The following is a 55,776-nucleotide window of genomic DNA, read 5'->3' as shown; positions in this document are numbered from 1 at the left end:
CCAGCGCCGCGTGCAGGCGCGCGACGACCTCAAGAAGCAGCTCACGATCGGCTCCACCCCCGACGCGCCGCTCAAATACCTCATCGTCGCCACCGGCAACATCTACGACGACGTGATCCAGGCCCGCTCCGCTGCGCAGAACGGCGCGGACATCATCGCGGTGATCCGCTCCACCGCGCAGTCGCTCCTCGACTACGTCCCCCACGGCGCCACCACCGAGGGCTTCGGCGGCACCTTCGCCACCCAGGAGAACTTCCGCATCATGCGGGAGGCCCTCGACGACGAGTCGAAGAAGCTCGGGCGCTACATCCACCTCGTCAATTACTCCTCCGGCCTCTGCATGCCGGAGATCGCCTTCATGGCTGCGTACGAGGGGCTCGACCACCTGCTCAACGACGCGATGTACGGCATCCTCTTCCGCGACATCAACCCGCGGCGGACGATGGTCGACCAGTATTTCTCGCGGCGGATCTGCGCCTACGCCGGCATCCTCATCAACACCGGCGAGGACAACTACATCACCACCGCCGACGCCTACGAGGCGGCGCACCAGGTGGTCGCCTCCCAGTTCATCAACGAGGCCTTCGCCCACCGCGCGGGCCTGCCCGACGAGCTGATCGGCCTCGGCCACTCCTTCGAGATCGACACCGCCTATCCCGATACGCTCCTCTGGGAGCTGGCGCAGGCCTACCTGATCCGCGGCTGCTTCCCGAAGCATCCGCTCAAGTATATGCCGCCCACCAAGCACAAGGACGGCGACATCTTCTTCGCCCATGCCTACGACGCGATGGCGGATTTGGTCGGCATCTGGACCCGGCAGGGGATCCAGCTCCTCGGCATGATGACCGAGGCGATGCACAACCCCTTCCTCATGGATCGCTACGCGGCGCTCAAGATGGCCGATTACGTCTACCGGGCGGGCATGTACCTGGGCGACGAGCTGCAGATCAATCCGAACGGCCGCATCGCCCAGCGCCAGCGCGAGGTCTTCGACGACGCCCTCGCCATGCTCGAGCAGGCCGCCGAGGACGGGATGTTCAACGCCATCGCCAAGGGCGAGTTCGCCGGCGTGAAGCGCAGCGAGACCGGTGGCAAGGGCCTCGCCGGCGTGGTCGAGAAGGCAGCCGATTATTGCAACCCCGTGCTCGACCTCCTCGAGGAGAAGACCGGCGTGGTCCTGCCGGACGGCAGGACGGTGGCGAAGGCGGAGGTGGCGCGGTGAGTCATGCAACCAGCAAGGGCATGGGCCACATGATCCGGCCCTACGGCGATCGCAAGGACGACGGCGTCGTCCAGCTCTCCTTCGTGCTCCCGGTCGCGGCTTCGGAGAAGGCCAGGGAGGCCGCCCGCCAGCTGCTCGCCAGGCAGGGCTTCGTCGACGTCCTCGTGGCGCAGATGGAGAAGGCGGGCGAGGGCTACACCTTCTTCGTCTGCTACGGAAAGACCCAGCTCGCCCTCGACTACGACACCATCGAAGTCCCCGAGGTGAAGATCCACAAGCTCGGCTTCGATGCGCTCAACGAGGCGATCGAGCGGGACCTGGGCAGGAAGATCGTCGTGGTCGGCGGCTGCACCGGTACCGACGCCCACGCGGTCGGCATCGACGCGATCATGAACATGAAGGGCTACAACCAGGACTACGGCCTGGAGCGCTACCCCATGTTCGACGCGCTCAACATGGGCTCCCAGGTTCTCAACGAGGCGATCGTCGCCAGGGCCGTCGAGATGAACGCCGACGCGATCCTCGTCTCGCAGATCGTGACCCAGCGCGACGTGCACAAGGACAACTCCCGGCAGCTGGTGGAGATGCTCACCGAGAAGGGGCTGCGCGACCGCTTCATCCTCCTGCTCGGCGGCCCGCGCATCGACCACAAGCTGGCGCTGGAGATCGGCTTCGACGCGGGCTTCGGCCCCGGCACCAAACCCTCCGACGTGGCCAATTACCTCTACAGCGCCGTGCTGAAGAAGGAAGGCAAGACGCCGGTCCACGAGCGCTGACACCCACGCGCCAGGAGACGACGCGGCGGGGGCAGTGAACCCGACCCGCCGCGCCTCGTTTCGACCACACGCCCCTTGCCCCTGCGCCCCCGCCGCGCAACGCTACGGCCATGGCGTGGGATCCGCAGCAATACCTGAAGTTCCAGGCAGAACGCTCCGCCCCCTTCGTCGACCTGCTCCAGCTCCTCCAGGTCCGCAAGGGCATGCACGTGGTCGATCTCGGCTGCGGCACCGGCGAGCTCACCGCCCGCCTCTCCGACGCGCTCCCGGGCAGCAAGGTCCTCGGCATCGACACCTCGCCGCAGATGCTCGAGCAGGCGCAGACCTGGTCCCGCCCCGGCCTGCGCTTCGAGCGCTGCGATCTCCGGGAGATCGGCGGCAGATGGGACGTCATCTTCTCCCACGCCGCCATCCACTGGGCCGAGGACCACGAGAAGCTGATCCCGACCTTGTGGGAGCGCCTCGCCCACGAGGGCCAGCTCGCGGTGCAGATCCCCGCCAACCACGACCACTTCACCCACGTCGCCATCGGGCAGCTGGCAGCAGAGGCGCCCTTCGCCGAGGCCCTCGGCGGCTGGTCCCGGGAGAACACGGTCCTGCCGGTGGAGCGCTACGCAGAGATCCTCCACGGCTGCGGCGCCGAATCGATCACGGCCTTTCTGAAGGTCTATCCCCATCTGCTCGAGGATGCCGACGCCCTGCTGGAATGGACGAAGGGCACGACCCTGGTCCCCTGGCTGGAGCGCCTGCCGGACGAGATGCACGAGCCCTTCCTCGCGCGCTATCGCGAGCGGCTCCGTGCCCGCTTCCCCGAGCGGCCCGTCTTCTACGGTTTCAAGCGGATCCTCTTCGCGGGAAGGAAGCCATGAACGAAGCGCAGTGCACCCGCCGGGTCCTCTGGCAGCGGCTCGACGAACCGGGCTGGGAGTCGATCTGCCTCCAACAGCTCGAGAACGGCGGCTGGGAGGCGGACGCGCATTTCGTCGGCAGCCACCAGGGCCACGCGGTCGCCGCCGACTACCGCCTCGTTCTCGACGCGAGCTGGGTCACGCTGCGGGCGGAAGCGAACTGGGGGCTCGGGCCCAGCCGCACCACCCTCGTCCTCGACCGCGTCGGCACCCGCTGGCGGGTGAACGGTGACCAGCGCCCCGATCTCGACGGCTGCATCGACGTCGATTTCGGCTGGTCGCCCCTCACCAACACGCTGCCCATCCGCCGCATCGGCCTCCAGGATCACAGGCCCCACGAGATCGACGTCGCCTGGATCCGCGAGGGCACCCTCGAGGTGGGGAAATCCGCCCAGCGCTACACCCGCACCGGCCCCGCAGCGGTGCTCTTCGAATCGCTGCGCTCCGGCTTCACCGCATCGCTGCAGGTGGACGAGGACGGGCTCGTGCAGGTGTACCCCGGCCTCTTCCGACGCCTCGCCTGAGGCGCGCCGTGGTAGAGAGCGAGCACACCGGAGGAACGCAGATGCCCGTGGATGAGAAGGTCACGATCCGCCTGCGCATGAGCCAGGCCGACGCGCATTACGGCGGAAACCTGGTCGACGGCGCCCGCATGCTCGCCCTCTTCGGCGACGTGGCCACCGAGCTCCTCATCCGCCTCGACGGCGACGAGGGCCTCTTCCGCGCCTACGACAGCGTCGAGTTCCTCGCCCCGGTCTACGCCGGCGACTACATCGAGGCGGAAGGGCAGATCGTCGAGAAGGGCAACACCTCGCGGAAGATGCGCTTCGAGGCCCGCAAGGTGATCCGCCCGCTGCCCGGCAGCGATTCCGCCTGCGAGGTCCTCGACCCGCCGATCGTCGTCACCCGCGCCTCGGGCACCTGCGTCACCCCGAAGGCCAAGCAGCGCTTCCGCAAGGATTGAAAGGATCGTGGCAGAGAGCCTCCAGCCCACCGTCTCCGCGCGCCTGGCGCACGTCATCCTCGCCGTGGTGCAGGCGATGGGCGGCGACCCTGCCGCGGTGGCGGCGGAGGCCGGCTTCGAGCCTGCCGCGGCGAAGAGCGCCGATGCCCGGATCCCGCTGGACCTCGAGGAGCGGCTCTGGGAGCTCGCTGCGAAGCACGTCGGCGACCCCCTCTTCGGCCTCCATGCAGGCGCCCGCTACACCGCAGGCCCCTTCGACGTCTTCGACTACGTCTGCAGAGCAGCCGCCAACGTGCGCGGCGCCCTGGAGCGGGTGATCCGCTACAACCGGCTGCTCCACGACGTCGCCGAATTCTCCCTCGAGGAGAAGGGCGACCGCGCGATCGTGCGCCACCGCTTCCGCGCCGGCCTGCCCGGACCGGCGCCGCAGGCGGCGGACTTCACCCTCGCCGCGGGATTGGCGGCGCTGCGGAACTGGAGCGGCATGCCCATCGCCGCCCGCCGCATCGAAGTGCCCCACGCCGCCCCGGGCGATCCTTCCGAATTCGAGCGCTTCTTCGGGACGAAGCAGGTCGTCTTCGGCGCCCCCAACGGCATCATCGAGATCGACCGGTCCCACCTCGAGCTGCCGCTCCCCGCTGCGGATCCCGGGCTCTGCGCGGTGCTCGAGCGACACGCCGATGCCCTCCTCGATGCGCTTCCACAGGTGGCTCCCTTCGAGGGGAGGGTGCGCGAGATCCTCGCCGCCGAGCTCCGGGGCGGCACACCCACCGCCGAAGCGGTGGCGGCGCGATTGCACATGAGCACCCGCACGCTCCACCGCAGGCTCGCGGAGATCGGCACCTCGTTCGGCGAGGAGCTCGAGGCCCTCCGCCGCGGCCTCGCGGTGCGCTACCTCGAGGACCGAAGGGTCTCGATCGCCGAGGTCGCGTTCCTCCTCGGCTACTCCGAGCCCCGCGCCTTCCACCGCGCCTTCAAGGCGTGGATGGGCGAGACGCCGGGGACGTGGCGCGAGCGGCACTGACTCCGGTCGCGATCGTTCAGAGCGCGTCCTGGATCCCGCGGGTGAGATCCCAATCGCTCGCCTCGTGGCCCGCCTTCACCCGGACCATCGGATGGGCAGCGACGAAGCGGCGCAGCGCATCGAGCGAGGCGTCGGCGGTGGCCCGGTCGTCGACACCACCAGGGGCCACGCCGAGATCGAAGCCCTCCCGGGTATGCGACGCATCGCAGGTGAGCAGAACGGGGCCGCCCTGCGCGCGGAGCAGGAAGGAGAGGTTTCCGGCAGCGTGGCCGGGGGTGGGGAGCACGAGCAGCGATCCGTCGCCGAAGAGGTCCACCGCGCCTTCGTCCGGCAGCGCCAGCGCCCGCAGGGACTCGATCCCGGCGAGGTGGTCGGCCGGCGCGTACCACGGGCCGCCGTAGCTCTCCACCGCGCCGGGCCCGGTGATCACCGGCACCGTCTTCGGCAGATCGGGCAAGCCGGCGGTGTGGTCCGGGTGCATGTGCGAGAGGACGATCATCCGCAAGCGGGCGGGATCCACCTCCAGTTCCCGCAGGAGCGAGACCACGTCGTGCCCCTGCTGCTGCCTGGCGAAGGAGGCGAGGAAGGCGATGCCGCCGAGGTTGCCGTGGCCGCTCTCCGCGAAGGTGTGATCGAAGCCGGTGTCGATGAGCAGATCTCCTTGCGTGGGGTGGCGGACGAGATAGGCCAGCACCGGCACCCACTTCTTCGCGTCGGTGCGGTCGTGCAGGTGGCCGTTGTCGAAGTCGAGGAGGAAGCTGCGGTCGACCTGGATCTCGCCGGTGAGGAGCGGGATCACCTCGACCCGGGGACCCTCGCCGAGGGCCGCGTCCCAGGTCGCGGTGGGCGTGGCCGCGTGGGGCGTTTCCGCGGGGACGTGGGCGCAGCCGGTAGCGGCAGCAGCGAGGGCCAGGGCAACGAGGATGCGGTTCATCTTTCGACCTCCAGGGTAGGACCGCGTGCGTATCGCCCCGAACGTAACGGAGCGCGGGGGCGAATGGAGGGACCCGACGCGACAGATCGAGGGACTTCCGCTGCCATCGCTGCGGGTGACGTAACGCTTGCCCGGCGGGATCGCTCTTGGCAACGTGGCAGCCCAACCGCGGAGGTATCCGATGGCCTTCTCCCCGCTCGTCATCACCGCAGCGCTCGTCGGCGCCGAGACCACCCGCGAGCAGACCCCCTACCTGCCGATCAGCCCCGAGGAGATCGCCCAGGAGGCCAGGCGCTGCCGCGACGCCGGCGCGTCGATGGTCCATCTCCACGTGCGCGAGCCGGATGGAAAGCCCTCCCAGAGCGCCGAGCTCTTTCGCCAGACCATCGAGCGGATCCGGGAGCTGGCCCCCGACCTCGTCTGCCAGACCAGCACCGGCGGCGCGGTGGGCATGAGCGTGGACGAGCGGGCGCAGCCCCTCACCCTCGAAGGCAGGGCGAAGCCGGAGATGGCCACCCTCACCACCGGCACCGTCAACTTCGGCGACGACGTCTTCTGGAACCCGCGGCCGCTGGTGCGGGAGATCGCCCGGCGCATGCGCGCGGCGGGCATCGTGCCGGAGATCGAGTGCTTCGACGCCGGGATGGTCGACGAGGCCTTCGCCCTGGCGAAGGAGGGCCTGCTCGACCTGCCGGCCCACTTCGATTTCGTCCTCGGTGTGCCCGGCGCACTGGCAGCCAGGCGCTCGGCGATCGAGTTCCTCCGCTCCCAGCTCCCCGAGGGATCGACCTTCACCGTGGCGGGGGTGGGGCGCCACCAGCTGCCGATGGCGGAGCTGGCGATCGAGCTGGGCGGCAACGTCCGGGTCGGCCTCGAGGACAACGTCTACGTGAGCAAGGGCGTCCTCGCGAAGGGCTCCTTCGAGCTGGTGGAGCGGGTGGTCGATCTCGCCCGGGCGAAGGACCGGCAGGTGGCGACGCCCGACCAGGCGCGCCAGATCCTGCGCCTGCCCGCCAGGGCCTGAAGCGGCCTGCCCGCTCGTTGAAGCGGCCCCGCCCGGTGCCCACCTTCGCCCAGGGGCCTCGGGAAGGAGCCGCGCCATCGAGCCGAATCTGCTCAAGCTCTTCTTCGTCTCCGCGGTGACGATGGGGATCTCGTACACGATCGCCCACGAGCGGATCTGCGCGCCCCTGCGCCGCCGCCTCGGCGGCAAGGAGACGTGGCTGGGCTACCTCGTCTCCTGCCCCTACTGCAACTCGCACTGGATCGCCTTCGTCCTCGTCCCGCTCACCGACCTCTACTACGTGCAGATCGCGCCGGATTGGGGCTGGTTCGGCTGGGCCATCGACTGGTTCCTCTCGAGCTACCTGGTGGTGGTGATCGCCGCCTTCCTCCGGGTGATCTTCTTCTGGGTCGACGAGACCCAGGGGCTCGTCCGGCGCAGGCAGGTCGAGACCGAGGTCGAGACGGAGACCCAGCGGGTGCTGAAGGCCCGGACGGAGCACGAGCTCCAGCACGAGCTGCACGAGCTCGAGCACGAGCTGCACGAGCACGAGCGTGAAGCGCAGCGCCACGGCCCCGAGCGGCCGCCGCACTGACCTCCGCGATCGACCGCCCGTATTCCGTCCTGCATACGCGAAGTCGCACGGCCTGCTGGCAAGCAGCCGGGCGGTGCGCTTTCCTTCCGGTACGCGCACCTGCTCTCCGGTGCCGGGAGGCTCACGATGTGGCGCAAGACCTGGATCCTGCTCGTCGCCCTTCTCGTCGTGCTCGCCGGTTGCGGCGGCGACGACGCCGACAACAGCGCTGGTGGCCACGGCGGCGATACCTACGAGGACTCCCCCGGGCGCGGGACGGGGGGCGGCACCGGTGGCACGGGCGGCGCCGGCGGCGCCGGCGGCGTTGGTGGCACTGGTGGTGCCGGCGGCACCGGCGGCAGCGCCACGGGTGGCACCGGCGGCGGCGACCAGGGCGGCTCCGGCGGCGTCACCCCCGAGCCCGGCCAGCTCACCGCGGGCGAGTGGCGAGACCTCGACCACTGGGACTTCTGGCGCAACCTCGTCGAGAGCGACTGGGGCCACATGGAGGCGCGGTGGCGCTTCGACACCGCCCGGCGCTTCCCGGTCGTCGTCCACGACGGGGCCGACGTGGTGACCGACGCCGCCGTCGAGCTGCTCGACGGGCAGGGCAACGCCATCTGGCGGGCCCGCACCGACGCCTGGGGCGAGGCGGAGCTCTTCGCCGGTCTCTTCGCCGTGGCGCAGGGGCCCTTCACCGTCCGCGCCAGCGTCGGCGCCGCCAGCGCCGAGCAGACCGGCCTCACCGATCCGCCCGAAGGCCGCCTCGACCTCGAGCTCGCCGACGCCGCCACCCCTGCCGCGGTCCTCGACGTGGCCTTCCTCGTCGACACCACCGGCTCCATGGGCGACGAGCTGCGCTACCTGCAGGTGGAGCTGGGCAGCGTGATCGAGAGGGTCCGCACCGAGCAGGAGCAGGCGGTGACCATCCGCCTCGGCCTCGGCTTCTACCGGGATCAGGACGACGAATACGTGGTCCGCAACTTCCCCTTCACCACCGACGTCGCCGACGCGCAGGCGAAGCTCGCAGCGCAGGACGCAGGCGGTGGTGGCGACTACGAGGAGGCGGTGGAGCAGGGGCTCGACGCGATGATCACCCAGGGCCAGTGGAGCGCATCGGCCCGGGCCCGCCTCCTCTTCGTGGTCCTCGACGCGCCGCCGCACCAGCGCGAGTCGGTGCTCGGCAAGATCCAGGAGGTCACCGCGAGCGCCGCCGCCCAGGGGATCCGCATCGTCCCGGTCGCCGCCAGCGGCGTCGACAAGAACACCGAGTTCCTGATGCGCATGCTCGGCATCGCCACCGGCGGCACCTACACCTTCCTCACCGACCACAGCGGCATCGGCGGCTCGCACATCGATCCCACCATCGGCGCGTACCAGGTGGAATTCCTCGACGACCTGCTGGTCCGGGTCATCGGCGAGGCGCTGGGCCAGTGATCCACCACGAGCGATGCCCGGGCTGGCGCACCGGCCCGGGTCGCCTCGCCCGCGCGCGCACCTGCCGTTGCGCCCTGCGGACGCAGCGGCGGGCGCCCGTCCGCCACCGTCAGACCGGCGCGATCTCCCGGCGCCGGTAGGGCCGCTCGACCCGCTTGTTCGCAGTGCGCTCCAGGGCCCGCGCGATCACCGCGCGGGTGTCCCGCGGATCGATCACGTCGTCCACGAGTCCCATCGCCTGCACCCGGTAGATGTCGATGTGCTGCCGCAGCCCCACGGCGAGCTCGGCCTTCAGCGCCGCCGGATCCTCCGCGGCCTCGAGCATCTTCCTCCCGGCGATGGCCACCATGCCCTCCGGTCCCATCACGCTGATCTCCGCCCCGGGCCAAGCGACGATCAGATCGGGCTCGAAGGCCCGCCCGCACATCACGTAGTAGCCTGCGCCATAGCCCTTGCGGACCACCACCGTGATCTTCGGCACCGTCGCCGACGCCACCGCGTACATCATCTTCGCGCCGTGGCGGATGATCCCCTGCTGCTCCACCTTCGAGCCGACCATGAAACCCGGCACGTCCTGCAGGAAGAGCAGGGGGATCCGGAAGGCGTCGCAGAGGTTGACGAAGCGCGCCGCCTTGTCGGATGCGTTCACGTCGAGCGCGCCGCCGTAGTACATCGAATTGGAGGCCACCACGCCCACCGGCCTGCCGCCCACCCGCGCCAGGCCGGTGACCAGGTTCTTCGCCCACGCGGCCTTGATCTCGAAGAAGCGCCCGTCGTCGGCGAGCACGCGCACGAGCTTGCGCATGTCGAAGGCCCGCCGCGGGCTCTCCGGCACCAGATCGAGCAGCGCCTCGTCGCGCCGATCGATCGGATCGGCGCAAGGCCGCAGCGGCGGCGCCTCCTCGCAATGGGAGGGAAAGAACGAGAGGTAGTCGCGCACCGCCTGCAGGCAGGCCTCGTCGTCGGACACCTCGAGGTCGGCTACGCCGCTCACCGCCGTGTGGACCTTCGAGCCGCCCAGCTCCTCCTCGCCGATCTTCTCGCCGACGGTGCTCTCCACCAGGTAGGGCCCGCCGATCGCGATCGACGACGTTCCCTGCACCATCGGCACGAAGTCGGCGAGGGCCGGGATGTAGGCGGTGCCGGCGGCGCCCGGCCCCATCATCGCCGCCACCTGCGGCACCACGCCGCTCAGCACCACCTGCTCGCGGAAGAGGTAGCCGGTATCCGCGAACGAGGCGATGCGCCTGCCGTCGATGCCGGCGCTCGCCTCGATCCGCGCACCGGCCGAGTCGATGAGCCACACCATCGGGATCCGACTTTTGAGGGCGATGTCGCGGAGCCGCGCCACCTTCCGCTCGCCCACCTCGCCGATCGTGCCGCCGAAGACCGTGAAGTCGTAGATCGCCGCGGCCACCGGCCTGCCGTCGATCCTGCCGACGCCGCAGATCACGCCGTCTGCAGGGGAGGGGCGGCCCTGTTCCTCGGGAAGCTCGCCCCGGTGCGCGGCGAGGACGCCGATCTCGTCGAAGCTGCCCGCGTCGAAGAGCCTGCCGAGCCGCTGCCTGGCATCCCACTTGCCCCGGGCGTGCTGCCGCTCCACCCGCTCCGGCCCGCCCATTTCCCGGGCCGCGGCCTTGCGGCGCTCCAGCTCGGCAACCCGCTCCCGCATCGTCGGCATCGGCTCACCCCTCGGTTGATTTGCGAATCAGCCGAGGATCGCCAGCGGAGCAGCGCCTCGTCAACCCGCGGGGCGGGGCAGGAACGAACACGCCCGGCGGGCCCCGATGCACGGGGCCCGCCGGGCGTCTTCGATCTCCCGAAAGAACGAGGGCAGAACCGTTCAGGAACGGCCCTGCTGCTCCTCTTCCTTGCGGTCGGGCAGCGCGGGCTCGCCGATCACGTCGTTGACCGACGGGAACCGCATGATCTCGGTGCGGGCGATACGCCACGCCTGCTGCACGACCCAGGAGAGGGAGCGATCCTGGCGGGTTGCCTCTTCCTGGATCTCGCGGAGCATGTCCTCCGGGAAGTAGAGGCTCTGCTTGCGCTTGTCGGTGCCGGCCATTCGTGTCTGCTCCTGCTACTGGGCGGGATAGTCGTCGCTGATTCCACACATCTGGATGCGCCCTGTCAACGAAACTGCCCACGCAATCGCGGTTGGCGCACCCCGCGGCTCCCCGTAGAATGGCCATTCCGGTCGCTGGGGGAATCATGCCGAACCGTCGCAACGCCGTCGCCGCCGCCCTCCTGGGTATCTCGCTCGTTCTCACCGCAGCCTGCGGGGAGGAGAAGGCGGCGACGCTCCGCCCGTCCATCGCGCTCTATACGGACGGGGGGGCGCCGCTTTCCGAGCTCTCCTTCGGCGACGTGCCCATCGCCAGCACGGGCGAGCAGACCTTCGTGATCCGTTCCGAGGAGCTGGTGCCCCTCCGGGTCACCGCCCTCGAGTTCGCCTCGGACGATGCCGCCACGAAGGCCGCCTTCAGCGCCACGCCCGCGGCGCCCTTCGACGTGGCCTCCCTCGAGGAGGCGCAGGTGACGATCCGCTTCCGCCCCACCGAGGCGCGGCGCTACCTCGCCACCGCGGTGGTCCGCTCCAACGATCCGGACCGGGCCGAAGTGCGCGTGGCCCTCGTCGGCGACGGGGTCGCCGGCAGGCTCGAGGTCCTCGCCTGCCTGCCCAGCACCACCGAGGCCCCGAGCCGTTGTGCCGACACCGTGGTCTCGCCTCCGGAGGCCCTCGCCCTCGGCGACGTCACCTCAGGCGACCACGCCGCGGCGCTGGTCACCCTGCGCAATGGCGGCGGCGACACCCTGCAGGTCACCAGCGTCGCCTTCGCCGACCCGGACGCCGCGGCGGCTGCAGGCTTCTCCATCCCCGAGGAGGCAGGCGCCGGCACCACCATCCCCAGCCTCGCCGCCGACGACTTCACCGTGAACTTCGACCCGCCGGCTGGCGGCGCTCTCGGTGCCACCTCCGCGGTCGTGGTGATCGAATCCGACTCGGACACCGATCCCCGCCTCGAGATCGAGCTGCAGGCGAACGTCGTCCCCAACAGCGAGCCCGAAGCCTGCCTCTACGTCCGCTCGGTGCAGCACGCCGACGGCAGCGTCGACGATTACGAGCCCGGCGACCCGGTGCCGCAGGTGGAGCCCACCGACGTCGTCACCTTCGATGCGGTGGCGCGGCCGGGCTGCAGCGGCGATCCGGAGGACGGCGAGGCCGTCACCGTCGAGTTCGCCCTCACCGCTCCGAACGCAGCGGCGCGCCTCAAGGACGTTGCCGGCGAGCCCTTCCAGCGCACCCTCGAGGCGGAGGCCACCGGCACCTACCGGGTGGAGGTCGCCGTCACCGACTCCCTCGGCCTCACCACCAGCGAGGACGCCGCGGGCGTCCCCGCCGCGGTGGAGATCCAGGTCGTCCCCCGCCGCGACATCGCCGTGGAGATCGGCTGGACGGGCGATCCCCTCGTCGACATCGACCTCCACTTCGTGCGCGGGTCCAAGGACAAGCTCTGGAGCGACGTGGACGACGCCTATTGGGACAACCCCGCGCCGAATTGGGGCGACATCGGTGATCTCTTCGACGATCCGAACCTGCTCTTCGACGACCAGGGATTCGGGGCGCTGATCGAGACCGCGACCCTCAACCGGCCGGAGGCGGGCCAGTCGTATTGGGTCTTCGCCCGCTTCAACAAGGACGACCGGAGCAGGAGCGAGGCAGCCGACTGCACCACCGACGCCAGCTGCGGCGCGGGCCTCGTCTGCGGCGGCGGCAAGTGCATGGAGCCGGTGGAGGTGACGCTCAAGCTCTTCCTCGAGTCGGCGGAATACGACCTCGCGCTGGTGCCCGGCTTCAACAACCCGAGGGAGCTGAAGGGGCCCTGCGACACCTGGATCGCCGGCAGGATCATCTGGCCTGCGACGACCGGTGGCGCTCCCGTGTTCCAGGCCGAGGACGTCGTCTTCAATCCGGACGAAGCCCCGACGGGCAACGTCTGCAACGTGCAGTAGCCCCATGACCGACTTCGTGGGGCGCACCCTCCGCTGCCCCATCTGCAACACCGGATTCTCCGTGGAGGTGCCGGTCGGCGTTCGGCCGGTGGCCTCCGAGACGGATTTCCGTCCGGTATTCGAGGGGCCGGACCCGATCGCCGCCGACATGCACGCCTGCCCCCGCTGCCGCTACGCCGGTTATGCGGAGGCCTTCGAGGGAGGTGCGGTCGAGGAGGGCGAGGAGATCGATCGGCCCGGTATCCCGTCACCGGTGCAGCCGCTCGGGATGCCGGACGAGGACGACCTCGACGACCTGCGCCGCTGGATCCGCCGGGGCGAGCTGGTGGCCGATACCGATCTCGAGGCGCGGGAACCCACCGCGGCGGAGCGGTACCTGCTGGCGACCCGCTGCAGGGATTACCTCACCGAGGACGATCCGCTGCCCCTCGCCGATCTCTACCTGCGCGGCGCGTGGTGCGCCCGGGCCGCAGGCGACAGCGCCACCGAGGGCGATCTGCTCGGAGAGGCCGTCGACCTCTACGACGCGGCGCTCGATACGGGGAAGGTTCCCACCAACGAGAAGGGCCGGGTGATCTACCTGGCAGCAGAGCTCGCCCGGCGTGCAGGCGATTTCGGTGCAGCCGTCGACCTCTTCGGCCAGGTCGACGCCAACGTCGAATTGGACGAGGAGGAGGGCTTGCGGCTCCACCGGCTCGCCCGCCGGATGGAGGCGCTCGCCTCGGTGCAGAGCGACGTCGCCGCCCGCATGCCCGACGACGAGGAGTTGGAGGCAGCCGCCGAGAGCGAGGACCTGCTCTGGCGCGAAGACGAGGACGGCGAGGACGGAGACGAGGACTGACCGCCTGGCTGCCCGGACGGCGGACAAAAAAAGAGCCGCCGGGTGTGAACCCGGCGGCCCTAGCGGATCCAGAGGGGGAGGGGGGGGACCCCTGGATCCAACCGCTGTCCGAGGAGGCGCGCTCCTCGTAGAGATGGGATGCCCGGCGGCACCCCCTGGGCCCAGAGGGGGAGGGGGGGACCCCTGGACCCGTAGAACGAAAATCCGATGTCCGGCTCTTCCCCTCGTTTCGCTCCCACCAACCACGGGGCAGGGCGAAAGCATTCCCGCCAGCAGGCACCCCGTTTCGGCTCGAGGTGCCGTTCGTCTTTCGGCCATCCAACCTGCCATGCTCGTTGCCCATTCCGGCGGTCGTCGACCGGCCGGCTTCCAGCCTCGATGCCCCCCACGCATGGTGTTTGACGCAATCATACGGCCCGGTTTGCGGCGCCACAACTCGACCACCCCGCCGGGCGGGGATGCCGAAACGAGCTACCCGCGAGGATTCGATGGCAGTGGCCGCCCCAGGTGAACTCGCCGCCACGCTGGTGCGGCAGCTCCGCGCCTTCCGCTTGCCTGGTGGCAGCGAGGTCGTCGTGGCCTTCAGCGGCGGGGCCGATTCCCTGGGCTTGCTGGCGCTCCTCGCCAGGCTGCCTGGTGCGGAGCGCCCGCGGCTCCAGGCGATCCACGTCGATCACGGCCTCCGGCCCACCGCCGCCGACGAGGCGGTGGCTGCGCTGGAGGCTGCCCGACGGCTCGGCGTCGAGGCCCGGGTGATCCGGGTGGAGCTCACCGGCCGAGGGGGCGTGGAGGCAGCCGCCCGGCGGGCGCGCTACCGGGCCCTCGCCGGCGCCGCCGCAGGCCGGCCGATCCTCACCGCCCACACCCTCGACGACCAGGCGGAGACCGTTCTCCTCCGTCTCGCCAGGGGGAGCGGCGTCCGCGGTGCCGGCGGCATCCGGCCCCGCACCCAGCTCGGCGGGGGGCTCGTCCTCCGGCCTCTTCTCGGCGTGCGCCGTGCCGCCCTCCACGCCTTCGTCCGCAGCCTCGGCCTCGATCCGGTGGAGGATCCCTCCAACCGCGACGTCCGCTTCGGCCGCAACCGGCTCCGCGCCGAGGTGGTCCCGCTGCTGGAGGCGATCGCGCCGGCGGCCGTGCCGGCGCTCGCCCGCTTCTCGGAGCTGGCGCGGGCGGACGAGCGCTACCTCGCCCAGCGCGCGGCAAAGGCAGCCGCGCGGATCGAGCTGCCCGACGGCGCCCTCGACGCAGGCCGCCTCGGCCGGCTCCCCCTCGCGCTCCGGCGCAGGATCGTCCGGGCTCGGATCGAGGCTGCCGGTGGCGCGCCGCCGCCGGCTGCCCGGGTCGCCGAGGCGCTCGCCCTGATCGCAACCGGCGGCGAGATCCACCTGCCCGGCGGCGTCCTCGTCACCGTTCGCGCCGGGGCTTTCCGGGCAGCGACGGGACCGACCGGCCAGGCGGCGCGTCGAACCGCCGTGGCCCAGGGAAGCGTAACCGCCAGCGCCGAGCTGGCGCCGGGCACCCCCGTCGCCGCCGGCGGCCTGGTCTTCGCGGTCGAGGGGCCGCTGCCGATGCCGGCGGCGCCGGCATCGGGTGAGCTCTGGACCACCGCCGCGCCGCCCTTCCTCGTGCGTGCCGTGCGACGGGGCGAGCGCCTTCCCGTTCCCGGCACCGGGCACCGCCTCGCCTCGGATCTGCTCGCCGAGGCCAGGGTCCCCCGGGAGCTCCGGCGCGCGTCGCTGGTTGTGGAAGGGGCCGGCGGGCCTATCTGGCTCGTTGGCGTGCGTCCTCTGTGCGGCAGGCCGGGGGCCGGCGAACCGGCGTGGCGGGTTTGCGCATCGAAGGGGACGCCGGGTTGAAAGAGGAGCATGCTCCGACCCGGAGGTCGGGCGAACCGCACCGATGTGGAACGATCCCGTTGCTTCGATGGTTGGCGTGGCACTGCAACGGAAGCATCGGCCGGGCGTCAGCACCGACCGGGAGGACCCACGCAGTGCGGCGCGGAGAAAACGCGCCGGCAGGAAAGCCCGACGTCGGACGTTGGGTCGTCCGTGGCTGAAGCGCAGACCCGCATTTCGTTGAGTGGGCCCTGCGTCTTCGTTAGGTTGTTTCGTTCCCAGATGCCGAGGGGCTAGTGCGCGTGCGACAGTCGTACAAGACCGTTCTGCTGTGGGTAGTGCTGATCGTGATGTTCGTCAGCTTCTACCAGTTCTTCAACCACAACGGCACCGAGGTGAAGGAGACCGAGTACTCCACCTACCTCACCCAGGTGGAGAAGCAGCAGGTCGAACAGGTTGCCATCAAGGGCAACACCCATACCTATACGCTCAAGGGCGACAAGACCGAGTACAAGACCTCGGGCCCCGTCGGCGAGAAGCTCATCGAGCGGCTCGACGGCGCAGCGGTGAAGTTCAAGTTCGAGAAGGAAGAGCAGAACTCGGTCTGGCTGCAGGTTCTCCTGCAGGGCCTGCCGATCGTCTTCCTCTTCGTCGTCTTCCTCCTCTTCATGCGGCAGCTGCAGGGCAGCGGCGGCAAGGCGATGTCCTTCGGCAAGTCGAAGGCCAAGCTGCTGTCGGAGGTGTCGAACAAGATCACCTTCAACGACGTGGCCGGCATCGACGAGTGCAAGGACGAGCTCGAGGAGATCGTCTCCTTCCTCAAGGACCCGAAGAAGTACACGAGGCTCGGCGGCCGCATCCCCAAGGGCGTGCTGCTCATGGGCCCCCCGGGTACCGGCAAGACCCTGCTGGCGCGCTCCGTCGCCGGCGAGGCCGGGGTTCCCTTCTTCAGCATCTCCGGCTCGGATTTCGTCGAGATGTTCGTAGGCGTCGGCGCCAGCCGCGTGCGCGACCTCTTCGAGCAGGGCAAGAAGAATGCCCCCTGCATCATCTTCATCGACGAGATCGACGCGGTCGGTCGCCACCGTGGCGCGGGCCTCGGCGGCGGTCACGACGAGCGGGAGCAGACGCTCAACCAGCTCCTCGTGGAGATGGACGGCTTCGAGTCGAACGAGGGCGTGATCCTCATCGCCGCCACCAACCGGCCCGACGTCCTCGACCCGGCGCTGCTGCGTCCCGGTCGCTTCGACCGCCGCATCGTGGTGCCGCGCCCCGACGTGAAGGGCCGCGAGGGGATCCTCAAGGTCCACACCAAGAAGACCCCGCTCTCGCCCGAGGTCGACCTCGAGATCATCGCCCGCGGCACGCCCGGCTTCTCCGGCGCCGACCTGGAGAACCTGGTGAACGAGGCTGCGCTCCTCGCCGCCCGCCAGAACAAGGATCGGGTCGACATGACCGACTTCGAGTCGGCGAAGGACAAGGTGATCATGGGCACCGAGCGCCGTTCGCTCGTGATGTCCGAGAAGGAGAAGTACACCACCGCGGTGCACGAGGCCGGCCACGCCCTGGTCGCCAAGCTCCTCCCCGGCACCGACCCGGTGCACAAGGTCACCATCATCCCCCGCGGCCGCGCCCTGGGTCTCACCCAGCAGCTGCCGGTCGAGGATCGCCTCAACATCTCGCGGGAGTACGCGCTCGGCGCCATCTCCGTCCTGATGGGTGGTCGCATCGCCGAGGAACTCGTGCTCAACGGCCAGAAGACCACCGGCGCCGGCAACGACATCGAGCGCGCCACCGACATGGCCCGCTCCATGGTCTGCGAATGGGGCATGACCGCCCTGGGGCCGATGACCTTCGGCAAGAAGCAGGGCGAGGTCTTCCTCGGCCGCGACGGCATGGGCGGCGGCCACAGCGCCGACTACTCCGAGCAGACCGCTCGCGACATCGATGCCGAGGTCCGCAAGATCGTCACCGAGCAGTACGACCTCGCTCGGAAGGTGCTCGAGGAGAACCTCAGCTTCCTGCTCGCCATGGCCGACGCGCTCATGGAGCACGAGACCATCGACGGCGAGGACATCAACGTCATCATGGGTGGCGGCAAGATCACCCGGGCCCGTCCGAACACCGCGGTCCTCGCCAACCGGCCCGCTGCGACCGCCGGCGAGAAGAAGGACAAGAAGAACATCCTCGACGCCCTCGAGGGCCTCGGCAAGACCGCCGAGCCGGGCAAGGCCTGACCTCCTTTCGCCGGTGCCCCCTCGCACCGGCAGCCGGGCATCGCCCGGCAAACCGCCCGCCGGCGTCGCACCCGGCGGGCGTCACGCACGCGCGTAGCGGCCAGCAGGTTCCGACCTGCTGGCCGTTTTTCGAACGGGCGCGGCGAAGGCTGCCCTCATGCAGTGCATGAGCTTTTCACGCCGCACACGAGGCGGTGCGCCGGCCCGCGCAGGCTGCTATCCTTCGCCGCTTCTCCGCACGTGCCTTCCTCCCACCTGCGGCGAATCCCGACATGACACGCGCCCGCTTCTTCAGCCTCGACGGTGGTGGGGACCTGCACCTCGCCCTGCGCCCGCTCGGCTTTCCCGCCGCAGCAGCCTCGTTCCTCTCCGGCACCCTGGTGCAGGGACACCTCCTCCTCTCCGGCCTCGAGCCCGGTCCCGCTTCGCTGGTCCGGGAGCTCTGCGGCGGCGGAAGGGAGTCGATGCCCCGGCTCACCGAGGGGGACAGGCCCGGCGCCTTCCTCCTCTCCGGCCGCGTCGACATGCTCAAGCGCCTCGGCAGCGCCCTGCAGCAGCGGCCCGACGTCGAGGGCGCCTTCATCGCCGGCGGCAAGGTGCTCCGCGCCTGCTTCCACGCAGGCGCGCACCGGCAGCCGGTGGTGATCGGCGACAAGCAGGCAGGCGCCGGCCGCACCCTGGTCATGGGGATCGTCAACGTCACCCCCGACTCCTTCTCCGACGGCGGCCGTTTCCAGGCGCCGGAGCGCGCGCTCGCCCACGCCCGGGCGCTGGTCGAGGCAGGGGCCGACATCCTCGACGTCGGCGGCGAGTCGACCCGGCCGAAGGGCCCCTACGGCGAGGGCGCCCAGCCCGTCTCGCCCGCGGAGGAGCGCGCCCGGGTCGAGCCGGTGGTTCGCCTCCTCGCCAGGGAGCTCCCCCACGTTCCCATCTCGGTGGATACCTCCCGCGCCGAGGTGGCAGAGCCGGCGATCGACGCCGGCGCCGCGATGATCAACGACGTCCGCGGCCTGCAGGACGACGCCCTCGCCGACGTGGTGCGCCGCCACCAGGTGGCGTGCTGCGTCATGCACATGCCCGGGGAGCCCGGCGTCATGGCGGGGCAGACCGGCTACGAGGACGTGGTGGCCGAGGTGGCGGACGCCCTCAACGAATGGGTGGACCGGGCGCAGGCACGGGGCGTGCCCCCTGGTCGCCTGCTCGTCGACCCCGGCTTCGGTTTCGGGAAGACTGCTGGGCAGAACTTGTTCCTGCTTCGGCAGCTCTCGCTCCTCGGGGCATCGGTCGGCAGGCCGGTGCTGGTGGGGACGAGCCGCAAGGGATTCCTCGGGCAGGTCACCGGCCGCCCGGTCCACGAGCGCGACGCTGCGACCGCTGCCAGCGTGGTGGCCGCCATCCTCGGCGGCGCCGCGGTGGTGCGGGTCCACGACGTCGCTGCCTGCAGGGACGCGGTGCAAGTTGCCGATGCGGTGGCGCGAAGCGACGAAGGCGGGGCGTTCTTCGCCTCCGAGGAGGACTGAATGGGATGGAGCAGCCTCCTCGGCCTGGGCGGACCCTGGCAGATCCTCGCGGCCGTCGCCGACGTGTTGCTCGTCTCGTACGTGATCTACCGCGTGCTGCTCCTGATCAAGGGCACCACCGCGGTCCCGATGCTGGTCGGCCTCGGCATGATCACGATCGGCTTCTTCGCCTCGAAGTGGGCGGGGCTGCAGACCTTCCACTGGCTGGTGAGCCAGTTCCTCTCCTACTCCTTCATCTTCGGCATCATCGTCCTCTTCCAGAACGACATCCGCCGCGGCCTCGCCCGCCTCGGGCAGGGTTGGAGCCTCGGCTACGACCGCGCCGGTGAGGCCTCGCGGATCGAGGAGGTGGTGCAGGCAGCGGTGAAGCTCGCGCAGCGGCGCCACGGCGCGCTCATCGTGATGGAGCGCACCGCCGAGCTCGACGACCTGGCGCAGACCGGGGTCCGCGTCGACGCGGAGGTCTCCGACGAGCTCCTGCTCTCGATCTTCCAGCCGGGCACGCCGCTCCACGACGGCGCGGTGGTGATCTCCCGCGGCAGGATCGCTGCGGCCAAGTGCATGCTGCCCCTCACCGCCAACCCCACCGTCGGTCGCGACCTCGGCACCCGGCACCGCTCGGCCATCGGCCTCACCGAGGAGGTCGACGCTGCGGTGCTGGTGGTCTCGGAGGAGCGGGGCAAGCTCTCGCTCGCCGTGGGCGGCAAGCTCCACCGCGACATGGATGCGGACGTGCTCCGCAAATTCCTCCTCCGGCTCTACGCGGCCCCCCGCCGCGGTACGCTCCCGCCGCGTCCGAGAAAGGCGGCCGCCTGATGAAGGCCGTCTTCTCCTCGGACCTGAGCCTCAAGGTCTTCTCGCTCGTCCTCGGGCTGGTGATCTTCTTCGCGGTGCGCACGGAGCAGGAGGTGACCACCACCGTGGGCCTGCGCCTCGTGCTGCGGGAGCCCAGCGGGCTGATCAACACCTCGGACGTGCCGCCGGAGATCACCGTGCGGCTCTCCGGCGCCTCGGGTTCGATCCGCGCGCTGGCGCCGGGCCAGCTCGGCCCGATCACCCTCGACCTGAGCTCCTTCGAGAAGGGCCAGAGCACCGTCCGGATCCGCGAGGAGCAGCTGGCACTGCCGCCGGATCTCGAGGTGGTCTCCATCTCGCCGTCGGCGGTGAGCGTTCGCCTCGAGGTGAAGGATCGGAAGAAGCTGCCGGTGAAGGCGATCCTCCAGGGCGCGCCGGCAGACGGCTTCGTGGTGGAGAAGACCCAGGTCGATCCGCGCGAGGTCGAGGTGGAGGGCCCCCGCCGCGAGCTGCGCGACGTGCGCTTCGTCCGCACCGCGCCGGTGGACGTCACCGGCGCCCGCGAGCCGGTCAATGCCTCGGTGGTCTTCGAGCTCCCAGGTCCCCACGCCCGGGTGACCGGCGGCGTCTCGCGGGCAGAAGTGGACGTCGCGATCGCCGTCGAGCGCGCCGAGCGCATGGTCAGCCTCGAGGTCGGCGGGATCCCCGGGGCGCGCCGCGCCGTGGCGGTGCGCGCCAAGCTCCGCGGACCGAAGAGCGTGATCGACAAGCTCGACGAGAAGACGCTTCGCGCCGAGGCGGTGCTCGACGAGGATGCGAAGAGCCGCAAGCCCTTCGCCGTGCGGATCGGCAACCTGCCGGAAGGCGTCGAGCTCCTCGACCCGCTCCCGACGGTGCCGCGGCCCGCGCCACCGCCGAAGCGGCGTTAGGCTGCCGCCGCCGGCGCCTGCGTCGCGTGGACGAGGTGGATCCGGAAGCACGCGCCGCCCGCGGGGTCGTTCTCCGCCACGATCGATCCGCCGAAGCGCTCGAGGAACTCACGGGCGAGCGGAAGGCCCAGCCCGGTTCCGGCCCCCTGGGGTTTGGTGGTGAAGAAGGGATCGAAGAGGCGCGGCAGCGTCTCCTCGTCGAAGCCGGTGCCGCTGTCCACCACCACCACCTCCACGCCGGTGGCGGTGGCTCGTGCCTCGATGCGGATCGTGCCGCGGCCGCGCTCCGGCACCGCGGCCAGCGCATCCGCGGCGTTCACCAGCAGGTTGACGAAGACCTGGACGAGGCGCGGCCGGCTCGCCACCACCAGCGGCAGCGCCGATGGAACCACGAGCTGGACCTCCGCCACCGCCCTGGTGCGCACCGAAGCGATCCGGTTGGCTTCCGCCAGCGCGGGCTGCAGGTCGCAGGCACCCACCTGCGCCTCCTCGTCCCTGGCGAACGAGCCGAGGTCCTTCACGATGCCGGCGATGCGTTCGATCCCCAGCTGGCTCTCCGCCACGATCTCCTCGAGCTGCGTCTGCAGCCCGGCGCCCCGCTCGTATTGGAGCTGATCGAGGTTCGACTTCACGAAGGCGAGCGGGTTGTTGATCTCGTGGGCGATCCCCGCGGTGAGCCTTCCGAGCAGCGCGAGCTTCTCGGCGTGGGCCCGGCGCTGCTCGCTGATCGCCAGCTCCTTCTCCGCCTCGGCCCGGGAGCGCTCGAGGGCGCTCTCCGCCGCGAGCAGTCGCTGGTAGCTGGTCACGCCGACGAGGGAGAGGGCGAGGCTGGTCGACCCGATCACGCCCCAGACGAAGAGATCGCTCGCCGCAGCACCCGCGTCGAGGAGGAGGGCGGCGTTGCCGAGCAGCGTGCCCAGTCCGGCGACAACCGTCGCCGGGCGGTTGTCCGGGGCGAGGGCGCCGAACATGAGCGGCAGCGCGAGCATCCACCAGAAGTAGGGGCCGCCGCTCCCGCCCACCTGGACCGAGAGCGCGAGCCAGCAGCCCACGGTGAGCAGTGCGGTCAGCACCAGGGCGCGATCGCGAGCGGGGGAGGGGAGCCGGGGCGCGAGGCTGCCGACGAAGATCACGCCGGCTGCCCAGAAGAGGCGCACGGCGAGCGCGCCGACCGGCACGCCTTCGGTCAACACGAAATCGAGCGCGCCACTGGCGACGATCACGCCGCCGGCGAGATAGAGGACGTACCGGCGGTTTCTCGTCGCTGCGTCCGAACGGAGCATCAACCTCCCCCTCACGGGTGAGGGCCAGCATGCCCGTTTTCACCAGCCGAGAACATCCTATCTCTGTGGGGGCGCTATGTTCCGTGTGTTCGTGGGCCGACGATCGGCTGCCCGGGCGCGCGCTTCAAGCGTGGCGCGTTCGTTCCGCGGACGCACCGTAGAGGGCGTGGGAGAAGCGCTCGCGGAGCTCGTCCAGCCAGGCCGACGCCGACGAGCCCTCGTACCAGGGCTGGTAGTGGCAATCGAGGGCGTGGAGCTCCTTGCGGAGCCCGTGCTCGTCCGGCCCCGTGTCGAGGAGCCGCTCGAGATCGTCGAGGGCGAGGCGCACCAGGCCGGGCCGCTCGTCGCGGACGAAGGCCTCCACCGCCTCGCTGGCGCGGGCCCAACGCCGCTCCCAACCCACCGGGAAGTAGTCGTGGAAGAATTGCACCAGGTGCCGCAGCGCTTTCCCACCCATGGAGGGGAAGATGCGGACGATCGGCAGCCGCCGGCAGGGGGAGGCTGCATCCGGGGCCTCCCGCGGTGGGGGAGGCCGCGGCCTTCACACACAGCGCCTTGCCCAACCCGGTGGGAGCTGCGATGCTCGGTGCTCGACCCCAAGACACGAGGTGAGAAATGCGCCGGATCGCCGGAGCAGCCCTGCTGTTGTCCCTCGGCCCCCTGGCCGCCTGTGGTGGCGAGGAGCCCACCGCCGCCGCCACCTGCGAGCCCGCGACCTGCACGAACGAGCTGCACCTCGGTGCGCCGGCGCCCGACGCGGACCGGATCCGGATCGAGCTCTGGGACCGCGTCCTCGAGACCGGCTGTCCCGGCAGCGCCACCATCGGCGGGCTCACCATCACCTGCGCGCCGGACGCCATCGTGATCGCGCAGCCTCCCGGCGGCCCCGACGAGGAGAAGTTCCGCGAATCGGGCACGCTCAACCTCCTGGTCGAGACCCACGACGCCAGCAGGGGCAGCCGCCTCTCCGCGCTCACGACCACTGGAAGCCGCCAGGTGGCGCCGGCGGGATCGGGCTGCGAGCCGGTCTGCTGGATCCGCGGCGGCTGATCGATCGGCGGCGCGTCCGCATCCGGAGTCGACGTGAGAGCCCCGCTCGTTCTTCCGCCCGCGCTGCTGCCAGGCGACACGGTCGGCGTCTTCGCGCCCTCGGCGCCCTCCCACGCGAAATACCCGGAGAAATACCGCCACGGCCTCGACCAGCTCCGCCGCCTCGGCTACCGGGTGAAGGAGGGTTCCCTGACCGCCCGGGGCACGATGGAGGGCTACCGCTCCGGGGCGCCGCTGGAGCGTGCGGCGGAGCTCATGGAGCTCTCGCGCTGGACGGCTGGATCCTCCTCATCGAGGAGATGGAGGCGCCGATGTCCCGGCTCGAGCGCAACTGGCGTCACCTCGAGCGCCTCGGCGTCTTCGACCGGATCGCGGGGCTGATCGTGGGCAAGCCCGAGTTCTTCCGGGACGAAGGCGCGCCCTTCTCGATGGAGGATCTGCTCCTCGAGATCGTCGGCGACAGACAGCTCCCCATCGTCTCCAATTTCGACTGCTGCCACACCCAACCGATGCTCACGTTGGCGGAGGGCGCGACCTACCGCCTGATCGCGCGACCCGGCGACGCGCAGTTGGTCGCACAGGGCCCGTGGGTGACGGCCCGCTAGCCGCCCAGCACCTGGGCGAGCTTCACCGCTACCAGCAGCACCACCGAGAACGTGGTGCCGTCGACGCGCTTGCGGCTCGCCTGGTCGAGACGCCGGTCCCGCCGCGCCCGGAGCCAGAACGCCCCCCAGCCCACCAGCGTGAGCACGGCCAGGGGGACGAGGAGGCGCGGCGTCTCGACCACCAGCACGGCGAGCAGCAGCGCCGCGCCCGCGCAGCCGATCGCCACCTGGCCCGCTGCGCGCAGGCGCGCGCCCGGGGCCCGCTGCAGCGGCCGCCACGTCCGCAGCCGCTCCTGGAGCTCGCCCGCCCGCTCCACCTCGGCGGGGATGGCCACCGCCCCCGGCGGCACGTCGAGATCGATCACGATCGCCCCGGAGGGCAGCTGCCGGAGCGCCCGGACCTGCGCCGGCTCGAAGGCAACCAGCAGCCGCTCCTCGTGCCACAGCCTGCCGCCCGCAGGCGACACTTCCAGGCGCCACCCCCTCCACCTGCGGTGCTGCAGCCGGAGGAGCAGCCCCAGGCCGAGCGCCACCGCGCCGACCACGAGCCCTGCCAGCAGCGGAAGGAGCTCGTCCCTGCTCGGCCGTGCCCATTCCGCCACGAACGCCAGCGCGGCGATCGCCACCGCCGAGAGCAGGGCCTGCCGCACGAAGATCGGCCGAAAGCCCCCCGGGGAGAGTCGGTAGCTGTCCATTTCCGTCATCGCGCCATCCTACGCCGCCGGGGGCGGGGGTGGCATCGGGACATGGATGGCCCACCTTCCATGGGCTATAGAGCTGCAAGCCCGCCGCTCCGGCGTGTGGCCGGGGCGGGGCAGCGGAGAACGAAAACGCCATGTCCGCCACCACCACGCCGGTCACCTCGTTCCCCAAGGACAAGATCAAGGTCGTCCTCCTGGAGAACATCCACCCGAGCGCCACCGCGATCTTCTCGGGCGAGGGCTTCCAGGTCGAGATGGTCAAGTCGGCCCTGCAGGGTGACGAGCTGGCGGAGAAGATCGCCGACGCCCACGTGCTCGGGATCCGGAGCAAGAGCCAGGTCACCGGCGACGTCCTCGCCAACGCCCGCAGGCTGCTCGGCATCGGTGCCTTCTGCATCGGCACCAACCAGATCGAGCTCGATGCAGCCAACATCCGCGGCGTCCCGGTCTTCAACGCGCCCTTCTCCAACACCCGATCGGTGGCGGAGCTGGTGATCGGCGAGATCATCGTGCTCTCCCGCCGCACCTTCGACCGCTCGCGGGACGCACACGAGGGCCGTTGGTTCAAGACCGCCGAAGGCTCCTTCGAGATCCGGGGCAAGACCCTCGGCATCGTCGGCTACGGCCACATCGGCGCGCAGGTCGGCGTGCTCGCCGAGGCGATGGGGATGCGGGTCGTCTTCTACGACACGATGACCAAGCTGCCGCTCGGCAACAACCGGCCGGTGGCCTCCCTCGAGGAACTCCTCGTCGAGTCGGACTTCGTCACCCTCCACGTTCCCGCCACGGCGCAGACCCACCGGATGATCGGCGGCGAGCAGCTCCACCAGATGAAGCAGGGGAGCTACCTGCTCAACCTCTCCCGGGGCACGGTGGTCGACATTCCCGCCCTCGCCGATGCGCTGCGGCGCAAGGTCCTCGCCGGCGCGTCGATCGACGTCTTCCCCGAGGAGCCGGAGGGCAACGGCCCCGGCTTCGAGAGCGAGCTGCGCGGCCTCGAGAACGTGATCCTCACCCCGCACGTCGGTGGCTCCACCATCGAGGCGCAGGCGAACATCGGCCGCGAGGTGGCGACCACCCTGGTGAAGTTCATCAACAACGGCACCACCAGCGGCGCCGTGAACTTCCCGCAGGTGGAGCTGCCGCCGGTCCCCGGCGCCCACCGCATCTTGAACGTGCACAAGAACGTGCCGGGCGTTCTCCGGGACATCAACAAGATCGTCTCGGACCTGAACGCCAACATCGAGCGGCAGTACCTGTCGACCGATGCGAACATCGGCTACCTGGTCATGGACCTCGGCGCGGACGTCTCCGAGGACGTGCGCAAGGCGGTGAGCAGCCTCGACGCCAACATCCGCACCCGGATCCTCTACTGACCCGTCGACGCGTCGGCTACGCGGGGTTGCCAAAAGAAACACGCATGGTGCCATAATCCCCCCGATCTCTTTTCGGGGGAACTCCATGCGTCGTCCCGTCCTGCTCACCGCCGTCCTGCTCACCGCCGTCGCGCTGGCCGTCATCGCTTGTGGCGCCGAGCCAACTACACACATCGTCGCAGCTACCGGCGGTAGCTCTGGCGCGGTCGGCACCGGTGGTACGGGCGGAGCCGGCGGGAGCGGTGGAGCGGGTGCCGGTGGTTCCACCGCGCGCAGCGTCGAAGAGAATTGCTCCGACTACTGCGCATGGCAGGTGGCGTGCGGCATGACCGAGCAGGCGCGCTGCGTCGAGACCTGCGTCGGTTACCCGCGCCTCTCTGCGAAGGACTTCGAACGCTGCCTCGCCTGCCTGGACGAGGCGGCCTGCGGCGAGTTCATGTCCTGCGGGGATGCATGCACGCCGCAAGGGGCGATCCTCACCGTCACCGGTACCGGCTATCCGGTAGGCGTGCGCCACATCCTGGCGGTGACCGAGGTCGCGATGGGCTGGACCCAATCCTCCGAGCGCATCCACCGCAGCTCGAGCGAACGCTTCTCGCAGACCTTCAAGCTTCCGGAGGGCGTTCCAGTCGTCGTCGAATCATTCGTCGACATGGACCACGACGGAGGTTGCGACGTGCTGCGTGACGACGTGATGCGCTTCGAACTGGAGCTCTCCGGCCCGGTGACCATCGACGTCTCCCCGGGGGCGCCCACCGGTGTCGAGCCGACCTGCGAGGGATTCAATCGAGGCAACCCCCACGACGTCATGGCGACGATCTCGGGGCTTCCCACCGATAGCCCCGGTTTCGTCCACGCCGCGCTGGTTGGTGAGGCGCCGTCCGGCATGCGTTTCGTGCAGGAGCGCAAGACCGCACTGCCGCGCACAGGTAGGGCCATCTTCGAGTTTCCGCGCAGCGCCCTGCACGGATTCCGATATTCGATCGCGTGGCGCTTCTCGGCGAGCGACACACTCGGGTGCACGAGTGCCGAGCGCGGCGGTGCGTCCGAGCCCGAGGTGGCTGATCGGCGTCTCGAGTTTTCGATGGCCATGGGAGAGGCGCTAGCCCCCTGCGCGCTGCTGCCCGGCTTCGGAACCGACGTGACCTTGCGAGGGAGCAGTTTCGGCGGTCTCGACGAGGGCAGCGTACGCGCGGCGCTCGTCGAATCGGCAACCGGCACCGTGCAGGGCTGGGCCTTCGGGCGGATCGCGGACGGCACTTTCGACCTCGACTTCCCAGGCGGGGTCCTTCCCGACCTCGATTACCGCATCGCCGTCGATGCGTCCGCGTCGGAATGGGGTTCTTGCCTCGACGAGACGCCGAATACCTTCTGGGTCGAGGTTCCGGCGGGCGGTGCCGCTGCACTCGACGGGAGCCAGCCCAACGCCTCGGACGTCTGCCCGCTGGCGTTCGAATTCACCCGCCAGGAGTTCTGACCAGCGGCGCCGGATCGATCACCTTGCCGGGGTTGAGGATCCCCTTCGGATCGAGCGTGGCCTTGAGCGCCCGCAGCAGCGCGATCTCCGCGGGGCTGCGGGACCAGTGGAGGTAGGGCTTCTTGAGGAGCCCGATCCCGTGCTCGGCGCTGATCGAGCCGTGGTGGCGCTGCACCAGCTCGAACATCCCCTCGTCGAGCGCGCTCGCCGCTGCGAGGAACGCCGCCTTCTCCATCTCGTCGGGCTTCATGACGTTGACGTGGAGGTTGCCGTCGCCGATGTGGCCGAAGATCGCCACCTCGAACGCCGGGTAGCGCTCGTCGATGAGCCGCTGGAACTCGGCGGTGAACGGCTCCAGCTCCGCCACCGGCAGGGCGATGTCGTTCTTGTGGGGCATGCCGGTCGCCGCGAGGCTCTCGCTGATCCCCTCGCGCAGGCTCCAGAGCTCCTGCGCCTGCTGCGCGTGGGCGGCGACCACGCCGTCCAGTACCAGCTCCTTCTCGAAGAGCGCCGCCTGCCAGGTCTCGAGCGCATCCGGCTCGCTGCGCTCCACCTCGAGGAGCACGTAGTGGCTCGCCTCGGTCTCGAAGGGCAGACGCACGCTGCGGTGGCGCCGCTGCCTGGCCACGCAGACGTCGGTGAAGAACTCGTAGGCCATCACCGTGAAAGGGCCGGCTTGTGCCTCGCGGAACAGCCGCAGCACCCCGGCGAGATCGGGCACGGCGAAGAGCATCACGTCGAGCTTGCCGGGGAGGCGGGTGAGCTTGAGCGTCGCCTCGGTGATCACGCCGAGGATCCCCTCGCTGCCGACGAAGAGCTGCCGCAGATCGACACCGGTGTTGTTCTTCTCGAGGGCGCCGCCCAGCTCGAGCACCTCGCCGGAAGCGAGCACCACCTGCAGCCCCAGCACCCAGTTCCTGGTGAGGCCGTAGCGGATCACCTTCACGCCGCCGGCGTTGGTGGCGATGTTGCCACCCACCTGGCTCGATCCCTTGGAGGCGAAGTCCACCGGCCAGGTGAGGCCGAGAGGGCGCACGTGCTCGTGGACCGCCTCGGTGACGGCGCCCGCCTGCACCCGCACCGTGTTGCCGAGCTCGTCCACCGGATCCATCCGGCGCATCCGCTCCAGGGAGAGCACCACCTCGCCGTTGGCCGCCACCGCGCCGCCGGCAAGGCCGGTCCTGCCACCCGAGGGGACCACCGCCACCCCGTGCTCGTTGCAGAGCGCCAGGAGCCGGGAGACCTCCGCGGTGCTGCGGGGAAAGGCCACCAGCGCGGGCGCCGGCACGTGGACCTTCGTCCAATCCCTGCCGTACTCGGCGAGGTCGGCTGCTTCGCGGGAGACGAGATCGCCGGGAAACTCCGCGGCGAGGCGATCGAGGAAGGCGGCGGGAAGCGGGGCGCTCATGCCGCAGGCGTAGTGCGCCCCCGGCGCAGGCGCAAGCGCGATCGGGCCACCTACCGTCCCGGCTGCGCGTAGACGGCGTTGATGGTGCCGCGGTAGCCCGAGAGCGCGATCCGCTCGCCGCCGAGGCGCAGCTGCAGCGCGGTGGAGAAGCCGCCGTCGAGGTTGAGCGCAAAACGTGCACCCAGCCCCCCTTCGAGCACGGGGCGGGCGGCGAAGTCGGCGATCTGCCAGAGGGTGGGGCCGGTGGCGGTGGTCTCCGGCCCCAGCTGGATCCGGCCGTCGCGCTCGGAGGCGATCGCGCGCTCGTCCACCGCCGCGACGAGATGGACCATGCCCCGCCAATCGATCACCACCACCGAACGCGCGTCGTGGGGCAGATCCGCCCGGGCCCGCACCAGCACCTCGCTCTCGTCGACGAGGCGGTCGATGCTCTGCACCGCATGCTCCAGGGGCTGCCGGAGCAGGTCCTCGCTGCGGTGGAGGATCCCGGGAGCGCCGCCGTTGACGAAGAAGACGCCGGAGCCGCCGCCGCGGCGCAGGCGTGCGTGCTCCGTGCCCGCTGCGACCACGAGTCCCATCGGCTCGTTCTCCAGATCGTAGAAGCCGCCGTTGATCGCCACGAAATCGCCGCGCAGCGACGACACCACCGCGGCGAGCGGGGCGGGTTTCGCTGCGGGTAGCACGCCGAGCCTCGCGCTGGCGGGATCGATGGAGACGATCCAGAGCCTGCCGTCGCCGCTGCTGCTCGCGTAGCGCCAGACCGCCGCCTCGATCCCGGACGCGGCGGAGCCGATCCGGTGGAGGAGCGCGGTGCGCTCCAGCCGATCGGACGTTCCGTTCACCGCTGCCGGCGCGGCGGCGCTGCTGGAGGTGTCGACGAAGAGCACCAACCAGGCCGCCACCAGGCACCAACCGAACCATCGCCGCGCCATGCTGCCTCCTCGCCCAGCATGCCAAGCAAAGGTGGTGCTGCACCACCACGAGGAGGCGAGCGGGCGCTCGAATCGACCGGCGCCACCACCGGCGCGGCGCTCGCGCCACGAATCGCCGCACGACGACCGCGGTCTGGGCGCGAATTCGCCGCGCCACTTGTTACGCTGGGGCGATGGCACCGCTGCTTCCGGCACTCCCGGCACCGACGATCGTCCGCGCCGGCGGCGAGGCGCTCCTCGTCCGCCGCCTCGGTGCCGGGCCGCGGATCGTGCTGCTCCACGGTGGGCCGGGACTCGACCACCACCTGCTCCTGCCGCTCGCTCGCCCGCTGGCCGAAGCGTTCGACGTCTGGCTCGTCGATCTTCCCGGCCACGGCAGCGCCGGTGGCCCCGCCCTCGGCCTGGAGAAGACGCTGGTGCGCCTCGGCCACTTCCTCGCCGAGGTGCAGCCCGAGGTGCTCGGCGGCCACTCGCTCGGTGCCTTCTTCGCCCGGGAGCTCCTTCGGGCGAAGATCGTTCGGCCCCGGGCCGCCATTCTCGTCTCTCCGCCGGGGCCGGTGCGGGGCAGGGAGGGGCGCCGCCCGCTCCCCAGCGTCCGCGGGGCCACGGGGCCCGTGCTGCGCGAGGCGCTCCTCGAGGAGCTCGGTCCGAGGCTCACCTCCGAGTTCCGGCAGGACCTCGAGGCGGCGGTCCTGCGCAGCCCGGAGCAATACGGCCGCCTCGTCGCCGACCTCCTGCCGCTGCTGCGCGCCGCCGTCCCCTCCTGTGATCCCCGCTGCCCGGTTCTGGTCCTCGCCGGCGCCGACGACCGGGTGGCGCCACCCTCGGTGGCGCAGGCCGTGACGCTGGCCACCCGCGGCGCGGAGTTGCAGATCGTCCCCGGCGCCGGCCACTTCCCCTGGGCTGCTGGCGCGGCGCCGATCGCCGATCGGATCCGCCGCTTCCTCGCCGAGCACCTCGGTTAATTGCGCTGCAGGGTGAGGTAGAGCCACGCCACCCGGACCCGCTCCTTCGGATCCGTCGCTGCGGCCGCCTCCGCCAGCACCTCGCGGGTCGCCGCCTCGTCGAGCTCCTCGGTGAGCGGCGCGATCATCGCGGGGATCTCCATCAGCTCGACCAGCTCCCCCTGCGGCCCCTCGTACTCGAGGCGCTCCTGCGCCAGCAGCTCGAGGCCGAAGGGGCGGACCTCCGCCGCGAACCGTTCCGGGTCGAAGGGCGTGGAGGTCCGGACGAAGGCGGCGCCGGTCCGGGACTCGATGGCGCGGGCGAGGGCCACCTGGAAGGGATGGAAGGGGGCGCTCTCCACCCGCTCGGCAGGCACGTTGAAGACGAAGCGCGCCCCGGGGGCGAGCACGCTCGAGAGACCCGCGAGCACCTTCGGCCGATCCGGAAATTGCCAGAAGGCCGCGTTGGAGACCGCGCGATCGAAGGTCCCTTCCAGCGCAGCAGCCGCTGCACCTGCCTCGGCCACCACGAAGCTCGCCCGGGGATCGAGGGTCTGGGCCCTGGCCACCTCGACCATCTCCAGCGACTGGTCGACCCCCACCACCTCGGCGTCCGCCGGCAGCAGGGCGAGGCAGGCCTGGGTGGTGGCGCCGGTGCCGCAGCCGAGGTCGAGGACGCGGCGGGCGTCGCCCAGCGCCGCGCGTTCGACCAGGCGCTCGTTCAGCCAGCTGTAGATGCGCCGCTCGCGGACGAAGCGGTCGTAGATCTCGGCGTTGTCCCAGCCCCTCCAGCGACGATCCTCCATGGCCTCGTAGATGCCACCTGCAGCCGGTCGTGGCCAGCGGGCTCTTGCGGCATGAACTGCAGTCGATCTAGGTTCCCCATCGTCGCGCCGGTCCGACCACCCGGGAAGATCCGCGCGTCTCGTCCACCCCACGCGAGGTTCGTTGCATTGGATCGCATCGCCTGAAGCCCAAGCCCTCTGCTTGATCCCGACGCTTCGGAGCGATCTCCATGCCATCCCTGCGCGCCAACGGCGCTTCCTTCGCGTTTGCCGACGCCTTCCCGCTTTTTTCCGCAGCCGACTTCGTTCTCCCCGCAGGCTGGACCGGCCTCGTCGGTCCCAACGGTGCGGGCAAGAGCACACTGCTCCGCCTGATCACCGGTGAGCTGGAGCCCACCGAAGGCTCCCTCCGCACCGATCCCGAGCGCCCCGTGGTCCACCTCTGCCCGCAGCGGGTGGACGAGGCCGACGAGGCGGTGGAGGCCCTCGCCTGGGATTGGGAGGGGCACGCCATCCGCCTGCGGGACGAGCTCGCCCTCGATCCCGAGGCGCTCGGGCGCTGGCCCTCGCTCTCGCCTGGGGAGCGCAAGCGCTGGCAGATCGGCGCGGCGCTCGCCCGGCAGCCCGATCTGCTCCTCCTCGACGAGCCCACCAACCACCTCGACGCCGCGGGGCGGGAGCGCCTCGTGCGCGCCCTGTTGCGCTTCCGGGGCGTGGGGATCGTGGTCTCCCACGACCGCGCGCTCCTCGAGGAGCTGGCGACCCGCACCCTCTGGCTCGAGGACGGCGCGCTCCAGCTCTTCGACTGCGGCTACGGCGCGGCGCGGGCGCAGCGGGAGGAGGCCTGGCGCCGCAGCCTCGAGCAGCTCACCGCTGCGCAGGAGGCGAAGGCCGCGATCGACCGGCGTCTCGCCCAGGCCCGCCACCGGCAGCAGCAGGCGGTGGCGCAGCGCAGCGTCGGCGCCAGGATGAAGGGGCCGAAGGACAGCGACGCCCGCGGCCTCGGCGCCGACTTCCGCGTGGCCCAGGCCGAGAAGCGGATCGGCAGGGAGGTGGCGGTGGTGCGCCGGGAAGCGGCGCGGGCCACCGCGGCCCTCGATGCGGTGGAGCTGCGCAAGGAGCTCGGCCGATCGGTCTTCCTCCACTGGGAGCCGGCGCCGCGAAATCCCCTGGCCAGCCTCGTCCGCGAGCGGATCGAGGCCGGCGAGCGGATCCTGCTCCGGGACGTGCAGCTCACGCTGGGCAGGAGCGACCGCATCCACCTCGCCGGCGACAACGGCGCGGGAAAGAGCACGCTGATCCGGGCGCTGCTCGAGGCGGCGCAGCTCCCGGCGGAGAAGGTGCTCCACCTCGAGCAGGAGCTCTCGCCCGAGGAGGGCCGCGCGACCCTGGGCGAGCTGCGGGCGCTTCCGCCGGCAGAGCGGGGCAGGGTGCTCTCCCTGGTGGCGGCGCTCGGCACCGACCCCGACCGCCTCCTCGCCAGCGAGAGCCCTTCCCCCGGCGAGGCGCGCAAGCTGAAGATCGCCTGGGGCATGGCCCGGCACGTGTGGCTCCTCGTCCTCGACGAGCCCACCAACCATCTCGATCTGCCGGCGATCGAGCGCCTCGAGGCGGCCCTCTCCTCGTGGCCCGGGGCCCTCCTCCTCGTCACCCACGACGCGCCCCTCGCCGCCGGTACCACCACCGCCCGGTGGCGGATCGGGGATGGCGTTCTTCACGTCGAGTGAGGGTCGGGAGAGGTGCGAAAAAGCGCACTTCCCGCTACGCTGGCTCGTCGTGTTTAAGCCGCCCCGTGCATGGCGCCGCTTTCGCCGGCGCAGGGCGGCCTCTTCGCGTCGTCCGGGGGGAAGCATGAAGATCATGAAGTGGCTGGGGATCGGCCTCGCCGTTCTCGTCGCCGTGGTGGCAGTGGCGCTGATCGGCGCGCGGGTGGTTTCGGGCAACAAACTGGCGAAGACCTGGGAGGTCCGCGACCTCCCGGTGCCGACGCTGCCGACGGACGAAGCGGCGATCGCCGAAGGCGGCCGCCTCTTCTTCGCCCGCGGCTGCGCGGAGTGCCACGGCGCGGACGGCGCCGGCAAGGTGGTGGTCGACGATCCCGTCCTCGGCAAGGTGGTCGGCGCCAACATCACCCGGGGCAAGGGCGGCCTGCCCCCCACCTTCGGCGACGAGGACATGGTCCGGGTGTTCAAGCACTGCGTGCGCCCCGACGGCACCTCGATCAAGATCATGCCCTGCGAGGAGACGATGCTGATCCCCGACCGGGAGATCGGCGCGATGATCGCGTGGATGAAGACGCTGCCCCCGGTCGATCGGGAGGTGGAGACGGTGGCGCTGAGCCTCACCGGCCACGCCCTCCACGGCTTCGGGGTGATCCCGCTGGTCAGCCCGGAGAAGCTCGACTTCGACGCGGCGATCCCGCCTGCACCGGAGCCGGGACCCACCGCTGCCTGGGGCGAGCGCCTCGCGCAGATCCAGTGCGTCGGCTGCCACGGCGCCGGCTTCTCCGGCGGCCCGATGCCCGGCATGCCGCCCACCATGCCCGTGCCCACCAACATCACGCCCGACGAGGCTACCGGCATCGGCAAGTGGAAGAAGGAGCAGTTCGTGCATCTGCTCAAGACGGGCAAGCGCCCCGACGGCACCGACGTCAACCCGTTCATGCCGTGGAGCGTCTACAAGAACCTGAACGAGATGGAGATGGACGCCATCTGGGCCTACCTCCGCGAGCGCCCGGCGAAGCCCTTCGGCAATCGCTGAAGGGCCTGTGCCCGGCGGGCCCCCTGTGCGCTTGCGCCAGGGGGCTCGCCTCGCTCGTCTCAGCGCGCAGGCGAAGCGGGTGCGGGTCCCCGCGGCGGCATCGGCCGCTCGTGCAGGGGCACCGCCAGATCGAAGGAGCTCCGCTCCGCGCCTGGCGGCAGCTGCGCGTTGCCGTACCCCTGTGCGTAATCTGCGTAGAGCTTGATGAAGTCGTCGTCCGAGACGCCGGTCTGCCCGATCACCGGGTGGGCGAGGATCGCGTCGCGCCAGCGCCGCACCCGTTCGTAGGCTGCATCGCCCGGCAGCGAGAACCAGCGGAAATGCTCGTTGAGGCAGTAGCGCTGGAAGAAGCCGGCGAAGCTCGCCTCCACCAGGCCGAAGCCGACGTCGTCGAAGAGCCAGCTCCCCGCGGGATTCATCTTGCGCAGGAAGGCGTCGATCTCGCGCCAGCTGGCGAGCGCGTTCTCCCGCAGCTCCTCGTGGCGCGAAGCCTCCTGCTCCATGAGCAGCCGGTACATCGCCGGGACGAAGCGCTCGTTGCCGATCGCGATCAGCAGGCGTGCCTGCGCGCGCCGCAGCGGATCCGCAGGGAGGAGGGGCCGCTGGGCATAGGCCTCCTCGAGGTACTCGCCGATGATGCTCGACTCGTAGATCACCTGGCCGTCGTGCTCGATCGCCGGCACCTTCCCGAGGGGATTCTTCTCCAGGAACCAGGCAGGTCGCGGCTTGCTCAGATCGATCTCCACCAGCTCGTGGGGGATCTCCTTGAGCGCCACCTGGATCCGGGTGCGCTGGGCGAAGGGGCAGAAGTAGCAGCTGTACACGGTGAGCGGCGCCGACATCGTCTCTCCTCCTCGGGGCACCGTTCGTAACCGCCGACAGCGCAGCGCGCCACTCCTACGCCGTCTCGAACCGGCGGTACCGCGCCAGGGCGAATTGGTAGAGCCCGTAGGCAGCGAGGCCCAGCGCCACCACGGCGAGGAGCAGCGTGCCGTAGGGCTGCGCCGCGAGGGTCGAGAGGACCTCGCCGAGCCCCTTTGCCTCCGAGGGATCGGCCTGCAGGGCGGCGACGATCAGGAAGACGCCGCTGAGCACGAAGACGAGGGCGCGGGCCGCGATCCCGAAGCGCCCCAGCTTCACCAGCTTGTCGCGCGCACGGGCATCCATCCGGCCCGGCGGCAGCCGCTTGCGGAACGTGGTCTTGTAGGCCTTCGCCACGTAGTAGATGCCGACGCCGACGAGCACCGCGCCGACCACGCCCACCAGCCACGGGCCGAAGGGCTGCGCCATCAGCCGCGCGGTCCAGCCCTTCGCGCCGCCACCGCCACCGCTCCCTGCGCCGAGGAGGCGGATCGCGCTCCAGGCGAGGGCGCCGTAGATGATCCCGCTGATCGCGTAGCCGATTCGTCTGGCGACCCCCTTCGCGCCGTGGGCCTCGCCCTCCGGATCGATCCCTGCCTCGAGCAGGCGCCACAGCGCGTAGCCGGCGAGACCGATGGCGAGCGCGACGAGCAGCACGCTGCCGAAGGGCATCTCCGCCACCTGCCGCAGCGCGCCCTGCGTGCCGGTGGTCTGGCCGCCGGTGCCGAAGGCGACCTGTGCCGCGAGGACGCCGATGAGCACGTAGACCAAACCCTTGGCTGCGTACCCGGCCCGTGCCAGCCGCTGCACCCAGGGGTTCGCCGCAGCATCCCTCGCCGCCCGTTCGGCCCGATCGGTCGCCGCCATACGCCGCCTCCTCCCTCAAGGCTCCGCACGGGGGGCGCTTCTGGCCAGCTGTTGATGGAGGGTGAACAAGCAGCAGGGCGCCCCTTCCCCAACCCGCCGGCGGCGCTAGGATCCCCGACATGAGCACCCTTTTCGTCCCCCGGGAGCGACGGCCCGGCGAGGCCCGCGTCGCGGCCACGCCAGAGACCGTCAAGCGTCTGATCAAGGAAGGGCATGCCGTGTGGGTCGAGGGGGGAGCCGGCGACGGTGCCCACCTCGCCGACGCTGCCTACGAGGCTGCAGGCGCGCGCCTGGTCGAGGCCCGGGCGGGCTGGGAGGGCGCCGAGCTCGTCCTCAAGGTCGGACCGCTCGAACCAGATGGCGAAGCGGCGCTGCTCCGACGCGGCGCCGCGGTCATCGGCCTCCTCGCCCCGCACCAGAATCTGCCGATGGTGCAGACCCTGGCTGCCCGCGGCGCCTCGGCGCTCTCGATGGAGCTGGTGCCGCGGATCACGAGGGCGCAGAAGATGGACGCGCTCTCGTCGCAGGCGAGCATCGCCGGCTACAAGGCGGTGCTGCTCGCCGCCGCGGAGCTCGACAAATACTTCCCGTTGCTCATGACCGCAGCCGGCACCGTCCAGCCCGCCCGCGTGGTGGTGATGGGCGCAGGGGTCGCCGGCCTCCAGGCGGTGGCCACCGCCCGCCGCCTGGGCGCGGTGGTGGAGGTGACCGACATCCGCCCTGCGGCGAAGGAGCAGGTGCTCTCCCTCGGCGGCCGCTTCATCGATCTTCCGATGCAGGAGAGCGGCGAGGGGGCAGGCGGCTACGCCCGCGAGGTCTCCGCCGACTTCCTCCGCAGGCAGCAGGAGATCGTCGCCAACCACGTCGCCGCGGCGGACGTGGTGATCACCACCGCCCTGGTGCCCGGCAAGCCGGCGCCGCGGCTGGTGACGAAGGAGATGGTGGAGCGGATGCGGACCGGTGCGGTGATCGTCGACCTGGCGGTGGAGCAGGGCGGCAATTGCGAGCTCTCGGTCCCGGGCGAGGAGGTGGTCCGCCACGGGGTGAAGATCATCGGCAGGCCGAACCTTCCCTCCACCGTCCCTGGCGATGCCTCGATGCTCTACGCGCGCAACGTGCTCGAGGTCGTCCTCCACGTCGCGAAGGGCGGCACGCTGCAGCTCGACACCGCCGACGAGATCGTCGCTGCGATGTTGCTCACCCACGGCGGCGAGGTGCTCCACGGGCCCACCGCGGAGAAGCTGAAGGAGGCACGGGCATGTTGATGGGTCCGCTCTTGATCGGCCTGTACGTCTTCGTTCTCGCCATCTTCGTCGGCTTCGAGGTGATCAACAAGGTCCCCGCGACGCTGCACACCCCGTTGATGTCCGGCGCCAACGCCATCTCGGGGATCACCATCGTCGGCGCGCTCTACGCAGCGCAGACCTCGGAGATCTCCCTCTCCAACGTGCTCGGGGCACTCGCCATCGCCTTCGCCACGATCAACGTGGTGGGTGGTTTCCTCGTCACCGACCGCATGCTGCGCATGTTCGGGGGGAAGCGTCGATGAACGACACCCTGCACGCCGTGATCGTCCCGCTGATCTACCTGGTCTCGGCGACGCTCTTCATCCTCGGCCTCAAGCGCCTCTCGCTGGTGCGCACCGCGCGGCAGGGCAACGCCGTCGCGGCGCTGGCCATGCTCCTCGCCGTGGTGGGCACGCTGCTCGAGCTCGGCTGGGTCGACTACCGCTGGATCCTCGCGGGCCTGCTCGTCGGCAGCGCCGTCGGCGCCGTGGTCGCCGTGCGGGTGCCGATGACCTCGATGCCCGAGATGGTCGCGCTCCTCAACGGCTTCGGCGGCGCCGCCTCCGCACTGGTGGCGATCTCCGTCTATTGGGTCGACGTGGTCGAGCCCGGCAGACCGGGCACCGCGGCGGTGGTGCTCGGCGGCGCCGAGGCGATCACCATGGTCCTCTCGGTCCTCATCGGCGCCGTCACCTTCAGCGGATCGCTCATCGCCTACGGCAAGCTCGCCGGATCGATCACCGGCTCGCCCGTGCGCATCCCCGGCGGCCACGCGATCCACGTGCTCCTCCTCCTCGCGGTGATGGCGGGGGCGGTGCTCTTCGGCTGGTGGGCGGAGGGTGCCGAGCTCGGCGCCACGGTGGCGCTCACGCTCCTCGGCATCTCGCTGGTGCTCGGCGTGCTGCTGGTGCTCCCCATCGGCGGCGCCGACATGCCGGTGGTGGTCTCCCTCCTCAACTCCTACTCCGGCGTCGCCGCATCGGCGACCGGCTTCGTCATCGGCAACTACCTGCTGATCATCGCCGGCGCCATGGTCGGCGCGGCGGGCCTCATCCTCACCCGGATCATGTGCGTGGCGATGAACCGCTCGCTCGGCGCGGTGATCCTCGGCGGCTTCGGCGGCGAGCAGGTGGCTGCTGCCGGCGGCGCCGGCAGCGAGTACGTCAACGTCCGCTCCGCCGGCGCCGAGGAGGCGGCGATGCTCCTCGAGGCGGCGCAGACCGTGGTGGTGGTGCCCGGGTACGGCCTCGCCGTGGCGCAGGCGCAGCACGCGGTACGGGAGCTCGGCGACCTGCTCGAGAAGGGCGGCCGCCGCGTCCTCTACGCGATCCACCCGGTGGCGGGCCGCATGCCCGGCCACATGAACGTGCTGCTGGCGGAGGCCGACGTCGACTACGAAAAGCTCTGGGAGATGGACCGGATCAACCCCGAGTTCAAGAACACCGACGTGGTGCTGGTGATCGGCGCCAACGACGTGGTCAATCCGGCGGCGCAGACGCAGAAGGACAGCCCGATCTACGGGATGCCGATCCTCGAGGTCCACCAGGCCCGGACCGTCTTCGTGATCAAGCGCTCCCTCGGCGCGGGCTACGCCGGCATCAAGAACGAGCTCTTCGAGCGCGACAACACGATGATGATCTACGGCGACGCCAAGAAGGTCCTCCAGGACCTGATCGCCGAGGTGAAGACCACGCAGGCAGCGGCCTGATCAGGCAGCGAGCGACGCCGCTCGCCGCAGATCCGCAACGAGCGCCGCGCGCATCGCCGCGGCGCTCGTCGCGTCCCGGGCCCGGAGGATCGCCGCCGGATGCCAGGTGGCGAGGAGCCGCGCGCCACGGGGCCCGTCCACCACCTGCCCGCGGAGATCCTGCAGCCGTGCACCGGGGCCGAGGAGGGAGCGGGCGGCGGTGAGGCCGAGGCAGACGATCGCAGCAGGCTGCACGACGGCGAGCTCGGCCTGGAGCCAGTCGCTGCAGATGCGCACCTCCTCCGCCGCAGGGCGCTGGTGGAGGCGGCGCTTGCCGCGGCCCACGAATTTGAAGTGCTTCACCGCATTGGTGAGGTAGAGCGAGCGCCGGTCGAGCCCCGCCTCGGCGAGGGCCTCGTCGAGCACCTCGCCTGCAGGTCCCACGAAAGGCCTGCCCGCCAGGTCCTCCTGATCGCCGGGCTGCTCGCCGACCAGCACCAGCCGCGCATCGGCGGGCCCCTCGCCGACGACGGTCCGGGTGGCGGGGCCGTGGAGCGGGCAGGCGGTGCACCCGCGCGCGGCGCGTCCGAGCGCGACGAGGTCGGCGCCGGGGGGAACCGGCGCCCCGGGGCGGTTGACCATGCGACGCACCCGGTCCGGCGCAGCCAGCGCGAGCCGGGCGATCTCCGCCGCCTCGGGAAGCGTCGCCCAGTGGCGCACCGGCAGCTCCGCCTTCATCGCCCGCAGGTTGAGGCGGGCGGGGTTGAAGGTCGAGCGGTAGTAGGTGCGCCAGAGCTCCTCGAGGGCGTCTCCTGCAGGCGCCGCGTCCCGCGTCGCCCCAGGGCCGAAGTGGAGGGAGGCGCCGTCCCAATGGGCCGAGGCGTCCGGCGTCAGGATCGTCCAGCGCATCGAAGGGAAGCGCCTGGCGAAGAAGGGAGCTGCCTGCTCCACGATCCGGTGATCGGGGCGGTGCCACGCGATCCAATGCGCGCCGCCCTCGTCCTCCACCCGGCGGAAGCGCACGAAGGCGTGCATCTTGTGGACGTCCCGGCGCACCTGGCGCTCCAGGCCGGCGAGGTGGCGGACGTCGTCGTCGAGGGGATCGGCGAGGAGCGTCCTGGCGCCGCGGGTGATCCGCCAGAGGACGCGATAGAGCAGGGCGAGCCGCGCCGGATCCCGGTGGCAGATCACCCGCTGCGCCCGGTCGACGAAGGCCCGCGGCACCTTCGGTACCGGCCCCGTCGCCGCGGGCACCGCCTCCGCTGCGAAGAGGGGCAGCGCTGCCTGCGCGGCGCCCGCCTCCTCCCAGGCCACCGCCTCGGGAGGCGTCGCCGCCTGGAGGAGGCGCAGGGCCTGGTCGCGGAAGGGGTGCCACCCCGGCTCCACCGCGACGTGAATCACAGCTCCCCCGAGAGCGCCGGCGCGAGGGGCGCAGGCTCCGGGGCCGCTGCTGGCGCCGCCGCGTCGAAGAGCGAGAGCTGCGCCGCCTGCGGACGGACGATCCGCTCGCGCAGATCGTCGCGGTCGATCCAGGCGGCGGTGGGGTTGTGGTCGGCGGCGACGACGAAGGGCAGCGCCCGGTTCTTCGCCACCCGCAGCTTGCCGAGGTCGGCGATGCGCAGGCGGCGGTGCCGCCGGGCCTCGACGATCCGCTCGGCGCCCCGGACGCCGATCCCCGGTACCCGCAGCAAGGCGCCCCGCGGCGCGATGTTGAGGTCCACCGGGAAGTAGGCACGGTTGCGCAGCGCCCAGGCGAGCTTGGGATCGATCCCGAGATCGAGCTGCGGCGCGTCCGCTCCCGCCAGCTCCTGCGCCTCGAAGCCGTAGAAGCGGATCAGCCAATCGGCCTCGTAGAGCCGGTGCTCGCGGACCAGCGGCGGCGACTTCGCCGGCAGCCGCACGTCGGCGCCGGGGATGGGGCTGAAGGCCGAGTAATAGACCCGGCGGAGGCGATGGGTTTCGTAGAGCCGCGACGAGGTGGCGAGGATGGTGGCGTCCGGCGTGTCGGTGGCCCCGACGATGATCTGGGTGCTCTGTCCCGCTGGGGCGAAGGTGCGGCGCTCCTCCTTCGCCTCGGTCCGGCGGAGGTGGATCCGGCCCATCGTCTCGTCGATCACCGGCAGCTTCTTCTCGGGCGCCAGCCGGGCGAGGTCCGCCTCGGTGGGCAGCTCCACGTTGGCGCTGACGCGATCGGCGTGGAGACCCGCCGCCTCGATCAGCTCCGGCGAGGCGCCGGGCACCACCTTGAGGTGGATGTAGCCGGCGAAGCCGTGGTCCTCGCGGAGGAGGCGGGCGACCCGCACCAGCTCCTCCATCGTGTGATCGGGGCTCCGGAGCACGCCGGAGCTCAGGAAGAGCCCCTCGATGTAGTTGCGCCGGTAGAAGTCGAGGGTGAGGGAGACCACCTCCTCCGGCGTGAAGCGGGCGCGGGGCGTGTCGCTGGAGATGCGGTTCACGCAATAGGTGCAGTCGTAGATGCAGAAATTGGTGAGCAGGATCTTGAGCAGCGACACGCACCTGCCGTCCGGCGTGTAGCTGTGGCAGATGCCCATCCCCTCGGCGCTGCCGAGGCCGCCGGGCGCGGCGCGGCGGCTGCCGCCGCTCGAGGCGCAGGATGCGTCGTATTTGGCCGCGTCGGCGAGGATGGCGAGCTTCTTCTGCGGATCCACCGGAAGGAGAACCGCGGATCCGGCGCCCGCCTTCCGGCCGGTCCGCACGGCTGGCCCGATGCCCACCGCCTGCGGGATCAGTGGGTGAAGCGGTCGTCCCAGAAGCGGCGGATCGCCCGGGCGATCCCCCGGGGATCGTCCTCCTGGATGTAGTGCCCAGCCCCCCGGAGGATCACCGTCTCGTGCAGCGGAAAGGTCCGCTCGAAGCGCCGCCGCTCCGGCCCGCGGAAGGCGAGGTCGCGGTCGCCCCAGACCAGCAGCGTCGGCTTCTCCGCGAGGGCGCGGAGCCCGTGCTCGACCTCGAGGAGGAAGTGGCGGCTCCCCAGGATCTCCCGGGGGAAGACCGCCGTCGGCAGCCGCGCGGTCGGGGTGGGAAAGGGGCCGCGGTAGGCGTCCATCACCTCGCGAGGCAGCTTGCGCGTGGCGCCCAGGCGCAGGCCCAGCTCGACGAAGGCGTCGAGGTGCTCGATCAGCCAGCTGCCGCCGCTGCCCCCGACGAGGCGCGAGAAGGCCGCGAAACGGGGGCTCCGGTTCACCGGCCAGGCCCAGGAATTCCCCAACACCAGCGCCCGGAAGCGGTCCGGATGCCGAGCGGCGATGGCAAGGCCGATGGGACCCCCCCATTCCTGTCCCATGAGCGCGCCGCCCTCGAGATCGAGATGCTGGACGAGCTGCTCGACGACGTGGGTGTGCTCCGCTGGGGTGAAGCCGTAGCCGGCGTGGGCCACGGAGAGGCCGAAGCCCGGATAGTCGGGGGCGATGCAGCGGAATCGGTCCCGGAGCGCGAGGACGATCTCCCGGTAGACGAACGACCAGGTGGGGTTCCCGTGCAGGAGGAGGAGCGGTGGACCCTCGCCTTCGTCGATGTAGTGCAGTCGACAGCCGTCGATGGAGAGGTAGCGGCTCCGAAAGGGGTAGAGCCGCTCGGGGATCCAGGCAGGCCGGATCGGGCTGGTAACCGGCTCGGAGCGGTGCGGAGGGCCTTCCACGTCGGGAAGTTCACCATGCTCGGGGTGTCGGCCATTCCCCGTTTGGGGAGGGCAGTGTGTGGGAGTCGACATCACCCGCGATTCAACTTCGCTCCGAGTGCCATCCCGGGCTTGCGGGAAAGCCCCTTCGGAACGACTTTCACGCGGCCCAATCCAGCGACCCAGATGGACCATCAACCCCGGGTAGGGAGCGGAGCGGTATGTGGGGCGAACGGGTGGACGTTCTCGCGGTAGACGACAATCCGAGCAACCTCCTTTCCCTCGAGGCCGTGCTCCAGGACCTGGGGGCGAATCTCGTCAAGGCGACGTCCGGTGATGAAGCGCTGTTGCGCGTACTCGAGCGTGATTTCGCGCTCGTTCTCCTCGACATCCAGATGCCCGGCCTCGATGGCTTCGAGACGGCGCGGCTGATCCGTTCGCGGGATCGCAGCAAGCATCTACCCGTGATCTTCCTCACCGCCTTCGAGCACGAGAGCTCGGCGGTGCAGCGGGGCTACGACCTGGGCGCGGTCGATTTCCTCTTCAAGCCGATCGTTCCCAGCGTCCTCAAGTCCAAGGTCGCGGTCTTCCTCGATCTCCATCGCAAGAACACGGAGGTCGTCCGCCAGGCGCAGCTGCTGCAAGAGGCCTCCCGCCGTGAGCACGAGCGCAGCCTCGCCGAGGCGCGGGCGCGCTGGGAGCGCGAGCGCCTCGAGGCCAACAACGAGCGCCTCCAGACCCTGGCGACGGTGGGCAGCATCCTCCTCGGGGAGAGCGATCCCACCGTCTTCGTTCCGGCGGTCTGCGACGAGGTCGCCGAACGCCTCGGTTTCGACGTGGGGTCCCTCCACCTCTGCGAGGGCCACCACGGCGAGATGTCGCTGGCGTGGAAGCGCGGGCTGGAGCTCGCCCCCCGGGGTGACACGCCGGCGATCCGGGAGGCCCTGGCGCAGCGCGCGCCGGTGGTGCTGCAGCACGTGCAGGATTCTGACGACGCCATCGCCGCCGAAGCCCGGAAGGCCGGCGTCCTCTGCGGCACCGCGCTGCCCCTCCTCGCCGAACGACGCCTCCTCGGCGTGGTGCGATTCGGTAGCAGGGAGCGGGCCACGATCAGCGACGACGAGCTCGCCGTGCTGCAGGTGGCGGCCGATCAGCTCGCCATCGGCCTCGACCGCGTGGGCTTGGTGCGGCAGCTGCAGAAGAGCGCCGCCGATCTGCGCGCCGCCGACCGGCGCAAGGACGAATTTCTGGCGATGCTCGCCCACGAGCTGCGCAACCCGCTCGCGCCGATCGTCAACGCACTCAGCCTGGTGCGCCGGCGCATCGACGGCGAGGAGCCTGCCCTGCGCTCCGTCGCCGCAGCGGAGCGGCAGGCGCTCCACATGGCCCGCCTCGTCGACGACCTCCTCGACGTCTCGCGGATCACGCAGGGAAAGATCGCGCTGCGCCGCGAGCGGGTCGAGCTCCGCACCGTCGTCGAGCACGCGCTGCAGACCGGCGCGCCGCTGGTGCAGGCGAAGATGCACCACCTCGAGGTGGTCCAGCCCGACGGCAGCGTCCTCGTCGACGCCGACGCGACCCGCCTCGCCCAGGTGATCGCGAACCTCATCCACAACGCCGCCAAATACACCGACGAGGGCGGCAACATCCGCCTCGCCTGCGTCGTCGAGGGAAGCGACCTGGTCGTCTCGGTCGAGGACGACGGTGTCGGAATCCGCCCGGAGATGCTCGAGCAGGTCTTCGAGACCTTCGTGCAGATCGATCCGACCTCCGACCGCGCCAGGGGCGGCCTCGGCCTCGGTCTCACCCTGGTTCGCAGTCTCGCCCACCTGCACGGTGGAACCGTCGACGCCCACAGCGACGGTCCCGGCAAGGGGGCCCGCTTCACCGTTCGGCTGCCGGTCGTGGTGCAGGCAGCAGAGGCAGCGGCGAAGTCGGTCGAGGAGAAGGGAAAGATGGAGAGCGTCGCGCGCAGCATCCTCCTCGTCGAGGACAACGAAGACATCCGGCTCACCCTCCGTGACCTGCTCGAGTTCGAGGGGCACGAGGTGGCCGAGGCGGCGGACGGTGCCGCCGGCGCCGAGATGATCGTGGCCAGGAAGCCCAACGTCGCCCTGGTCGACATCGGCCTGCCTGGCCTCGACGGCTACCAGGTGGCGCAGCGCGTCCGCCGCGACCTGCCCCCCGAGAACACGCGGCTGGTGGCCCTCACCGGCTACGGCGGCGACGACGTCGCGCGCAAGGCCCGCGAGGCGGGCTTCGACGCCCACCTGATCAAACCCGTGAAGATCGAAGAGCTCTTCCGCCTGCTCGGCGAGCTCTGCTGAAGAACGCCGCCGGGCATCCGCCGCCCGGCCCGCACTGCAACGCCCCACGGAGAACGACCGCCATGCCGACGGCCAACGCTGGCTCCAGCGACACCCTCGATCTCAAGCAGCTCCTGTCCGTGCTCGTCTCGGTCCGCAAGGGCGACTTCACCGAGCGCATGCCGGTGGACCGGAGCGGCCTCGCAGGCAAGGTCTGCGACGCGCTCAACGAGATCATCGAGCTCAACGAAGCCACCGCCAACGAGCTGGCTCGCCTGAGCGAGGTGGTCGGCAAGGAGGGCAAGCTCTCCGCCCGTGCCGACCTCCGGGGGGCGAAGGGTTCGTGGGCCTCGTCGATCGAGTCGGTCAACACGCTGATCACCGACCTCGTCCACCCGACCACCGAGGTCACCCGCGTCATCGGCGCGGTGGCCCGCGGCGACCTCACCGCCTCGATGTCCCTCGAGGTGGAGGGCAGGCCGCTGCAGGGCGAGTTCCTCCGCACGGCCCGGCTGGTCAACGGCATGGTCGGCCAGCTCGGCTCCTTCGCCTCGGAGGTGACCCGCGTCGCCCGCGAAGTGGGCACCGAGGGCAAGCTCGGCGGCCAGGCGCAGGTGGATGGCGTCTCGGGCACCTGGAAGGACCTCACCGACAGCGTGAACCTGATGGCGTCGAACCTGACGGCGCAGGTCCGCAACATCGCCGAGGTCACCACGGCGGTGGCGACGGGCGATCTCGGCAAGAAGATCACCGTCGACGTGAAGGGAGAGATCTACGAGTTGAAGCAGACCATCAACACCATGGTCGATCAGCTCTCCTCCTTCGCCTCGGAAGTGACCCGCGTCGCCCGCGAAGTCGGTACGGAAGGCAAGCTCGGCGGCCAGGCCAACGTGAACGGCGTCTCGGGCGTCTGGAAGGATCTCACCGACAACGTGAACTCGATGGCCTCGAACCTCACCTCCCAGGTTCGAAACATCGCCGAGGTGACCACGGCGGTGGCAAACGGCGATCTCTCCAAGAAGATCACCGTCGACGTGAAGGGCGAGATCTACGAGCTGAAACAGACCATCAACACCATGGTCGATCAGCTCTCCTCCTTCGCCTCGGAAGTGACCCGCGTCGCCCGCGAAGTGGGTACGGAAGGCAAGCTCGGTGGCCAGGCCGACGTCCGCGGCGTCTCCGGCGTCTGGAAGGACCTCACCGACAACGTGAACCTGATGGGATCGAACCTCACCGCGCAGGTTCGAAACATCGCCGAGGTGACCACGGCGGTGGCGACCGGTGATCTCTCCAAGAAGATCACCGTGCACGTGCGAGGCGAGATCCTCGAGCTCAAGAACACCATCAACACGATGGTGGATCAGCTCGGATCCTTCGCCTCGGAGGTGACCCGCGTCGCGCGCGAAGTGGGTACGGAAGGCAAGCTCGGCGGCCAGGCGGAGGTGAAGGGTGTCTCCGGCGTCTGGAAGGACCTCACGGACAACGTGAACTCCATGGCCTCGAACCTCACCTCGCAGGTGCGCAACATCGCCGAGGTGACCACGGCCGTGGCGAACGGCGATCTCGGCAAGAAGATCACCGTGGACGTCCGCGGTGAGATGCTCGAGCTGAAGAACACCATCAACACCATGGTGGACCAGCTCTCCTCCTTCGCCTCGGAAGTGACCCGCGTCGCCTGGGAAGTGGGCACGGAAGGCAAGCTCGGCGGCCAGGCGCAGGTGCGCGGGGTCGCAGGTACCTGGAAGAACCTCACCGACAGCGTGAACTCGATGGCCTCGGGCCTCACCGCCCAGGTGCGAGACATCGCCCGGGTGACCACGGCGGTGGCGAACGGCGAGCTCTCCAAGAAGATCACGGTGGAGGTGCGGGGCGAGATCCTCGAGCTCAAGAACACCATCAACACGATGGTCGATCAGCTCGGCTCCTTCGCCTCGGAAGTGACCCGCGTCGCCCGCGAAGTGGGTACGGAAGGCAAGCTCGGCGGCCAGGCGGACGTGCCCGGCGTCGCCGGCACCTGGAAGGACCTCACCGACAACGTGAACTCGATGGCGTCGAACCTCACCTCGCAGGTTCGAAACATCGCCGAGGTCACCACGGCGGTCGCGAACGGTGATCTCTCCAAGAAGATCACCGTGGACGTGAAGGGGGAGATCTACGAGCTCAAGAACACCATCAACACGATGGTCGATCAGCTCGGCTCCTTCGCCTCGGAAGTGACCCGCGTCGCCCGCGAGGTGGGTACGGAAGGCAAGCTCGGCGGGCAGGCCGACGTGCGCGGCGTCTCGGGCGTCTGGAAGGACCTCACCGACAACGTCAACTCGATGGCGTCCAACCTGACCGACCAGGTGCGCAACATCGCGGACGTGACCACCGCGGTGGCGACCGGTGACCTCTCCAAGAAGATCACCGTGGACGTGAAGGGCGAGATGCTCGACCTGAAGAGCACCATCAACACGATGGTGGATCAGCTCCGGTCGTTCGCCTCGGAAGTGACCCGCGTCGCCCGCGAGGTGGGTACGGAAGGCAAGCTCGGCGGCCAGGCGGACGTGCCCGGCGTCGCCGGCACCTGGAAGGACCTCACCGACAACGTGAACCTGATGGCCTCGAACCTCACCGCGCAGGTGCGAGGCATCGCCAACGTGGTCACCGCGGTCGCAGCCGGTGATCTGAAGCGCAAACTGGCGCTGGAAGCGAAGGGCGAGATCGCCGCGCTCGCCGACACCATCAACGGCATGATCGACACCCTCGCAATCTTCGCCGACCAGGTGACCAACGTCGCCCGAGAAGTGGGTGTGGAGGGCAAGCTCGGCGGCCAGGCGAAGGTGCCCGGCGCCGCCGGCATCTGGCGCGCCCTCACCGACAACGTGAACCAGCTCGCCGCCAACCTCACGACCCAGGTCCGCGCCATCGCCGAGGTGGCCACCGCGGTGACCAAGGGCGACCTCACCCGGTCGATTGCGGTGGAGGCGCAGGGCGAGCTCGCGGCCCTCAAGGACAACATCAACCAGATGATCCTGAACCTCCGGGAGACCACCCGGAGGAACACCGAGCAGGACTGGCTGAAGACGAACCTCGCCAAGTTCACCCGGCTGCTGCAGGGCCAGCGCGACCTCGAAGCGGTCTCCAAGCTCATCCTGAACGAGCTGGCGCCGCTGGTCTCCGCGCAGCACGGGGTCTTCTACCTGATGGACCCCAGCGACAAGAACACGCTGCAGCTCCTCTCCAGCTACGCCTACAAGGAGCGCAAGGGCCTCTCCAACCGCTTCAAGACCGGCGAGGGCCTCGTCGGCCAGTGCGCCCTCGAGAAGGAGCGGATCCTCATCACCGACGTACCGGAGGACTACATCCGGATCTCGTCGGGCCTCGGCGACGCGGCGCCGCGCAACATCGTGGTGCTGCCGGTGGTCTTCGAGGGGGAGGTGAAGGCGGTGGTCGAGCTCGCCTCCTTCTATCGCTTCAACGAGATCCACCTCGCCTTCCTCGATCAGCTCACCGAGTCGATCGGCATCGTGCTCAACACCATCGCCGCCGGCATGCGCACCGAGGAGCTGCTCAAGCAGTCCACCCAGCTCGCCGACGAGCTGCGCAGCCAGCAGAGCGAGCTCACCGAGACCAACCGGCGCCTCGAGCAGCAGGCCCGTTCGCTCCAGGCCTCGGAGGAGCGCCTCAAGCAGCAGCAGGAAGAGCTGCAGCAGACCAACGAGGAGCTCGAGGAGCGTTCGCGCCTGCTCCAGGTGCAGAACGCCGAGGTGGAGCGGAAGAACCGGGAGATCGAGCAGGCGAAGCTCGCCCTCGAGGAGCGCGCCCAGCAGCTGGCGCTGGCCTCGAAGTACAAGAGCGAGTTTCTCGCCAACATGAGCCACGAGCTGCGCACGCCGCTCAACAGCCTGCTCATCCTCTCGCGGCTCCTCGCCGACAACGGCGAGGGGAACCTCGACGACCGGCAGGTGGAGTTCGCCGAGACGATCCACGCCTCGGGCTCCGATCTCCTCTCGCTGATCAACGACATCCTCGATCTCTCCAAGATCGAGTCCGGGACCATGGCGGTGGACATCGACGAGTTCGTGCTCGGCCAGGCCCGCGAATACGTGGAGCGCACCTTCCGCCAGGTCGCCGCCGACAAGGGGCTCGAGTTCCGGGTGGAGTTCTCGCCGGCGCTGCCGCGCTCGATGTACACCGACGGCAGGCGGCTGCAGCAGGTCCTCAAAAACCTCCTCGCCAACTCGTTCAAGTTCACCGAGAAGGGATCGGTGATCCTGCGGGTCGAGGAGGCGAAGGGTGGCTGGAGCGCGGGCAACACCTCGCTCCAGCGCGCCGAGGGCGTGATCGCCTTCTCGGTGGAGGACACCGGGATCGGCATCGCCGAGAGCAAGCAGCGGATCATCTTCGAGGCCTTCCAGCAGGCGGATGGCACCACCAGCCGCAAATACGGTGGCACCGGGCTCGGCCTCTCGATCAGCCGCGAGCTGGCGACGCTGCTCGGCGGCGAGATCGTGGTGAAGAGCGAGCCGGGGAAGGGCAGCACCTTCACGCTCTACCTGCCCCGGACCTTCCTCCCGCAGCCCGTCCGTTCGCCCCTGCGCAACGTCCCCTGGGGCGGCGGCACCATGGGCGAGATGTGGAGCGCCGGCGCGCTCCCCGAGGACGTGAACACCGCGCTCCTGCCGCCCGGCATCGAAGACGATCGCCAGCAGCTCCAGGACGGCGATCGCAAGGTGCTCATCATGGAGGACGATCCGGGCTTCGCCCGGGTGCTCCTCGACCTCGCCAGGGAGAAGGGCTTCAAGGGCATCGTCGCCTCCCGCGGCGACACCGGCCTCGCCCTGGCCCGGGAGCTCAAGCCCGACGCCATCACCCTCGACCTGCGCCTGCCCGGCGCCGACGGCTGGACCGTCCTCGACCGGCTCAAGCACGACGCCGCCACCCGGCACATCCCGGTCCACGTGATCACCGGCTCCGACGCCAATTGGAAGCGGGGCCTGCGCCTCGGCGCCCTCGCCTGGCTGCAGAAGCCCGCGAGCCGGGAACAGATCGGCGACGCCCTCGACTCGGTCACCACCTTCCTCGAGCGGCCGGTGAAGAACCTGCTCGTGGTCGAAGACGACGAGAAGCAGCGGATGGCGATCCGCAACCTCATCGGCAACGGCGACGTGAAGACCACCGCGGTGGGCAGCGGTGCCGCGGCGCTGGCGGCCCTCGACGAGAAGCACTTCGACTGCGTGGTCCTCGACCTCGGCCTTCCCGACATGGACGGGGTGGAGCTGATCGAGAAGCTCCACGAGAAGGCCGGGGAGCGGCTGCCCATCGTGATCTACACGGGCAAGGAGCTCACCGAGCAGGAGGAGATTGCCCTGAAGCGCGTCTCCGATGCGATCGTGATCAAGGGGGTGCGCTCGCCCGAGCATCTCCTCGACGAGACCGCGCTCTTCCTCCACCGCGTGGAGAGCAACCTCCCCGTCGAGAAGCGCGAGATGCTCAAGCGGGTCCAGGACCCGATCCTCTCCAGCCGCACGGTGCTCGTCGTGGACGACGACGTGCGGAACATCTTCGCGCTCACCAGCGTCCTCGAGCGCCAGGCGATGAAGGTCCTCTTCGCCGAGAACGGCAGGAAGGGTCTCGAAACCCTGAAGGCCAACCCCGAGATCGACGTGGTCCTGATGGACGTGATGATGCCGGAGATGGACGGCTACGAGACGATGCGGGCCATCCGCCAGGAGGGCACCTTCCGCCACCTGCCGATCATCGCGCTCACCGCGAAGGCGATGAAGGGTGATCGGGAGAAGTGCATCGAGGCGGGCGCCTCCGACTACATCACCAAGCCGGTGGATACCGACCAGCTCCTCTCGCTACTGCGGGTGTGGCTCTACGGTGCCGGCGAGAAGAAGCCGGCGACCGGGTCGCAGGTGCGTCCCGAGGCCTGATGGAAGGCGACGGGCCGCGCCTTCCTCCGGGGGCGCGGCCGTGCAGGAGGGCGGCGGTGGCTGAGCGAGAGCTGTACGAAACGGCCTCCGGTGCCAGGGAGCGCGGCCAAGCGGCGGCGCCCGAGACGCTGGAGGAGATCGAGGTCTCCCTTCTCCTCGAAGGGTTGTGGCGGCACCACGGGATCGACTTCCGCGACTATGCGCGCGCGTCGCTGAAGCGGCGGCTGCGCAACGCGCTCCAGTCCGAGAAGATCCGCAACGTCTCGCAGCTGCAGGCGCTGGTGCTCCACGATCCGGCTGCGCTGGATCGGCTCCTCGGGCACCTCTCGGTGCACGTGACCTCGCTCTTCCGGGACCCGAGCTTCTTCCGCGCGATCCGGGAGCGGGTGGTGCCGATGCTCCGCTCCCATCCCTTCGTGCGGATCTGGCACGCGGGGTGCTCGACCGGTGAGGAGGTCTACTCGATGGCGATGCTCCTCGAGGAGGAGGGGCTCTACGATCGCTGCCGGATCTACGCCACCGACATGAACGCCGCCGTCCTGGAGAAGGCGCGCAGCGGCGTCTTCTCCCTCAACCAGATGAAGGAATACACCGCCAACTACATCGCGGCGGGGGGGAAGCGGTCGCTCTCCGACTGGTACAGCGCCACCGCCGACCATGCGCAGATCAAGTCGTCCCTGCGGCGGAACGTGGTCTTCGCCCAGCACAACCTCGTCACCGACGGCTCCTTCAACGAGTTCCACCTCGTGCTCTGCCGCAACGTGATGATCTACTTCAACCCCACGCTCCAGGCCCGGGTGCATCGGCTGATCTACGGGAGCCTGCGCCGCTTCGGCATGCTGGCGCTGGGGCGGCGCGAGGTCCTCGACCACACGGTGCACGCCACCGATTACGAGGTCGTCGACGAGGCCGAGCGGATCTACCGCCGCATTGGTTAACCGTGGCCGTGGCGGAGGAAGTCTGCGGTTTCCGCCACCGTCGCTGCGTCCCGGAGGAGGCGGTGGTGGCCGAGGCCGTTGGTGCGGATCAGTTTCGCGCCGGGCCAATCGGCGGCGATCGCCGCACCCTCCTGCACCGGCACCTCGCGATCGCCCGCGTCGTGGATCACGAGGAGCTGGGCGCGCATCGCCGGCGCCACCGCCGGCACGCGGAAGCGATCCCAGGTGACGCCGAGCCTGCGCTCGAAGCGCCGCTGCATCTCGTCGCGGACCGGCGCGGGGATCGCGAGCAGGCTGGCGAAGCGCAGGGAGGCCTCCTTCATGTCGCCGGACGGGGCGAGGAAGACCGCGCGCTTCGCAGCGAGGCCGTGCTCGCTCATCCCCCACGAGACGGCGGCGGCGCCCATCGAGTGGGCGGCGACAGCTTCGATCCCGCCGGCGAAACGGGCGACCGCGGCGAGGGCCCTGCCGTAGTGGAGCAGGGTGGGGCTGCCGCCCCTGCTCGACCCGTGGCAGGGGGCATCGAGGGCGAGGACCCGGAAGCCGTGCTGCCGCAGGGGTTCCACCAGTGATGTGAGCTGCCCGGCATGACCGCCCCAGCCGTGGACGAGGAGGGCGGCGGGCCCTTCCTCGCCCCAGCTGTAGAGGGCGAGATCCATCTCCTCGACCGGGAGGCGGTGCAGCTTCGCCCTGGCCAGGGCGGCATGGTGCTCCGGGCGGACGGGCGCTTTCGGTGGCCGGGACCAGAGGTGCTCGGCGAGGCGGGCCGCGAGCCCGGGCGTTGCTGTGCCGAGGGTCCGGAAGGTGGTCTGCAGGGCGAGCATTGGTAGCCGAACGTTCGTGCTTTTCTTTGGCCGGGCCGGGGCAGTGGTCTGCATCGTCTTCTCCTTGCGGATCGGGGGCGTGGGGGATCAGGGGCGCGCCTGGGCGAGCAGCGCTTCGAAGGCCCGCCGGGCACGGTCGGCTGCGCGCGGATCCCGCAGGAGCCGGTGGGCGTGATAGTAGCCGAGGATGACGGCGTAGAGATCGTGGGCGAATTGCTCCGCGTCGAGGTCGCGGCGCACGTGCCCCTCGCTTGCGGCGAGGCTGGCGGCGCGGGCCAGCGCCTCGAACCAGTCCCGCTGGATCCGCACCAGCGTGTCGCGCACCGGTCCCGCCTGGTCGTCGAGCTCCGCTGCAGCAGCCACGAAGACGCAGCCGCCTGGCAGCTCGCAGGCCTGGCTCCACCCCATCCAACTCTCGAAGAGGGCGCGGAGGCGGGGCTCACCCCGGGGGACCGCCAGCGCCGGGGCGAGGACCGTCTCGAAGAAGCGGGCAGCCGCCCGTTCGAGCACCTGGATCTGCAGCGCTTCCTTGGACTGGAAATGGGCGAAGAGGCCGCTCTTCGACATCCCCAGGTCGCGGGCGAGGTTGCCGATGCTCAACCCCTCGAGGCCGACCCGGGAGGCCTCGCGGAGCGCGTGATCGAGCACGGCGGTGCGGGTTTCGTCTCCCTTGCCCATGGGCTGGATAATTCGCACGACCGTTCGTTTCTGTAAAGCCCCCCTTGCCCCGGGCGGCTGGGCAGGGAAGATGCAGCCATGCGCTCGTCCCGCCTCCTGCCCCTCCTGCTCGCTGCCGCCTGCACCGCCGAAGGCGCCCCCGCCGCTGCGGAGAAGACCGCGTCCCGCCCCCAGCCTCTGGCGGCACCCGGATCCGCCGCCCTCGAAAACCTCCGCTTTCTCACCGGGACCTGGCGAGGCGAGCGGGACGGGATGTTCATCGAGGAGGTCTGGACCGCTCCGGTGGGCAACAGCCAGCTCGGCGTCGCCCGGGTGCTGGAGGGGCCCGAGCCCCGGGACCTCGAGGCGGCGATCCTCCACCAGAGCGAGGACAGGCTGGTGCTTCACCTCCGCCACTTCGGCGCGGTGGCGGACCGGCTGGAGGAGCGGGGGGCGAAGACGGCCTGGCGCCTCGTGCGCCACGGACCGGCGGAGGCGATCTTCGAGCCGATGGGCGAGGAGAAGGTGCGGCGGATCACCTACCGCCGCGACGGGGAGGCGCTCACCGTCACCCTCGATCGCGCGCAGGCCGAACCGCTCGTCTTCCGCTACCAGCGCGTCCCTTCGCCCTGATCAGTGGAGCCAGGAGCGGCTCCGCGCCGGCTGGCGGAGCGGCGCGGGCTTGCCGCCGAGGCCCAGCTCCGCGAGGCGCTCGTGCAGTGCCTCGACAGCGCCGGCGCTCTCGCCGATCGGGCCGAGGATCGCTGCAGGCGCGACCCGCGCGCCCTCGGCGTCGACCAGCTCCACCGCATAGCCGGGTGAGGTATCCCAGCGCCAGCCACGGCGCTCGAGCTCCTCGCCGATCCAGCCTGCGAGGCCGCGCTCCAGCAGCTGCCGGGCCTCTGCGCTGCGATGCTCGTCGGTGAGGTCCCGATCGAGGAGCCGGGGCCAGGCGGCTGCTGCCAGCGCCAGCTGCGCCGGGGCTGCAGCGAGCCAGTCGATCACGAAGGCGAGGCTGGTGTTGGGCGGCAGCGCACCCCGGAGGGCAGCCGCTGCCCGGCGGTAGCGCACCGCCCAGACCCGCTCGCCCACCTCGCTCCAGCCGATCGTCTCCGCCTCCTCGGACGGCCGCAGCAGGCGGGCCGCGCACGCCGCTTCGAGCGGCGCGGGCTCCGCGAGGAGGCTGCGCGCCGGCATCCCCGCCACGGCTGCGGCCAGGGAGTCGAGGGAAGGCGGCTGCGTGCGGAGGAAGTCGAGGCGCTCTCCCAGCGTGGGGGCGCTGCCGGTCCGCTCCTCCTCGCCCGCCCGCTCCTCGATCCGTTCGAGCTGCCCCGTCTCCTCGAGGGCCTCGAGGCAGAGGCGGAACCCCTCGTAGAGATCGCCCGGCGCGAGCGACTCGTCGAGGATCGGCTGCACCTCGTCGCTGAGGAATTGATCGAAGATCCCCGGCACGATCGAGCTGCGCCGCAGGGCGCTGCGGTAGAGGTTCCCGCCCACGGCCCGCGCTGCCGCGGCGTCTATCGCATGGGCGTGGACCTCCTGGTAGGCGAGCCAGGCGTCGACGATGCGGCGCCGGTGGGAGGCGAGGTTGCGCGCACGCAGGCCGTCGGCTCGCTCGATGATGCGCATCGTCCCGGCGATCACCCGGCGCAGGAGGAGATCCCCGTCCGCCTGGTGGGCGAGATGGAAGGCGAGCAGCCCCTCCAGCTGCGCCTGGTCGAGTGCCTGCAGGTGGGCCGCGCCGATCTCCACCCGACAGCGGCGCCTGCCGAGGAGCCAGCCCATCTCCTGGCAGGAAGCGCCGGCGGATGGGCTGATCACGATCTCGATGGGAAGGCGCATGCCCACCGCGGCTGCGGCCCGCTCCACCGCTGTGTGGATCGCGGGCTCCGCCTGCCTGTCGAGGAGGGGGCCATCGTCCGCCGGCGCCGGATCCCGCGCCGGGACGAGGGCGGCGAGCCACCACAGGCCGAAGAACGCCACCGCGATGCCGACGATCGACACGGGTACGCCTTCCTCGCCCTCGCCGGCGATGACGAGGAAGCCGGCGGCGCAGGCGAGCGCAACGAGGCCGATCCAGGCGCCGCCGAAGAAGGTCCAGGCGAGGTGGAGCCAGAGGCGGAGACGGCGGCGGCGGGCGAGGCTCGAGGGGGTGGCGGACATCGCGGGCACCATAGCGGGCGGAGCCTTGCCGGCAAAGGACGGCGATGCAGCGGCGGGGAAACGCCAGGTGTGCGCCGGCGTGACCGACGGTGCCGCGCCGCGACCGCCCGCCCGGCCGGTTGCAGACGCATGGCCATGGGGTGGACGACGATGGGAACGGAGTGTAAAGAGCCCTCTCGGCCCCGCCCTGCGGGGGATGGGCGGGTTGTCTGCTGGTGTGGCATCGCTACCCTGATCGCAGGAGATGCAGGGGGGCGGGCGAGGTTTGGTGATGGCGAAAGAGAGCGGGAGC

Annotated in this window: 49 protein-coding genes (2 of these 49 only partly in view); 32 read left to right on the top strand and 17 right to left on the bottom strand. The window is 70.6% G+C overall.

Going from position 1 to position 55,776, the window contains the following annotated elements:
- From ACESMR_RS22305 to ACESMR_RS22280, 6 genes are all read left to right on the top strand, one after another.
- Nucleotides 1–1,222, top strand: the 3' portion of a protein-coding gene (locus ACESMR_RS22305) for a lysine 5,6-aminomutase subunit alpha (protein ID WP_373049341.1). It extends 434 nt beyond the left edge of the window; 1,222 of the gene's 1,656 nt are visible here — the last part of the coding sequence; its start codon lies off the left edge, out of view; its stop codon occupies nt 1,220–1,222.
- A gap of 20 nt (nt 1,223–1,242) precedes the next feature.
- Nucleotides 1,243–1,998, top strand: a complete 756-nt coding sequence (locus tag ACESMR_RS22300) for a B12-binding domain-containing protein (protein ID WP_373049366.1) — start codon at nt 1,243–1,245, stop codon at nt 1,996–1,998.
- A 110-nt stretch (nt 1,999–2,108) separates the two neighbouring features.
- Nucleotides 2,109–2,867, top strand: a complete 759-nt coding sequence (locus ACESMR_RS22295; protein ID WP_373049340.1) for a methyltransferase domain-containing protein — start codon at nt 2,109–2,111, stop codon at nt 2,865–2,867.
- Complete coding sequence (locus tag ACESMR_RS22290; protein ID WP_373049339.1) at nt 2,864–3,430, top strand: putative glycolipid-binding domain-containing protein; 567 nt, start codon at nt 2,864–2,866, stop codon at nt 3,428–3,430. The genes ACESMR_RS22295 and ACESMR_RS22290 overlap by 4 nt, the downstream gene beginning before the upstream one ends.
- Before the next feature lie 41 nt (nt 3,431–3,471).
- A complete protein-coding gene (locus ACESMR_RS22285) occupies nt 3,472–3,870 on the top strand; it encodes a hotdog fold domain-containing protein (RefSeq protein ID WP_373049338.1) in 399 nt (132 codons plus the stop codon).
- A 7-nt stretch (nt 3,871–3,877) separates the two neighbouring features.
- The gene (locus tag ACESMR_RS22280; RefSeq protein WP_373049337.1) at nt 3,878–4,894 is read left to right on the top strand and encodes an AraC family transcriptional regulator; all 1,017 of its coding nucleotides are present in this window, start codon (nt 3,878–3,880) and stop codon (nt 4,892–4,894) included.
- 16 nt (nt 4,895–4,910) lie between these two features.
- On the opposite strand, the gene ACESMR_RS22275 is transcribed toward ACESMR_RS22280, so the two are convergent.
- A complete protein-coding gene (locus ACESMR_RS22275) occupies nt 4,911–5,828 on the bottom strand; it encodes an MBL fold metallo-hydrolase (RefSeq protein ID WP_373049336.1) in 918 nt (305 codons plus the stop codon).
- A 181-nt stretch (nt 5,829–6,009) separates the two neighbouring features.
- Between ACESMR_RS22275 and ACESMR_RS22270 the strand changes: the two genes are divergently transcribed.
- The 3 genes from ACESMR_RS22270 (at nt 6,010) to ACESMR_RS22260 (ending at nt 8,842) form a co-directional block, all read left to right on the top strand.
- Nucleotides 6,010–6,852 (top strand): 3-keto-5-aminohexanoate cleavage protein, encoded by an 843-nt coding sequence (locus ACESMR_RS22270; RefSeq protein ID WP_373049335.1) that lies wholly within the window; start codon nt 6,010–6,012, stop codon nt 6,850–6,852.
- Between the two features lie 121 nt (nt 6,853–6,973).
- Nucleotides 6,974–7,426 (top strand): DUF1360 domain-containing protein, encoded by a 453-nt coding sequence (locus tag ACESMR_RS22265; RefSeq protein ID WP_373049334.1) that lies wholly within the window; start codon nt 6,974–6,976, stop codon nt 7,424–7,426.
- Between the two features lie 126 nt (nt 7,427–7,552).
- Nucleotides 7,553–8,842, top strand: coding sequence for a vWA domain-containing protein (locus tag ACESMR_RS22260; protein ID WP_373049333.1), 1,290 nt, complete (start codon nt 7,553–7,555; stop codon nt 8,840–8,842).
- Nucleotides 8,843–8,951: 109 nt separating this feature from the next.
- Here the strand turns inward: ACESMR_RS22260 and ACESMR_RS22255 are convergent, their stop codons facing one another.
- Both ACESMR_RS22255 and ACESMR_RS22250 read right to left on the bottom strand, forming a co-directional pair.
- Nucleotides 8,952–10,523 carry an acyl-CoA carboxylase subunit beta gene (locus ACESMR_RS22255; RefSeq protein ID WP_373049332.1) on the bottom strand — a complete coding sequence of 524 codons (1,572 nt, stop codon included), beginning with the start codon at nt 10,521–10,523 and terminating at the stop codon, nt 8,952–8,954.
- A gap of 162 nt (nt 10,524–10,685) precedes the next feature.
- On the bottom strand, nt 10,686–10,910 hold the full coding sequence (locus tag ACESMR_RS22250; protein WP_373049331.1) for a TIGR04563 family protein: 225 nt from the start codon (nt 10,908–10,910) through the stop codon (nt 10,686–10,688).
- A 146-nt stretch (nt 10,911–11,056) separates the two neighbouring features.
- On the opposite strand from ACESMR_RS22250, the gene ACESMR_RS22245 reads away from it, so the two are divergent.
- The 7 genes from ACESMR_RS22245 to ACESMR_RS22215 all read left to right on the top strand — a co-directional run bounded on the left by ACESMR_RS22245 (nt 11,057) and on the right by ACESMR_RS22215 (nt 21,016).
- Entirely contained in the window at nt 11,057–12,859 is a 1,803-nt protein-coding gene (locus ACESMR_RS22245) for a choice-of-anchor D domain-containing protein (protein ID WP_373049330.1), read from the top strand.
- Between the two features lie 4 nt (nt 12,860–12,863).
- Entirely contained in the window at nt 12,864–13,700 is an 837-nt protein-coding gene (locus ACESMR_RS22240) for a DUF2225 domain-containing protein (RefSeq protein ID WP_373049329.1), read from the top strand.
- Between the two features lie 488 nt (nt 13,701–14,188).
- Nucleotides 14,189–15,556 (top strand): tRNA lysidine(34) synthetase TilS, encoded by a 1,368-nt coding sequence (gene tilS / locus ACESMR_RS22235; RefSeq protein ID WP_373049328.1) that lies wholly within the window; start codon nt 14,189–14,191, stop codon nt 15,554–15,556.
- A 281-nt stretch (nt 15,557–15,837) separates the two neighbouring features.
- A complete protein-coding gene (gene ftsH / locus ACESMR_RS22230; protein ID WP_373049327.1) occupies nt 15,838–17,772 on the top strand; it encodes an ATP-dependent zinc metalloprotease FtsH in 1,935 nt (644 codons plus the stop codon).
- Between the two features lie 272 nt (nt 17,773–18,044).
- A complete protein-coding gene (gene folP, locus ACESMR_RS22225; RefSeq protein ID WP_373049326.1) occupies nt 18,045–19,292 on the top strand; it encodes a dihydropteroate synthase in 1,248 nt (415 codons plus the stop codon).
- A complete protein-coding gene (gene cdaA / locus ACESMR_RS22220) occupies nt 19,293–20,108 on the top strand; it encodes a diadenylate cyclase CdaA (protein ID WP_373049325.1) in 816 nt (271 codons plus the stop codon). It begins immediately after the preceding gene.
- Complete coding sequence (locus tag ACESMR_RS22215; protein ID WP_373049324.1) at nt 20,108–21,016, top strand: YbbR-like domain-containing protein; 909 nt, start codon at nt 20,108–20,110, stop codon at nt 21,014–21,016. Before cdaA ends, ACESMR_RS22215 begins: the two co-directional genes overlap by 1 nt.
- On the opposite strand, the gene ACESMR_RS22210 is transcribed toward ACESMR_RS22215, so the two are convergent.
- Together ACESMR_RS22210 and ACESMR_RS22205 are read right to left on the bottom strand one after the other, a co-directional pair.
- Complete coding sequence (locus tag ACESMR_RS22210; protein ID WP_373049323.1) at nt 21,013–22,299, bottom strand: sensor histidine kinase; 1,287 nt, start codon at nt 22,297–22,299, stop codon at nt 21,013–21,015. The genes ACESMR_RS22215 and ACESMR_RS22210 overlap by 4 nt on opposite strands.
- 124 nt (nt 22,300–22,423) lie before the next feature.
- Nucleotides 22,424–22,756, bottom strand: a complete 333-nt coding sequence (locus ACESMR_RS22205; protein ID WP_373049322.1) for a contact-dependent growth inhibition system immunity protein — start codon at nt 22,754–22,756, stop codon at nt 22,424–22,426.
- A gap of 158 nt (nt 22,757–22,914) precedes the next feature.
- On the opposite strand from ACESMR_RS22205, the gene ACESMR_RS22200 reads away from it, so the two are divergent.
- The 3 genes from ACESMR_RS22200 to ACESMR_RS22190 are packed head-to-tail and all read left to right on the top strand — an operon-like array spanning nt 22,915 to nt 23,954.
- Nucleotides 22,915–23,349, top strand: coding sequence for a hypothetical protein (locus ACESMR_RS22200; RefSeq protein ID WP_373049321.1), 435 nt, complete (start codon nt 22,915–22,917; stop codon nt 23,347–23,349).
- 33 nt (nt 23,350–23,382) lie between these two features.
- Nucleotides 23,383–23,730 carry an LD-carboxypeptidase gene (locus tag ACESMR_RS22195; protein WP_373049320.1) on the top strand — a complete coding sequence of 116 codons (348 nt, stop codon included), beginning with the start codon at nt 23,383–23,385 and terminating at the stop codon, nt 23,728–23,730.
- Nucleotides 23,619–23,954, top strand: a complete 336-nt coding sequence (locus tag ACESMR_RS22190) for a hypothetical protein (RefSeq protein WP_373049365.1) — start codon at nt 23,619–23,621, stop codon at nt 23,952–23,954. The genes ACESMR_RS22195 and ACESMR_RS22190 overlap by 112 nt, the downstream gene beginning before the upstream one ends.
- Here the strand turns inward: ACESMR_RS22190 and ACESMR_RS22185 are convergent.
- Nucleotides 23,951–24,658 carry a hypothetical protein gene (locus ACESMR_RS22185; protein WP_373049319.1) on the bottom strand — a complete coding sequence of 236 codons (708 nt, stop codon included), beginning with the start codon at nt 24,656–24,658 and terminating at the stop codon, nt 23,951–23,953. The genes ACESMR_RS22190 and ACESMR_RS22185 overlap by 4 nt on opposite strands.
- A gap of 131 nt (nt 24,659–24,789) precedes the next feature.
- On the opposite strand from ACESMR_RS22185, the gene serA reads away from it, so the two are divergent.
- On the top strand, nt 24,790–26,031 hold the full coding sequence (gene serA / locus ACESMR_RS22180) for a phosphoglycerate dehydrogenase (RefSeq protein ID WP_373049318.1): 1,242 nt from the start codon (nt 24,790–24,792) through the stop codon (nt 26,029–26,031).
- 85 nt (nt 26,032–26,116) lie between these two features.
- Nucleotides 26,117–27,508, top strand: coding sequence for a hypothetical protein (locus ACESMR_RS22175; RefSeq protein ID WP_373049317.1), 1,392 nt, complete (start codon nt 26,117–26,119; stop codon nt 27,506–27,508).
- Here the strand turns inward: ACESMR_RS22175 and ACESMR_RS22170 are convergent.
- On the bottom strand, nt 27,489–28,916 hold the full coding sequence (locus tag ACESMR_RS22170) for an FAD-binding oxidoreductase (protein WP_373049316.1): 1,428 nt from the start codon (nt 28,914–28,916) through the stop codon (nt 27,489–27,491). The two genes, ACESMR_RS22175 and ACESMR_RS22170, sit on opposite strands and share 20 nt — an antisense overlap.
- Before the next feature lie 50 nt (nt 28,917–28,966).
- Nucleotides 28,967–29,848 carry a phosphodiester glycosidase family protein gene (locus ACESMR_RS22165; RefSeq protein ID WP_373049315.1) on the bottom strand — a complete coding sequence of 294 codons (882 nt, stop codon included), beginning with the start codon at nt 29,846–29,848 and terminating at the stop codon, nt 28,967–28,969.
- 173 nt (nt 29,849–30,021) lie between these two features.
- Between ACESMR_RS22165 and ACESMR_RS22160 the strand changes: the two genes are divergently transcribed.
- Nucleotides 30,022–30,813, top strand: a complete 792-nt coding sequence (locus ACESMR_RS22160) for an alpha/beta fold hydrolase (protein WP_373049314.1) — start codon at nt 30,022–30,024, stop codon at nt 30,811–30,813.
- On the opposite strand, the gene ACESMR_RS22155 is transcribed toward ACESMR_RS22160, so the two are convergent.
- A complete protein-coding gene (locus tag ACESMR_RS22155; protein WP_373049313.1) occupies nt 30,810–31,598 on the bottom strand; it encodes a class I SAM-dependent DNA methyltransferase in 789 nt (262 codons plus the stop codon). The genes ACESMR_RS22160 and ACESMR_RS22155 overlap by 4 nt on opposite strands.
- 209 nt (nt 31,599–31,807) lie before the next feature.
- Here ACESMR_RS22155 and ACESMR_RS22150 point away from each other — a divergent pair, with 209 nt between their 5' ends.
- Nucleotides 31,808–33,304 (top strand): ATP-binding cassette domain-containing protein, encoded by a 1,497-nt coding sequence (locus ACESMR_RS22150; RefSeq protein ID WP_373049312.1) that lies wholly within the window; start codon nt 31,808–31,810, stop codon nt 33,302–33,304.
- Nucleotides 33,305–33,428: 124 nt separating this feature from the next.
- Nucleotides 33,429–34,337: a c-type cytochrome gene (locus ACESMR_RS22145; RefSeq protein WP_373049311.1), complete on the top strand. Its 909-nt coding sequence runs from the start codon at nt 33,429–33,431 to the stop codon at nt 34,335–34,337.
- A gap of 59 nt (nt 34,338–34,396) precedes the next feature.
- On the opposite strand, the gene ACESMR_RS22140 is transcribed toward ACESMR_RS22145, so the two are convergent.
- Nucleotides 34,397–35,179: a glutathione S-transferase family protein gene (locus ACESMR_RS22140; RefSeq protein ID WP_373049310.1), complete on the bottom strand. Its 783-nt coding sequence runs from the start codon at nt 35,177–35,179 to the stop codon at nt 34,397–34,399.
- 55 nt (nt 35,180–35,234) lie between these two features.
- Nucleotides 35,235–36,065 carry a DUF1206 domain-containing protein gene (locus ACESMR_RS22135; RefSeq protein WP_373049309.1) on the bottom strand — a complete coding sequence of 277 codons (831 nt, stop codon included), beginning with the start codon at nt 36,063–36,065 and terminating at the stop codon, nt 35,235–35,237.
- Between the two features lie 119 nt (nt 36,066–36,184).
- On the opposite strand from ACESMR_RS22135, the gene ACESMR_RS22130 reads away from it, so the two are divergent.
- From ACESMR_RS22130 to ACESMR_RS22120, 3 genes are read left to right on the top strand one after another with little or no spacing between them, the layout of a single operon-like run.
- Nucleotides 36,185–37,330: a Re/Si-specific NAD(P)(+) transhydrogenase subunit alpha gene (locus ACESMR_RS22130; RefSeq protein WP_373049308.1), complete on the top strand. Its 1,146-nt coding sequence runs from the start codon at nt 36,185–36,187 to the stop codon at nt 37,328–37,330.
- Nucleotides 37,324–37,614 (top strand): NAD(P) transhydrogenase subunit alpha, encoded by a 291-nt coding sequence (locus tag ACESMR_RS22125; RefSeq protein WP_373049307.1) that lies wholly within the window; start codon nt 37,324–37,326, stop codon nt 37,612–37,614. The genes ACESMR_RS22130 and ACESMR_RS22125 overlap by 7 nt, the downstream gene beginning before the upstream one ends.
- The gene (locus ACESMR_RS22120; RefSeq protein WP_373049306.1) at nt 37,611–39,059 is read left to right on the top strand and encodes an NAD(P)(+) transhydrogenase (Re/Si-specific) subunit beta; all 1,449 of its coding nucleotides are present in this window, start codon (nt 37,611–37,613) and stop codon (nt 39,057–39,059) included. Before ACESMR_RS22125 ends, ACESMR_RS22120 begins: the two co-directional genes overlap by 4 nt.
- Here the strand turns inward: ACESMR_RS22120 and ACESMR_RS22115 are convergent, their stop codons facing one another.
- The 3 genes from ACESMR_RS22115 to ACESMR_RS22105 all read right to left on the bottom strand — a co-directional run bounded on the left by ACESMR_RS22115 (nt 39,060) and on the right by ACESMR_RS22105 (nt 42,696).
- Nucleotides 39,060–40,439: a UdgX family uracil-DNA binding protein gene (locus tag ACESMR_RS22115; protein ID WP_373049305.1), complete on the bottom strand. Its 1,380-nt coding sequence runs from the start codon at nt 40,437–40,439 to the stop codon at nt 39,060–39,062.
- Entirely contained in the window at nt 40,436–41,707 is a 1,272-nt protein-coding gene (locus ACESMR_RS22110; RefSeq protein WP_373049304.1) for a putative DNA modification/repair radical SAM protein, read from the bottom strand. The genes ACESMR_RS22115 and ACESMR_RS22110 overlap by 4 nt, the downstream gene beginning before the upstream one ends.
- A 77-nt stretch (nt 41,708–41,784) precedes the next feature.
- The gene (locus ACESMR_RS22105; RefSeq protein ID WP_373049303.1) at nt 41,785–42,696 is read right to left on the bottom strand and encodes an alpha/beta fold hydrolase; all 912 of its coding nucleotides are present in this window, start codon (nt 42,694–42,696) and stop codon (nt 41,785–41,787) included.
- A gap of 200 nt (nt 42,697–42,896) precedes the next feature.
- On the opposite strand from ACESMR_RS22105, the gene ACESMR_RS22100 reads away from it, so the two are divergent.
- From ACESMR_RS22100 to ACESMR_RS22090, 3 genes are all read left to right on the top strand, one after another.
- Nucleotides 42,897–45,002: a response regulator gene (locus ACESMR_RS22100; protein WP_373049302.1), complete on the top strand. Its 2,106-nt coding sequence runs from the start codon at nt 42,897–42,899 to the stop codon at nt 45,000–45,002.
- 62 nt (nt 45,003–45,064) lie between these two features.
- On the top strand, nt 45,065–50,902 hold the full coding sequence (locus ACESMR_RS22095; protein WP_373049301.1) for a HAMP domain-containing protein: 5,838 nt from the start codon (nt 45,065–45,067) through the stop codon (nt 50,900–50,902).
- Nucleotides 50,903–50,958: 56 nt separating this feature from the next.
- On the top strand, nt 50,959–51,840 hold the full coding sequence (locus ACESMR_RS22090) for a CheR family methyltransferase (RefSeq protein ID WP_373049300.1): 882 nt from the start codon (nt 50,959–50,961) through the stop codon (nt 51,838–51,840).
- Here ACESMR_RS22090 and ACESMR_RS22085 read toward each other — a convergent pair.
- Both ACESMR_RS22085 and ACESMR_RS22080 read right to left on the bottom strand, forming a co-directional pair.
- Nucleotides 51,837–52,664, bottom strand: a complete 828-nt coding sequence (locus tag ACESMR_RS22085) for an alpha/beta hydrolase (RefSeq protein WP_373049299.1) — start codon at nt 52,662–52,664, stop codon at nt 51,837–51,839. The genes ACESMR_RS22090 and ACESMR_RS22085 overlap by 4 nt on opposite strands.
- An 87-nt stretch (nt 52,665–52,751) precedes the next feature.
- A complete protein-coding gene (locus tag ACESMR_RS22080; protein ID WP_373049298.1) occupies nt 52,752–53,360 on the bottom strand; it encodes a TetR/AcrR family transcriptional regulator in 609 nt (202 codons plus the stop codon).
- Between the two features lie 60 nt (nt 53,361–53,420).
- Here ACESMR_RS22080 and ACESMR_RS22075 point away from each other — a divergent pair, with 60 nt between their 5' ends.
- Entirely contained in the window at nt 53,421–53,954 is a 534-nt protein-coding gene (locus ACESMR_RS22075) for a DUF6265 family protein (RefSeq protein WP_373049297.1), read from the top strand.
- Here the strand turns inward: ACESMR_RS22075 and ACESMR_RS22070 are convergent, their stop codons facing one another.
- Nucleotides 53,955–55,484, bottom strand: a complete 1,530-nt coding sequence (locus ACESMR_RS22070) for a hypothetical protein (RefSeq protein WP_373049296.1) — start codon at nt 55,482–55,484, stop codon at nt 53,955–53,957.
- Between the two features lie 271 nt (nt 55,485–55,755).
- On the opposite strand from ACESMR_RS22070, the gene glmM reads away from it, so the two are divergent.
- Nucleotides 55,756–55,776: the beginning of a phosphoglucosamine mutase gene (gene glmM, locus ACESMR_RS22065; RefSeq protein WP_373049295.1), read on the top strand. 1,353 nt of this gene lie beyond the right edge of the window; 21 of the gene's 1,374 nt are visible here — the first part of the coding sequence; its start codon is at nt 55,756–55,758; the stop codon falls past the right edge of the window.

Origin of the sequence: Vulgatibacter sp. (assembly GCF_041687135.1) — a bacterium.
Classification (GTDB): Bacteria; Myxococcota; Myxococcia; order Myxococcales; family Vulgatibacteraceae; genus JAWLCN01.
Note: the sequence above shows the minus strand (reverse complement) of the source record. Positions and strands in the feature narration are given on the sequence as shown.

Bases quoted from the DNA above. Each gene is read 5' to 3' on its own strand.
- ACESMR_RS22300 (WP_373049366.1), top strand. From the start codon at position 1,243: ATGGGCCACATGATCCGGCCCTACGGCGATCGCAAGGACGACGGCGTC.
- ACESMR_RS22295 (WP_373049340.1), top strand. From the start codon at position 2,109: ATGGCGTGGGATCCGCAGCAATACCTGAAGTTCCAGGCAGAACGCTCC.
- ACESMR_RS22290 (WP_373049339.1), top strand. From the start codon at position 2,864: ATGAACGAAGCGCAGTGCACCCGCCGGGTCCTCTGGCAGCGGCTCGAC.
- ACESMR_RS22285 (WP_373049338.1), top strand. From the start codon at position 3,472: ATGCCCGTGGATGAGAAGGTCACGATCCGCCTGCGCATGAGCCAGGCC.
- ACESMR_RS22275 (WP_373049336.1), bottom strand. From the start codon at position 5,828: ATGAACCGCATCCTCGTTGCCCTGGCCCTCGCTGCTGCCGCTACCGGC.
- ACESMR_RS22270 (WP_373049335.1), top strand. From the start codon at position 6,010: ATGGCCTTCTCCCCGCTCGTCATCACCGCAGCGCTCGTCGGCGCCGAG.
- ACESMR_RS22265 (WP_373049334.1), top strand. From the start codon at position 6,974: ATGGGGATCTCGTACACGATCGCCCACGAGCGGATCTGCGCGCCCCTG.
- ACESMR_RS22260 (WP_373049333.1), top strand. From the start codon at position 7,553: ATGTGGCGCAAGACCTGGATCCTGCTCGTCGCCCTTCTCGTCGTGCTC.
- ACESMR_RS22255 (WP_373049332.1), bottom strand. From the start codon at position 10,523: ATGCCGACGATGCGGGAGCGGGTTGCCGAGCTGGAGCGCCGCAAGGCC.
- ACESMR_RS22250 (WP_373049331.1), bottom strand. From the start codon at position 10,910: ATGGCCGGCACCGACAAGCGCAAGCAGAGCCTCTACTTCCCGGAGGAC.
- ACESMR_RS22245 (WP_373049330.1), top strand. From the start codon at position 11,057: ATGCCGAACCGTCGCAACGCCGTCGCCGCCGCCCTCCTGGGTATCTCG.
- ACESMR_RS22240 (WP_373049329.1), top strand. From the start codon at position 12,864: ATGACCGACTTCGTGGGGCGCACCCTCCGCTGCCCCATCTGCAACACC.
- tilS (WP_373049328.1), top strand. From the start codon at position 14,189: ATGGCAGTGGCCGCCCCAGGTGAACTCGCCGCCACGCTGGTGCGGCAG.
- folP (WP_373049326.1), top strand. From the start codon at position 18,045: ATGACACGCGCCCGCTTCTTCAGCCTCGACGGTGGTGGGGACCTGCAC.
- cdaA (WP_373049325.1), top strand. From the start codon at position 19,293: ATGGGATGGAGCAGCCTCCTCGGCCTGGGCGGACCCTGGCAGATCCTC.
- ACESMR_RS22215 (WP_373049324.1), top strand. From the start codon at position 20,108: ATGAAGGCCGTCTTCTCCTCGGACCTGAGCCTCAAGGTCTTCTCGCTC.
- ACESMR_RS22210 (WP_373049323.1), bottom strand. From the start codon at position 22,299: ATGCTCCGTTCGGACGCAGCGACGAGAAACCGCCGGTACGTCCTCTAT.
- ACESMR_RS22205 (WP_373049322.1), bottom strand. From the start codon at position 22,756: ATGGGTGGGAAAGCGCTGCGGCACCTGGTGCAATTCTTCCACGACTAC.
- ACESMR_RS22200 (WP_373049321.1), top strand. From the start codon at position 22,915: ATGCGCCGGATCGCCGGAGCAGCCCTGCTGTTGTCCCTCGGCCCCCTG.
- ACESMR_RS22185 (WP_373049319.1), bottom strand. From the start codon at position 24,658: ATGACGGAAATGGACAGCTACCGACTCTCCCCGGGGGGCTTTCGGCCG.
- serA (WP_373049318.1), top strand. From the start codon at position 24,790: ATGTCCGCCACCACCACGCCGGTCACCTCGTTCCCCAAGGACAAGATC.
- ACESMR_RS22175 (WP_373049317.1), top strand. From the start codon at position 26,117: ATGCGTCGTCCCGTCCTGCTCACCGCCGTCCTGCTCACCGCCGTCGCG.
- ACESMR_RS22170 (WP_373049316.1), bottom strand. From the start codon at position 28,916: ATGAGCGCCCCGCTTCCCGCCGCCTTCCTCGATCGCCTCGCCGCGGAG.
- ACESMR_RS22165 (WP_373049315.1), bottom strand. From the start codon at position 29,848: ATGGCGCGGCGATGGTTCGGTTGGTGCCTGGTGGCGGCCTGGTTGGTG.
- ACESMR_RS22160 (WP_373049314.1), top strand. From the start codon at position 30,022: ATGGCACCGCTGCTTCCGGCACTCCCGGCACCGACGATCGTCCGCGCC.
- ACESMR_RS22155 (WP_373049313.1), bottom strand. From the start codon at position 31,598: ATGGAGGATCGTCGCTGGAGGGGCTGGGACAACGCCGAGATCTACGAC.
- ACESMR_RS22150 (WP_373049312.1), top strand. From the start codon at position 31,808: ATGCCATCCCTGCGCGCCAACGGCGCTTCCTTCGCGTTTGCCGACGCC.
- ACESMR_RS22145 (WP_373049311.1), top strand. From the start codon at position 33,429: ATGAAGATCATGAAGTGGCTGGGGATCGGCCTCGCCGTTCTCGTCGCC.
- ACESMR_RS22140 (WP_373049310.1), bottom strand. From the start codon at position 35,179: ATGTCGGCGCCGCTCACCGTGTACAGCTGCTACTTCTGCCCCTTCGCC.
- ACESMR_RS22135 (WP_373049309.1), bottom strand. From the start codon at position 36,065: ATGGCGGCGACCGATCGGGCCGAACGGGCGGCGAGGGATGCTGCGGCG.
- ACESMR_RS22130 (WP_373049308.1), top strand. From the start codon at position 36,185: ATGAGCACCCTTTTCGTCCCCCGGGAGCGACGGCCCGGCGAGGCCCGC.
- ACESMR_RS22125 (WP_373049307.1), top strand. From the start codon at position 37,324: ATGTTGATGGGTCCGCTCTTGATCGGCCTGTACGTCTTCGTTCTCGCC.
- ACESMR_RS22120 (WP_373049306.1), top strand. From the start codon at position 37,611: ATGAACGACACCCTGCACGCCGTGATCGTCCCGCTGATCTACCTGGTC.
- ACESMR_RS22100 (WP_373049302.1), top strand. From the start codon at position 42,897: ATGTGGGGCGAACGGGTGGACGTTCTCGCGGTAGACGACAATCCGAGC.
- ACESMR_RS22095 (WP_373049301.1), top strand. From the start codon at position 45,065: ATGCCGACGGCCAACGCTGGCTCCAGCGACACCCTCGATCTCAAGCAG.
- ACESMR_RS22085 (WP_373049299.1), bottom strand. From the start codon at position 52,664: ATGCTCGCCCTGCAGACCACCTTCCGGACCCTCGGCACAGCAACGCCC.
- ACESMR_RS22075 (WP_373049297.1), top strand. From the start codon at position 53,421: ATGCGCTCGTCCCGCCTCCTGCCCCTCCTGCTCGCTGCCGCCTGCACC.
- ACESMR_RS22070 (WP_373049296.1), bottom strand. From the start codon at position 55,484: ATGTCCGCCACCCCCTCGAGCCTCGCCCGCCGCCGCCGTCTCCGCCTC.